The organism is Massilia eburnea (assembly GCF_050709955.1).
GTDB classification, from domain to species: domain Bacteria; phylum Pseudomonadota; class Gammaproteobacteria; order Burkholderiales; family Burkholderiaceae_D; genus Rugamonas; species Rugamonas eburnea_A.
Genome location: NZ_JBNZFX010000001.1, coordinates 165,311 through 222,981 on the forward strand (window position 1 = coordinate 165,311; position 57,671 = coordinate 222,981).

The following is a 57,671-nucleotide window of genomic DNA, read 5'->3' on the forward strand; positions in this document are numbered from 1 at the left end:
GCCCAGGCGGAAGCCCTTTGCAATGGAGCTATAGATGGTGTGCTCGGGCGAGGCCTCCCAGGTCACCGCATACTTCGGCGTGAACGCGTGCGATGACAGGCTGGTGCTGCTGTTGTTGCCCGCGCCCGCCAGGTAGTTGCTGTTGCGCTGGGCCAGGGTGGACTTCGCCGTCAGGTAGCGCGCGCCGACGGTGGCGTGCAGCGTCGGCGAAAAGTAGTAATTCACTTCGCCAAAGATCGAGCTTTGCTTTTCGCGGTAATGGAACTCGCCGGCGAAGGAATTGTCATTCGGGAAGGCACCTGGATAAGCGTCCGGCAACAGCTCGGGATCGTCGATGGAGAAGCCGAACTTCTCGAACGTCGCCGCCACGCCATGGATAGGATCGTTCTCGTTCAGGTTGGTGTGCTGGTTCGAAAAGTAGAAGCCGCCCAGCCAGGTCCACGGCGAGCGCGCGGCATCGTAGGGTTTGGAGGCGAGGCGGAACTCCTGCGAGATCTGGCGCACTGCGTTGTTCAGGTAGACCGTGGACGGCAGGCCGGCAATGGCTTCGATCAGTTCCGGCGGTGCCTTGCCGCCATCGTCGGTCGAGGTCAGGAAGGTGGAAAGGGAATAGCTGTTATAGGCCGAACCGTTTTGCTGGCGGTCGAACTTGCGCTGGAAGTAGCTGGTGCTGGAGGTCAGGTCGGCGCCGCCCAGGTCCCAGTTGACAGCCAGGTTTGGCGTCAGCAGCTTGTCGATGGATGGCTCGCGCACCTGTTTCTGCGCCTGGTAAGGCGGGCGGTCCAGGTTGAAGGCGGCGATATCCTTGGCGTCCACGCGCTGGTAGTAGATGGATGGCGTAATGGTCAGGTCGCGCGTTGGCGCCCATTTCAGCGCGACCCGCAGTTCCTGGTCGTTGATCTTGTTGATGTCGCTGGCCAGCACATTGCCGTCGCCATCGACCTGGTTGATGAAGCCGCCGGAGCGCTGGGCTTGGACGCCGATGCGCAGTGCCAGTTCGTTGGCCACCAGCGGGAAGTTGCCGACCACATTGGTGGAGTAGCCCGGGCTGCCGCCTTTGGTAGAGGAGGCTTCGGCGTAGGCGCTGACTTCGCGCTCTTTCAGGTCGGGCTCGTTCGGCACGAATTTGATGGTGCCGCCCATCGAGCTGGCGCCATACAGCGTGGCTTGTGGGCCGCGCAGTACTTCCACCCGGTCGATATCGAAGAACTTCGGCTCCACCGTGCCCATGGTGTACAGGTTGCCCACCGTGAGCGAAACGTCGCCGAGGTAGATGCCAACGGTCGCCTGGCCGGCTGCGGAACTGATGCCGCGAATCTCGATATTGGAGGTGCCCGGCCCGGCGCCGCCATTGCCGGTGGCGGCGGTGAAGGAAATATTCGGCACGGCCCGCGTCAGGTCGGTGAAATCGTCCACCTGCTGCGACAGCAGGGAGGCGCCGCTGATGGCGGAAATACTCATCGCTACCTTGTTCGGATCTTCCTTGCGCTTTTGCGCGGTGACAGTGACAACTTCGATCTTGTCGCTATCCGCCAAGGCCTGGACCGAAATAGCCGCCAGGGAGCAAGCGAGGACCGTCCGACGAATTTTCATGCCTTTTTTCCTATGAATGAGCCAAAGTTATTAAAATAGCAGGAATTTGCTGCCTTGCAGCAGTGAACAGCCGATCAACAGCCGTTTCTAATTGTAAATTGCTGACCCTAGGGTTATTAGTGTTGTAAAATTGGCCTCTTTAGCTGTGCCATTTGTGCCGCTACGGGGCTGCAAGCAGAGAGAACCGTTTCTGAATTACAATGTGGCCTCAAGAACAAAGAGCGACATCCGTGTCAAATTTAGTCGAAATCCGTGACTTACACTTCAGCTATGGGAAAAGGGCAATCCTGTCCGGTCTCCATATGGACTTTCCTCGAGGGAAGGTCGTAGCTGTCATGGGTGGTTCCGGCAGCGGCAAAACCACCGTCCTGCGCCTGGTCGGCGGCCAGATCCGCCCTCAAAAAGGCACCATCAGCGTGGAGGGCCAGGTCGTTCACCAGTTGAAGACCAAGGAACTCTATGTGCTGCGCCGCAAAATGGGCATGCTGTTCCAGCATGGCGCGCTGTTCACCGACCTGACCGTATACGAGAACGTGGCCTTCCCGCTGCGCGAACATACCGACCTGCCGGAAGAACTAATCCGCGACCTGGTGCTGATGAAGCTGCACTCGGTGGGCTTGCGTAACGCTGCCAAGCTGAAGCCGGGCGAAATTTCCGGCGGCATGGCGCGCCGTGTGGCCCTGGCCCGCTCGATCGCGCTGGACCCGCAACTGATCATGTATGACGAGCCGTTCGCCGGCCTCGACCCGATATCGATGGGCGTGACTGCCAACCTGATCCGCAATCTGAACGATGCGCTCGGTTCGACCACGATCCTGGTGTCGCATGACGTGAAAGAGTCGTTCATGATTGCCGACTATGTGTATTTCCTGTCGCAGGGCAAGATCGTTGCCCACGGCACACCGGCTGACATGATGGTTTCGACTGATCCTTACGTGAAGCAATTCGTGCACGCGGAAGCGGATGGCCCGGTGCCATTCCACTATCCGGGCAAATCGCTGGCCGAAGACCTGGGCCTGGGAGTCCGCAAATGATGCGCCGTTTCCTGCTGAGCGTGGGTGGTGGTGCGCGCGACTATGTGGAAAGCATCGGTCTTTCCGCGCGTACTTTCTTTACCATGCTGGGGCTGTCGCCCGGCCTGCTGCGCCGTCCGCGCCTGCTGGTCGAGCAGCTGCATGTCATCGGTAATTACTCGATGCTCATCATTATCCTGTCCGGCCTGTTCGTCGGCATGGTGCTGGGCCTGCAGGGTTATTACACGCTGAATAAATACGGTGCGTCAGAGTCGCTAGGCTTGCTGGTAGCCTTGGGACTGACCCGCGAACTGGGCCCGGTGATCACCGCGCTGCTGTTTGCCGGCCGCGCCGGTACTTCGCTGACCGCGGAGATCGGCCTGATGAAGGCGGGTGAACAACTGTCCGCCATGGAAATGATGGCCGTGAATCCGATCCAGCGCGTGCTGGCTCCGCGTTTCTGGGCGGGCGTGATTTCGGTGCCGCTGCTGACCGGTATGTTCAGCGCGGTCGGTATCCTCGGTGGCTACCTGATCGGTGTTGGGCTGATCGGTGTCGACGAAGGCGCGTTCTGGTCGCAGATGCAGGGCGGCGTGGACGTGTGGAAAGACGTATTCAACGGATTCGTGAAAAGTGTGGTGTTCGGCGTAGCCATCACTTATATCGCGCTGTACCAAGGCTATGAAGCTCAGCCTACCCCGGAAGACGTTTCCGGTGCGACGACGCGCACGGTGGTCATCTCCTCCCTGATGATCTGGTGGCTCGACTTCATGCTGACGGCGCTGATGTTTAGTAAATAATAAAAGTAGCTTTCTGGTGTCAGGTGCTGACACGCGCAGCGTGTTGGCCCCTGATACCGGCAAATTAAGGATTTGATATGCAACGTAAATCTCTCGACGTTTGGGTTGGCCTGTTCATCGTTATGGGCGCTGCTGCGCTCATGTTCCTGGCCCTGAAGGCCGGCAACCTCGGCTCCATGACCATGGGCAATACCTACCAGGTGACCGCTCGCTTCGACAATATCGGTTCGCTGCGCCCACAGGCTGCCGTCAAGGCATCCGGCGTGGTGGTGGGCCGCGTTGCCTCGGTCGGCTTTGACGACAAGGTGTACAAAGCCGTGGTGACGCTGGACATGGAAGAAGGCTTCAAATTCCCTAAGGACAGCTCGGCCAAGATCCTGACCGCAGGCCTGCTGGGCGAGCAATACATTGGTATCGAAGCCGGTGGCGATGAAAAGAACCTGGTCGCAGGCGACCGTATTGCTCGTACCCAGTCCGCAACCGTGCTGGAAGACTTGATCAACCAGTTCATCTATAGCAAGGCAGCCGAAGGAAAGGACTCCCAATGAGCAAATTCCGTACCCTTGCCCTGAGCCTGGCGGTCGTCGGCACCCTGAGCGGCTGCGCCGGTCCGAACCCGCGCGATCCATATGAAGGCTATAACCGCGCCGTCTTCAACTTTAACGACAAGCTGGACGAGTACGCGCTGAAGCCGACCGCCACTGTCTACAAGAACGTCACCCCGGGCTTCTTCCAGACCGGCGTCAGCAATTTCTTCGGCAACCTGGCCGACGTCTGGACCGCCGCCAATAACCTGCTGCAAGGCAAGGTCGGTGACGGCATGTCGGACTTGATGCGAGTGGCGATGAATTCGACCTTCGGCCTGCTGGGCGTGCTCGATATTGCATCCGAAGCAGGATTGCAAAAACATAAAGAAGATTTCGGCCAGACCCTCGGTTCCTGGGGCGTACCGTCCGGCCCATACGTGATGCTGCCGCTGCTCGGCCCGTCCACCGTGCGCGATACCGTCGCCCTGCCGGCGGATATCTCTGCCGACCCATGGCAATACAAAGATCCTGTCAACGTGCGCAACATCGGCACCGTTACCCGTGTGGTGGATCAGCGTGCAGCTTTGCTGGACGCTTCCACGCTGCTTGAAGATGCCGCCCTCGACCGTTACGAATTCATCCGTGACGGTTGGATGCAGCGCCGTAACAGCCAGGTCTACGATGGCGAAGACGGTCCAAAGGACAAGCAGAAGCAGCCTGAAGTGGAGGACGAGGCCCCAAAGCAGCCTCAGGCTATAATGCCGGAACCGGCTGAAACCAAACCCAGCCTGTGATCCGGAACACAACCCTACATAGGTAAAGAACAATGAAATTGATCAAACAACTGATCGCGGTCGCAACGGTAGCTTTCGCCACCAGCGCATTTGCCGCTACTGCTCCAGCCAATGAAGCGCCGGACGTGCTGGTCAAGCGCATCAGCTCCGAAGTGCTGGAAACCGCCAAGTCCGACAAAGAGATCCAGGCTGGCAACCAGAAAAAAGTCATGGACCTGGTGGAAACCAAGATCCTGCCTTACGTCGACTTCCAGCGCATGACTTCCCTGGCGGCTGGCCGCTACTGGCGCGAAGCGACCCCGGAACAGCAAAAGCAACTGGCTGCTGAATTCCGCACCCTGCTGATCTTCACCTACTCGGGCGCCCTGTCCCAGGTGAAAGACCAGACCGTCGATTTCAAGCCTATGCGTTCGTCCCCAGGCGATACCGAAGTGGAAGTGCGTTCCCAGGTAAACCAGCAGCGCGGCGAGCCGATCCAGCTGAACTACCGCGTCGCCAAGACCGATGCCGGCTGGAAGATCTATGACATCAACGTGCTCGGCGCCTGGCTGGTGGAAGCCTACAAAGGCACCTTCGCTTCGGAAATCTCGAAAGGCGGCATCGACGGCCTGATCAAGACCCTGTCCGAAAAGAACAAGAAGCTGGCTTCCAAGCCATTGAAGACTGCAGGTAAATAAATAATGCCTGATACCACTGTTTCCAACCAGCTTGCGCTGAAGTCGCTGACCGTGGCCAACGCCACGGAGGCGCTGGCCCACGGCCTGGCTGCGCTGCGCGCCGGCCAGACCGTGTTCGACCTGGGCCAGGTGGAAGCCGTGGACTCCGCTGCCGTGTCAGTCATGCTGGCATGGCAGCGCGCTGCCGCTCAAAACGGCATCAAGCTGGAACTGCGCAACCTGCCAGGACAGCTTCAGAGCTTGACCAAGCTCTACGGCGTGTGCACGCTCGTGTCGCCCGCCGATCTGCATCATCATTGACCCCCGCCTCCCCCATTGATTAGCGGTATCAGGCCCCAACAGGCTACGCCTGCCAACACCTGACACCCTGATCAAGCTGTAGTTTCAACCGGTTCGGCGAGCCCGAACCAAATTTCCAATATAATTGACCGTCTACCGCGCTTGCTGAGCGCGCGTCTTTGCAACGGTCATCGTTGTCCCAGTTATCTATACAAGTAAGCATGACAGCAATCGAAATCAGCAACGTCCAGAAGCGCTACAAGACGCTGCAGGCGCTTGGCGGCGTGTCACTGAAAATCGAAGAGGGCGAGTTCTTTGGCCTGCTTGGGCCGAACGGCGCGGGCAAGACCACCCTGATCTCGATCATCGCCGGCTTGATCCGCGCCGATGCCGGCGCTGTGAAGATCCACGGCCACGATGTGGTGACGGACTTCCGCGCGGCGCGGCGCAAACTGGGCGTGGTGCCGCAGGAACTGGTGTTCGATCCTTTCTTCACCGTGCGCGAAACGCTGCGCCTGCAGTCGGGCTACTTCGGCCTGGGCAACAACGACAAGTGGATCGACGAGGTGATGGAGGAGCTGGGCCTGGCCAACAAGGCCGACACCAATATGCGTGCCCTGTCCGGCGGCATGAAGCGCCGCGTGCTGGTGGCGCAGGCGCTGGTACACAAGCCGCCCGTCATCGTGCTGGACGAGCCGACCGCCGGCGTCGACGTGGAGCTGCGCCAGACGCTGTGGAAGTTCATTTCGCGCCTGAACCGCGAAGGCCACACCATCGTACTGACCACGCACTACCTGGAAGAGGCGCAAGCCATGTGCAAGCGCGTCGCCATGCTCAAACTGGGCAAGGTGGTGGCGCTGGATACCATGTCGCAGCTGATCCGCCGCATCTCCGGCTCGCAGCTGGTGCTGCACCTGCCGCACAATTCGCTGCCGGAAGAGTTGCAGCCGCTGCTGAACCATCCACCGGAAGACAACAAGTACAGCCTGCGCATCAATGATTACGCGGAAGTGGAAGGCATCCTCGCGCGCCTGCGCCAGGGCGGCATCAGCATCGACGAGATGCAGCTGCAGCAGGCCGACCTTGAAGACATCTTCCTGCAAATCATGGACGAGAACATCGTATGATCACCACCGGCTTCCGCACCCTGGTCTACAAAGAGACGCTGCGCTTCTACAAGGTCGCCACGCAGACGATTGCCGCGCCGATCCTGACCGCCATGCTGTACCTGCTGATCTTCGGGCATGTGCTGTCGGGCCGCGTCGAGGTGTATCCGGGCGTGACCTACACCGCCTTCCTGATCCCGGGCCTGGTGATGATGAGCGTGTTGCAGAATTCCTTTGCCAACTCCTCATCCTCGCTGATCCAGTCCAAGATCACCGGCAACCTGGTGTTCGTGCTGCTGACGCCTTTGTCGCACTGGGAGATCTTCTCCGCCTACGTGCTGGCTTCGATGGTGCGCGGCATCACCGTCGGCTTCGGCGTGTTCGCAATTACCGCCTGGTTCGCGCACCTGAGCTTCACGGCGCCGCTGTGGATCCTGGTGTTCGCCTTGCTGGGTGCGGCGATCCTCGGCACCATGGGCCTGATCGCCGGCATCTGGGCCGAGAAGTTCGACCAGCTGGCCGCCTTCCAGAATTTCCTGATCGTGCCGCTGACCTTCCTGGCCGGCGTGTTCTATTCGATCCATTCGCTGCCGCCGTTCTGGCTGGCCGTATCGCATGCGAACCCGTTCTTCTACATGATCGACGGCTTCCGCTACGGCTTCTTCGGGCAGTCCGACGTGAACCCATGGATCAGCGTCGCCATTGTTTCCGCCTTCCTGGTGGTGCTGGCGCTGCTCGCCATCAAACTTCTGCGCAGCGGCTATCGCTTGCGCCACTGATTTATTGAGGAATTCAAAGTGACCACAACTCCAGAAGCAATCCACAGCTACATCGCTGCCGGCCTCGAATGCACCCACCTGCAAGTGGAGGGCGACGGCCAGCACTTCCAGGCCGTGATCGTGTCGCCTGCCTTTGCCGGCAAGCGTCCGATCCAGCGCCACCAGCTGGTGTACGCCGCGCTGGGCGACCGTATGCGCGAAGAGATCCATGCACTGTCGATGAAAACCCTGACTCCAGAAGAGTTCCAAGGCTAACAAAGGATTACAAGAATATGGACAAGCTCCTCATCACCGGCGGCAAGCGCCTGGTCGGCGACATCAAGATTTCCGGCGCCAAGAACGCCGCCCTGCCTATCCTGTGCGCAGGCCTGCTGACCGCAGGCGACCTGGAACTGACCAATGTGCCGCTGCTGCACGACGTGGCGACCATGCTCAAGCTCCTGCGCCAGACCGGCCTGTCGGTCCAGCAGGATGGCGAAAAGGTCACGCTGAACGGTTCCAAGATCGACAAGTGCGAAGCGCCGTATGAGCTGGTGAAGACCATGCGCGCATCGATCCTGGTACTGGGCCCGCTGCTGGCGCGCTTCGGCGAAGCCAAGGTGTCGCTGCCGGGCGGCTGCGCCATCGGTTCGCGCCCTGTCGACCAGCACATCAAGGGCCTGCGTGCCATGGGCGCGGAGATCACCATTGACGGCGGCTATATTTACGCCAAGTGCAAGAAGCTGAAGGGCGCCCGTATCGTCACCGACATGATCACCGTGACCGGCACCGAGAACCTGCTGATGGCTGCGACCCTGGCCGAAGGCGAGACCGTCCTGGAAAATGCCGCGCGCGAGCCGGAAGTGACCGACCTGGCCAACCTGCTGGTGGCAATGGGCGCCAGGATCGAAGGCATCGGTACCGACCGCCTGGTGATCCAGGGCGTGCCCGCACTGCACGGCGCCAAGCATGACGTCATCTCCGACCGCATCGAAGCGGTGACCTTCCTGTGCGCAGTGGCAGCCGCCGGCGGCGACATCACCATCCGCAATACCCGCACCGACATCTTCGACGTGGCGCTGGACAAGCTGCGCGAGATGGGCGTGGAGCTGACCGTGGGCGACACCTGGATCCGCGCCAAGATGGACCAGCGCCCGAAGCCGGTGTCCTTCCGCACCACCGAATACCCGGGCTTCCCGACCGATATGCAGGCGCAGTTCATGGCCGTGAACCTGGTCGCCGGCGGCAGCAGCAAGGTGACCGAAACCATTTTCGAGAACCGCTTCATGCACGTGCAGGAAATGAACCGCCTGGGCTCGAAGATCTCGATCGACGGCAACACAGCCTATATCGACGGCGTCGACCAGCTGATCGGCGCGCCTGTGATGGCAACCGACCTGCGCGCCTCGGCTTCGCTGGTGATCGCCGGCCTCGCCGCCAAGGGCGAAACCCTGGTCGACCGCATCTACCACCTGGACCGCGGCTACGACCGCATGGAAGTGAAGCTGTCCGCCGTGGGCGCCAATATCACCCGACTTAAATAACCATGGACCTTATCCTCGCCCTGTCGAAAGGCCGGATCTTCGAAGACACGCTGCCGCTGCTGGAAGCGGCCGGTATCACCGTCACCGAAAATCCGGAAACCTCCCGCAAGCTGATCCTGCCTACTTCGGACCCTGGCATTCGCGTACTGATCGTGCGCGCATCCGACGTGCCGACCTATGTGCAGCATGGCGCGGCGGATTTCGGCGTGGCGGGCAAGGACGTGCTGCTGGAACACGGCGGCGAAGGCCTGTACCAGCCGGTCGACCTGCACATCGCCAAATGCCGCATGTCGGTGGCGACGCGTGCCGGCTTCGATTATGAAACGGCTGTGCGCCAGGGCGCGCGCCTGCGCGTGGCCACCAAGTTCACTTCGATTGCGCGCGAGCACTTTGGCAAGAAGGGCGTGCACGTCGACCTGATCAAGCTGTATGGCTCGATGGAGCTGGCGCCGCTGGTCGGCCTGTCCGATGCGATTGTCGACGTGGTTTCCACCGGCAGCACGCTGCGCGCCAACAACCTGGTGGAAGTGGAAGAGATCATGGAAATCTCGTCGCGCCTGGTGGTGAACCAGGCTGCGCTGAAGATGAAGCGCGCCCGCCTGCAACCGATTATCGAAGCTTTTGAACGCGCCAGCGCTGCCGGTGCCAAATGATGCCCATGATCCGCAAACTCGATTCCACGCAAGACGATTTCCAGGAAACGCTCGACGCGCTGCTGGCCTTTGAAGCAGAAACCGACGACGCGATCGAAAGCGCTGTTGCAAAGATTATCGCCGACGTGCGCGCACGCGGCGACGAAGCCGTGCTGGAATACACCAACCGCTTCGATCGCATGAGCGCCGCCAGCATGGCCGATTTCGACATCGGCCAGCCGGCGCTGGAGGCGGCACTGGCCGCCCTGCCGGCCGCGCAACGCAATGCGCTGCAAACCGCCGCCGACCGCATCCGCGCCTTCCACGAGCGCCAGAAGCAAGAGCTGCAAGGCTTCACCTACACCGAAGCCGACGGCACCATCCTCGGCCAGCGCATTACGCCACTGGACCGCGTTGGCATCTACGTCCCTGGCGGCAAGGCTGCCTACCCTTCGTCGGTGCTGATGAACGCGGTGCCGGCGAAAGTGGCGGGCGTGGAAGAAATCATCATGGTGGTGCCAACCCCGGACGGTGTGAAGAACCAGATGGTGTTGGCCGCCGCCGCGATTGCCGGCGTCACCCGCGTGATCGGCATCGGCGGCGCGCAAGCCGTGGCTGCGCTGGCGCACGGCACCGAAACCATCCAGCCGGTCGACAAGATCGTCGGCCCGGGCAATGCCTACGTGGCAGCGGCCAAGCGCCGCGTGTTCGGCACCGTCGGCATCGACATGATTGCCGGCCCATCCGAGATCCTGGTGATCTGCGACGGCAGCACCGACCCCGACTGGGTGGCGATGGACCTGTTCTCGCAAGCCGAACACGACGAACTGGCGCAAGCCATCCTGCTGTGCCCTGACGCCGGGTACATCGCGAAAGTCGAGGCCAGCATCGCCAGACTGCTGCCAAGCATGCCGCGCAAGGCCGTCATCGAAACCTCGCTGCGCGACCGCGGCGCGCTGGTGAAAGTGCGCGACATGGCAGAAGCCTGCGCCATCGCCAACAGCATCGCCGCCGAACACCTGGAGATCTCGGCCGAGAACCCGCAGCAGTGGGCCGACCAGATCCGCCACGCCGGCGCCATGTTCCTGGGCCGCTTCTCGTCCGAATCGCTGGGCGACTATTGCTGCGGCCCGAACCACGTGCTGCCCACTTCGCGCACCGCGCGCTTCTCGTCGCCGCTGGGTGTGTACGATTTCCAGAAGCGCTCCTCTGTGATCCACGTCAGCGAAGCCGGCGCCCAGACGCTGGGCAAGGTCGCGGCGGAACTGGCTTACGGCGAAGGTCTGCAAGCCCACGCCCGCAGCGCGGAGTTACGCCTGAAATGACCGACTGGAAGAACCAGGTCTACTGTGAGGACGCGATGGCCGGGCTGGCCCGCGTGCCGGATGGTTCGATCGACTTGATCCTGACCGATCCACCCTACAACCTGGGCAAGGATTACGGCAATGCGTCCGACCAGCAGACGATGGAAGACTACCTGGCGTGGACGGAAGCATGGATCGACGCCGCGCTGCCGAAGCTGAAGCCGAACGGCAGCCTGTACATCTTCCTGACCTGGCGCTACTCGCCGGAGATCTTCGTCATGCTGAAAAAGCGCATGACGATGATGAATGAAATTATCTGGGACCGCCGCGTGCCTTCCATGGGCGGCAGTACCCGCAGTTTTTCGTCGGTGCACGACACCATCGGTTTCTTCGTGCGCCGCAAAGACTATTACTTTGACCTCGACGCCGTGCGTATCGCGTACGACGCCGAAACCAAGAAAGCCCGTTCGCGTTCGATTTTCGTCGGCGCGAAATGGCTGGAAGTGGGCTACAACCCCAAGGACCTGTGGAGCGTATCGCGCCTGCACCGGGAACATGCGGAACGGGTCGACCACCCGACGCAAAAGCCGCTGGAAATCATCGAACGCATGGTCAAGGCCAGCTGCCCGCCGGACGGCGTGGTGATGGACTTGTTCATGGGCAGCGGGACCACCGCTGTTGCCGCGCGCCGCTGCGGGCGGGATTTCGTGGGCTTTGAATTGAATCCCGAGTATTGCGACATAGCTCGGAAGCGTCTCGATGCGCTTGCCGAAACCGGTAAACCGTTGTCTGACCCGCAGGGTCAGACACCTCCGCCACGCAGGGGGCGCAGGCCGAAAGCGGCGCCTGTCCCGAACGAGGCATTAGAACAGGAGTAATGCAGATGTCCCTCGACAGCCTTATCGCCAATACGATCCGCCAGGATGTGCGTTCCGACCACATCTACCATGTGCCGGATGCCAGCGGATTTATCAAGCTGGATGCGATGGAGAATCCCTATGTGCTGCCGAGCCACCTGCATCATGACCTGGCCAACCGCATTGCCGGCGTCGCGCTGAACCGCTACCCGGTGGCCAGCTACGAAACCATCAAGCAGCGCATCCGCGCCAAGCTGGGCGTGCCCGCCGGCTACGACGTCATGCTGGGCAACGGCTCGGACGAGCTGATCGCGATCATGGCGCAAGCCTGCGCCTTGCAGCCGGCGGAAGGGCGCCGCGCCGTGATGATGGCGCCGGCGCCATCCTTCGTGATGTTCCAGCGCTCGGCGATGGTGGCCGGCATGGATTTCGCCGGCGTGCCGCTGAAGGCCGACCTGACGCTCGACTTGCCCGCCATGCTGGCGGCGATCGAGCAGCAGCAGCCGGCGCTGGTGTTCCTGGCCTACCCGAACAACCCGACCGGCAACCTGTTCGATGCCGGCGATATCGAGCAAATCATCCAGGCGTTGGGCGACAAGGGCCTGTGCGTGGTCGATGAAGCATATGAACCATTTGCGCAACAAAGCTTCATGGGCCGCCTGCCGGAATTCCCCAACCTGATCGTCATGCGTACACTGTCGAAACTTGGCCTGGCGGGTATCCGCCTCGGCTATATGTCGTGCGCGCCAGCCCTGCTGGAACAATTCGACAAGATCCGCCCACCCTACAACGTCAATGTCCTGACCCAGGCCGCTGCCGAATTCTGCCTCGACCACCTCGAGGTCCTGAATCAGCAAGCCGCCCTGTTGCGCCAACAGCGCAGCGAGCTGTCGGCCGCATTGGCTAACTTGCCGGGTGTCAACGTTTTCCCATCGGCGGCAAACTTTATCCTCATTCGCGTACCCGACTCCGCGCAGGTTCATGCCAAACTGCTCGAGCGCAAGGTATTGATTAAAAATGTGGGTAGAATGCACAATGTACTGGCCAACTGCCTGCGCATCACCGTCAGTACGCCCGAGGAAAACGCAATCATGCTGGACGGCCTGAAAGCCGCCCTGGCGTCCTGAAGCGAAAACCAAGAGCTTTTCATGAACCGCACCGCAGAAATCACTCGCAACACCAGCGAGACCCAGGTCCGTGTCGCCATCAACCTCGATGGCACCGGCGCCCAGAAGCTGAACACGGGCGTGCCTTTCCTCGACCATATGCTGGACCAGATCGCCCGCCATGGGCTGATCGACCTCGATATCGAAGCCACCGGCGACACCCACATCGACAACCACCACACGGTGGAAGACGTCGGCATCACGCTCGGCATGGCGATCGCCAAGGCGATTGGCGACAAGAAGGGCATCCGCCGCTACGGCCACGCCTATGTGCCGCTGGATGAAGCGCTGTCGCGCGTCGTGATCGACTTTTCCGGCCGCCCGGGCATCGAATACCATATCCCATTCACCCGCGCGATGATCGGCGCGTTCGACGTCGACCTGACGCTGGAATTCTTCCGCGGCTTCGTCAACCATGCTGGCGTCACGCTGCACATCGACAACCTGCGCGGCACCAATGCGCACCACCAGTGCGAAACCGTGTTCAAGGCTTTCGGCCGCGCCCTGCGCATGGCCAGCGAACTTGATCCGCGCGCTGCTGGCGCCATCCCGTCCACCAAAGGAAGCCTGTAACGACACTACGGCTGACTGACATGAAAAAAATCGTAGTAGTCGATTACGGCATGGGCAACCTGCGCTCCGTAGCGCAGGCATTGCGCGCAGTCGCGCCCGAAGCCGACGTGATGATTTCCGGCGATCCCGCCGCCATCGATGCCGCCGAGCGCATCGTGCTGCCCGGCCAGGGCGCCATGCGCGACTGCATGGGCAGCCTGCGTGAGTCGGGCGTGCAGGAAGCGTTGATGCGCGCTGCCGCCTCCAAGCCCATGATGGGTGTGTGCGTAGGCGAGCAGATGCTGTTTGACGCCAGCGAAGGAAAACGGCAGCACGCCGGGCCTGGGCCTGTTGCCCGGCAAGGTGGTGCGCTTCCAGCTCGAGGGCCAGCTGCAGGAAGACGGTTCGCGCTTCAAAGTGCCGCAAATGGGCTGGAACCAGGTACGCCAGCGCATGCCGCACGCCATGTGGGACGGCATTCCGGACAATGCCTGGTTCTACTTCGTGCACAGCTACTTCGCGCAGCCGGAGATCGATGCGCAGAACGTCGGCGAGACCGTGTACGGCCAGCCATTCTGCTGCGCTGTCGCCCGCGACAATATTTTTGCCACACAGTTCCACCCTGAAAAGAGTGCCGCCACCGGCCTGCAACTGTACAAAAATTTCATCCACTGGAATCCCTAACCTCAAGAACAACATCATGCTGCTCATTCCTGCTATCGACCTCAAGGATGGTCACTGCGTTCGCCTGAAACAGGGCGATATGGAACTTGCAACCGTCTTTTCCGACGACCCGGGCAAGATGGCGCGCCACTGGCTGGAGCAAGGCGCGCGCCGCCTGCACCTGGTGGACCTGAACGGCGCCTTTGCCGGCAAGCCGAAGAACGAAGGCGCGGTGAAGTCGATCCTCAAAGCCGTGCAAGACTACGCCGAGGAATTCGACTTGCCCGAAATCCCGGTGCAACTGGGCGGCGGTATCCGCGACCTCGACACCATCGAGCGCTATCTGGACGACGGCATCAGCTACATCATCATCGGCACTGCGGCGGTGAAGAGTCCCGGCTTCTTGCAGGATGCCTGCGGCGCCTTCCCGGGCCACATCATCGTCGGCCTGGACGCCAAGGACGGCAAGGTGGCGACCGACGGCTGGAGCAAGCTGTCCGGCCACGAAGTGATCGACCTGGCGCAGAAGTTCGAGGGCTACGGCGTTGAATCGATCATCTACACCGACATCGGCCGCGACGGCATGATGGGCGGCGTGAACATCGAAGCCACCGTGCGCCTGGCGCAAGCGGTGCGCATCCCGGTCATCGCTTCCGGCGGGCTGCACAACCTCAGCGATGTGGAAGCCCTGTGCGCCGTGCAGGAAGAAGGCATCGAAGGCGTGATCTGCGGCCGTTCGATCTATGAAGGCACACTGGACCTGGCGGCGGCCCAGGAACGTGCCGACGAACTTTCAGAGTAGACAATATGCTGGCTAAACGCATCATCCCCTGCCTCGACGTGACCGATGGCCGCGTCGTGAAAGGGGTCAACTTCACCGAGCTGCGCGACGCCGGCGACCCGGTGGAAATCGCCCGCCGCTACGACGAGCAGGGTGCGGACGAACTGACCTTCCTCGACATTACCGCGTCGAGCGATAACCGCGACCTGATCCTGCACATCATCGAAGCGGTGGCATCGCAAGTGTTCATCCCGCTGACCGTGGGCGGCGGCGTGCGCCAGGTGTCCGATGTGCGCCGCCTGCTGAACGCCGGCGCCGACAAGGTCAGCATGAACACCTCCGCCGTGACCAACCCGCAATTGGTATACGAAGCGTCGCAGAAGCACGGCAGCCAGTGTATCGTGGTGGCGATCGACGCCAAGAACGTGGCGCCAGGCAAGTGGGAAGTGTTCACCCACGGCGGCCGCAACGCCACGGGCCTCGATGCGGTCGAATGGGCGTGCAAGATGGCCGAGCTGGGCGCCGGTGAACTGCTGCTGACCAGCATGGACCGCGACGGCACCAAGTCCGGTTTCGACCTCGGCCTGACGCGCGCCGTGAGCGATGCGGTCAGCATCCCGGTGATCGCGTCCGGCGGCGTGGGCGGCCTGCAAGACCTGGCCGACGGCGTCAAGCTGGGCCATGCCGATGCGGTGCTGGCGGCCAGCATCTTCCACTACGGCCAGCACACCGTGCAGGAAGCCAAGCAATTCATGGCGGCGCAGGGGATTCCCATGCGTCTTTCTTAAACTTCGGGGAACACACAATGGCTACCGCAATTGCAGCGAATGTCGCCAAAGCCAAATGGCTGAACAAGGTGAAGTGGGACGAACATGGCCTGGTGCCTGTCATCGCACAGGAAGCCGGCAGCAACGATGTGCTGATGTTCGCGTGGATGAACCGGGATGCGCTCTTCAAAACCGTGGAGCTGGGCGAGGCCGTCTACTGGAGCCGCTCGCGCAAGAAGCTGTGGCACAAGGGCGAAGAGTCCGGCCACGTGCAGAAGGTGCTGGAAATCCGCCTTGATTGCGACGAAGACGTGGTGCTGCTGAAGATCGAGCAGGCAGGCGATATCGCCTGCCATACCGGGCGCCACTCCTGCTTCTTCAACAAGTTCGACAATGGCGACTGGCAGAACACCGAGCCGGTGCTGAAAGACCCGGCCGAGATTTACGCGGAAGAGAAGAAATGAGCAATGTACTGGACCGCGTCGCGGCCACCATCGAATCGCGCAAGGGCGCCGACCCCGCGTCCTCCCTATGTCGCCAAGCTGTTTGCCAAGGGCGACGACGCGATCCTGAAAAAGATCGGCGAGGAAGCCACCGAGACCGTGATGGCGGCGAAAGACGCCCGCGTCAGCGGCGATGCGTCGAAAGTGCTGTACGAATGCGCTGACCTGTGGTTCCATTCGCTGGTGCTGCTGGCGCAATTCGATTTGTCGCCGCAGCAGGTACTTGATGAGCTGGCACGCCGCGAAGGCTTGTCCGGCCTGGAAGAAAAAGCATCGCGTAAGGAATAATTGTGGAAAATTGCCTGTTCTGCAAGATTGCAGCTAAACAGATTCCGTCGGCAGTGGTGCATGAAGACGATGACTTGATGGTGTTTAAGGACATCCACCCGGCCGCGCCGGTACACTTGCTGATCATCCCGAAACTGCACCTGTCGACCTTGTCCGACTGCAAGCCGGAGCACACGGCCCTGTTGGGCAAGATGCTGGCGCTGGTGCCGCAACTGGCTGAGCAGCATGAGATTGCCGTTGCCTACGAGGCGGATGGCACGCCGACCCGCGGCTACAAGACCCTGATCAACAGCGGTCCGGATGGCGGCCAGGAGGTGTACCACCTGCATATGCACCTGTACGGCGGCCCGCGCCCATGGCGCGGCATGCGGACTTGAAATTGTGACAAGCACATGACAGCTGCGCTTCGCGTATACTGTCCCAACGAATGATTTTTTTAGGGGTTTTGTAATGGGTTCTATGAGCATTTGGCATTGGCTGATCGTGCTGGTCGTCGTCATGCTGGTATTCGGCACCAAGAAACTGGGCAATATCGGCTCCGACCTGGGCAAGGCCGTCAAGGGCTTCAAGGATGGCGTCAAGGGTTCGGACGAGGAAGAGAAGCCGGCGCAGCCAGCTCCTCCGCCAGCCCAGGTGACCGACAAGGGCACCATTGAAGTCGAAGCCAAGGAAAAGACCAAGCAGTAATCAGCAATGATCGACCTCGGTCTTACCAAAATCGCCGTCATCGGGGTAGTGGCCCTGGTCGTCATCGGTCCTGAGAAGCTGCCAAAAGTGGCACGCATGGCCGGGACGCTGTACGGTCGCGCCCAGCGCTACCTGAACGACGTCAAATCCGAAGTCTCGCGCGAGATGGAACTGGACGAGCTGAAGAACCTGCGCAAGCAGGCCGAAGAAGCCGCCAGCACCTTCAAGGACGAGATGGAAAATTCCATCGGCAAGGATATGGCTGAAGTGGAGGCGGCGCTGCGCGACCAGCCTGCGTCCACGCCGGCACTGGACCTGTACACCCCGACCAGCGAAGACATGGCCCGCAAGGCCAAGGATTTCCGTCGCAAGCGCGTGGTGCGCAGTTCGGCCGTGCCGCTGTGGTACAAGCAGCAGGCCGGCGTCCGCACCCACGTCATCTCCGGCGCGGCGCGCATGAAGCTCCACCGCCCCGGCAGCCGCAAAAACGCATCGTTTTTCTAAATGAGTCAACAAGAACCCGTCGAAGAGACCTTCATCAGCCATTTGGTTGAGCTGCGCGATCGCCTGGTCAAGGCCAGCATCGGCATCGCGGTGGTGACGGCGCTGCTCGGTTTCGGCATCGGCCCTTCCAGGATCTATGACCTGATCGCAGCGCCGATGATCGCCGCCATGCCGGTTGGCTCGAAGATGATCGCCACCAGCGTCATCTCGCCCTTCCTGGTGCCGATGAAGGTGACGCTGCTGTTCGGCTTCATCCTGTCGCTGCCGTGGGTGCTGTACCAGATGTGGGCCTTCGTGGCGCCTGGCTTGTACCAGCATGAAAAGCGCCTGGTGGCGCCGCTGGTGATCGCTTCCTCGTCGCTGTTCATGGCGGGCGTGGCGTTCTGCTATTTCCTGGTGTTCGGCAAGGTATTCGCCTTCATCAACCAGGTGTCGCCGGCTTCGATTGCGGTGATGCCGGATATCGAGAACTACCTCGACTTCGTGATGTCGATGTGCCTGGCCTTCGGCTGCGCGTTCGAAGTGCCGGTGGTGGTGGTGGTGCTGGTGCGCATGGGCCTGGTATCTGTGGCCAAGCTGAGGGAGTGGCGCGGCTATGTGATCGTGGGCGCCTTCGTGATCGCCGCCATTGTGACCCCGCCCGATGTCGTCAGCCAGTTCTCGCTGGCTATCCCGATGTGGCTGCTGTTTGAGATCGGCGTGATCCTGTCGCCGATGTTCGTCAAGGCCACCACGGCGCCCGAAGAAAAAGCGGATTAAAGGAACAGCTTGGTCATGGTGATGGCTTGCATCACCGTCAGGATGCCGAGCCAGATATAGATGGGCCGAAGCTTTGCGCTGAGCCGCTCGTCAAACAGCCGGATCATCTTTGCCTCATGCTCCGCAAACATCGCATGCAGTTCAGCACGATGGATGGCCAAGTCGGAGTCATTTGCCACGGGTTGGCTCAGCGCGAGCCTTAGCGCGTCAGCGTGCGCATCAGCTTGCTGGCGCGGTATTCCTGCATCAAGCAGCGTTTTGACGTATTGAGCCGTATCAAACTGAATTGGCATGGTCATGGCCACTCCCTTCTTCAGGGTAGCAGAAGCGCCCCGCAGCGTGCGCGGGGCATGGGAGCAGCCTAAGCCGATTACTGCATCAGCTCTTTGATCACGCGCACAGGTGCGCTGCCGTAGCTCAGGAAGTCTTCGTGGAATTCCTTGAGCGAGAACTTGCTGCCCAGCGCGGCGCGGCGCTGTTCGCGCAGTTCCATGATTTCAGAGTAGCCGGAGAAGTAGCTGGTGAGCTGGACCGAGGTGAGCTGCGCACGGCGCCACTTCTCTTTCGCTTCGGCGGCGGTCTGGAACGCCTGGCGCGTCAGCAGGTCGATCGCTTCCGGCTCCGTCATGCCCTGCACGTGCACGCTGTAGTCGAGGATGGTGTTGGTCACGCTGCGCAGGTTCCATTTCGAGTACATCAGCCACATTTCAGGATCGTTGTTGCCGTAGCCTGATTCGAGCATCATGCGCTCGCTGTACACCGCCCAGCCCTCCACCATGGCGCCGTTGCCGAAAATCGACTTCACGATCGACGGCGACTTGTTGGCGTACACCAGCTGCGCATAGTGGCCGGGGATCGCTTCGTGCATGTTCAGGATCTGCAGGATCCAGTGGTTGTACTCGCGCAGGGTGGATTCGGCCTGCTCCGGCGCGGCGTCGTCCAGCGGCGTCACGTTGTAGTAGGTGCGGTCCTGCGGACGGTACGGGCCCGGAGCCTCGATGCTGGCACCGGCCACGCCGCGCTGGTAGGCAGGCGTCTCACGCACCACCAGCGGCTTGTTCGGATCGAGCGTCAGCAGGTCGTTCTTCACTACCCAATCCTGCAGCACGGGGATCTGGCGGCGGATCTCAGCGAAAAATTCCTCGCGCGGCACATGGTTGGACGACAGCTTGTCGATCATCATGCCGATCTTGGCGAAGCGGTCGGACGGCTTGGCTTTATCGGCCAGGTACTTCGGCCACAAGTCGTCCGAGATGCGGTCCATGTTCGACAGCAGCTGCTCGCGGGTCGCCAGCGCCTTCTGGTAAGTCTGTTCGGCATTGCTGCCGGACTGGATGTCGTAGCCGAACTTCGCTTCGTACATTTCCTTCCCGATGCGGAAAGAGCGCGCGCCGCTGACGGCCAGCGACTTGTCCAGTTCAGCGAGCCAGGCGGCATAAGCCTCCACGGCCAGTTTTGCTGCTGCAATGCGCTGCGTGTACAGGTTCTTTTCATTGGCGTTCAGGATCGAATCCTGCGCCTGCTTGTCCAGGTCGGACAATACTGCGAGCACGCCCGGCGCCTGGTCGATGGCCAGCTTCACGTGCTCGCGGGTCGGGTTCTTGATGTTGTCGCGCGCGGCGTCGTAATACGCCGGCACGCTGCCGATGCGGCGCAGCAGGGTGCGCAAACGCTGCGGCCTGGCCGCGTATTCGGTGTTCAGCACGAAATCGATCGGGCCGGCGATGTTGTAGATGGCCGGGTTCCATTCCCACTCGCGGAAGGTCGTCAGGTACCAGCGGTCCGAATTCAGCTTGTTCTGCAGCAGGCCAAGGTCGCTGCGCTGTTTCGGCGAAAGCTGCCTGGCGTCGATCTTGCCGAATTTTTCCAGCCATTCATTGATGAAGGCAAGCTGCTGGTCGCGGTTAGCCTGGTCGGGAACGCTCAGTTGGGCGGCAGTGTCGTACTTGCCGACCGAGATGGCGGTCTCCGGATCGACGCGCCACAGCGCGCCGAGGAACTGGTTGGCCTGGCTGTCGAAAGCCTTGTCCTGGCGGCGTTCGGCCGGCAGCGGCTTGCTGGCGACCGCCGGTTTGGCCTTGTCCGCCCTGGATTTGCTGGCGTTCTTGCCGCCGGACTTGCCGCCCTTGGTGGATTTGGACGACGACTTGCTGGTTTTGCTTTTGCTGCTGGACTTCTTGCTGACGGCAGTCTTGGCCGGCGCATTGGATTTCTTGCTCTTCGTCGCGGCGTCGACCGGCGACAGGGCCAGGCTCAACATCATCGCGGCGAGGGCGATTTTGGTCTTCATCATATTTCAACCTCTTGCTAGTGCAGCGTGGGAGAGTATCACAAGCCGAGTGCCTGCCGCGCCCGGACCGGGTCAAGACCCTTGGCTTGCGCAGCCGCTTCGGGCGGCAGCCATTGTGGAAAAGGGACTTCCTGGTTGACGTGCTTGCCCGATGCGGTGTGCACCTGCCGCACCCGCGCCAGCGCGCCGGCCGGCAGTTCGCTCGCCAAGGCTGCCACGGCGGGCCACAGGCGGCGATGGACCAGCGTCAGTTTTCCCGCCAGCAGGCGGCAGACCAGGATGTCGTCGTGTTCCTGCACTTCGCCCAGCACTGCGAAAATGCGCGTGCCTTCAGGGTGGCCCCACCAGCTGCCCTTGATCGGGGCGCCGATGATGGCCTCCGTCAGCGTCGGGACTTTGCCGCGCGCCGATGCCAGCACGACCCCGTGCTGTTCGACAAAGGCCAGTGCTTGTTGCGCGTTCATTCGGCCGCCTGCTTCAATGTGCGCAGCAGCAGCGGCTTGAGACAGTTGCGTTGTGCTTCATCCTTGCTTTCGCTGATGTTGATGTATAGCGGCTGCAGGAAGCCTTTCAGGTTGTGCTTGCGGGCCAGTGCCGCTTGTTGCGTTCCGGCGGGCGCTGTGGTTGCAGACAGGCGGGCAAACCAGTCGTCCCAATCGCTGCACGCCAGCGTTTTGGCGCGCGACAGGTAAAAGATGGGCGCCATCAGGCGTTCGCCTTCGCCATACAGGTAGAACTGCTCGCCAGGCGGCGCAACCTGGCTGGCAATGGCGGCCAGCATTTGCTCGTGCTCGGCGCGGCCGAGAGCCGGATTCAGCGAGAGCTGCAGCATGATGTCGGCGGCGTGCGCCACGCCGTGACGCCAGCCCTGCTTCTCGTCGAAGCCGCGGTAGTCGCTGACAGCGCGCAGGTAATCCGTCGCGGTGCCGACCAGCTGCGAGCGCTGTTCGGTGGAGAGGTAAGGCTTGACGCGGTCCACTCGCGCTACGTCTGCCAGCACCAGTGCGGCAAAGGGACGCGCGAAGCCTAGCGGGTCGGGCGCCCGAAGCTGCGCAGTCAGGCGGCTGCGCAGCTCCTGCAGCGTGGCGGCATCCAGCTGGCCTGCACGCATCCAGGCTTGCAGGCCTTCGAAGGCCAGTTCGTCGCGTTCGACAGGATTGGGCGATGACAGGCAGGACAGCGCCTGCAGTGCCAACACCTGGCGGCCGGCGCTGTCGTCGCCCTGCCATTTCGCAGCTTTGGCTGCACGCAGCTCGGCAGCGGGGCAGGCCACGCCGGCCAGGCAGGTGGTCGCCAGCGCCGCGGCAGTCGCTGCGCGGACGGCAAATGATGTCAGTTGCATAGCGTCTCCTATCAGAAGCGGCGCAAGCCTTCGTTCAGCATCACCAGCATGTCTTCGGCAGTCATGCGCGCGGCGGTATCACTGCCATCGAGCAGGCTGTCGGCCAGTTCGCGCTTATGGCCATGCAGCTCGACGATCCCTTCCTCGATGGTATTGCGCGCCACCAGGCGGTAGATGGTGACCGGCCGCTGTTGCCCCATGCGGTGGGCGCGGTCGGAGGCCTGGTCTTCCACGGCGGGGTTCCACCAGGGGTCCATATGGATTACGTAGTCCGCTGCGGTCAGGTTGATACCGACGCCGCCGGCTTTAAGGCTGATCAGGAACACGTCGCCCTCGCCGGCCTGGAAAGCGTCCACCGACTGCTTGCGCGCGGCCATCGGCGTGCTGCCATCGAGGTATTGATACTGGATGCCATTGCGATCCAGGTGGGCACGGATCAAGGACAGGTGATCGACGAACTGGCTGAAAACCAGCACCTTGTGGCGATTCTCCAGCAAGCCCTCAAGCAGCTGCGCGAAAGCCGCCAGCTTGCTCGACTCCAGCCGCAGCGTAGGCGCAACCAGGTTCGGATTGCAGCAGGCGCGGCGCAGCTTCATGATCTCCGCCAGGATCTGCATCGACTTCCGGTCCGCCGGACCCTCGATGGAAGCCAGGTTTTCCAGCGCTTCGCGGCGCAGCGATTCGTACAGTGCGGTTTCTTCCGGCGACAGGTCGACTTCCAGCACGATCTCGGTGCGCGCCGGGAGTTCGGTCAGCACTTGCGCCTTGGTCCGGCGCAGGATGAATGGCCCGATCAGGCGGCGCAGCCGATTGCGCGCGCCGACTTCCGCACGGTGGTCCTGCTGGCGCTCGATCGGACCGGCAAAGCGCAGGTTGAACTGCTCGTGGCTGCCCAGCAGGCCGGGATTGATGAAGCGAAACAGGTTCCACAGCTCGCCCAGGTGGTTTTCCAGCGGCGTGCCGGTCGCGATCATCTTGAAGTCGCCCTTCAGCGCCATGACGGCCTGCGAGCGCTTGGTCGCTGCATTCTTGATGTTCTGCGCTTCGTCCAGCACGATGGTGTGCCACTTCGGCTTGGTGAAGCGCTCGGATTCCAGTTGCAGCAGGCCGTAGCTGGTGATCACCAGGTCGAACGGGCCGGCATTGCCGACGATCTCGTCGCGGTCGCCGGTGGCATACATCTTCACATTCAGCGTCGGCGCAAAGCGCGCCGCCTCGCTGGCCCAGTTCAGGCAGACCGACGTCGGGGCTACCACCAGGGTCGGACCTTGCGGTGCGCGCAGCAGGACCAGGGCCAGGGCCTGCAGGGTTTTGCCCAGGCCCATGTCGTCGGCCAGGCAGGCTCCCACGCCCCAATGCGCGAGACGGGCCAGCCATTCGAAGCCGGCCAGCTGGTAGTCGCGCAACTCGGCCTGCAGGGTGCTTGGCAGCTGTGGCGTGTAGCTGGCGCTGGCTGCGATGCGCTGCAGGTGCTCGCGCCACATGGCGTCCGCCTCCACCATGCCCACGTCGTTGGCCAGTTCTTCCAGCACGAAGGCCGCCAGGCGGTGTACCTTCATGCCGGCGTCGTCGTCTTCGCCGTAGCTGGCCAGTTCGGACAGGCGCCGGTGCAGCTCCTCCGACAACGCGAGGAATTCCTTGTCGCCCAGCGCGATGAAGCGGCTCTTGCTGGCTCGGATCATGTCCAGCAGCGAGCGCAGGTCCAGCACGCGGTCTTCGTCGACCACCAATTGGCCGCTGGCGGCGAACCAGTCCTTCTTGCTCTTGATGTTCAGGCGTAGCTGCTTGCTGTGTACCTGTTTGGTGAGACGGAAGGTCTCACCCTCCGGCCACGCCAGCACCACTTTGTCGGCGCCCTGCTCCTGCAGCTCGGCCAGCAACTGCAGGCAAAGCGCGGGCTCGCCCAGCAGCCATTCGCCGTGCTCCTCGGTGGCCTGTTGCAGCACTTCGCACTTAAGCACCAGCTGGCGCTGCGCATCGCGCTCGCCGGCCAGGCTGCGGCGCGCCTGCACCGAGCGGCCGTTGACGTCTGCAATGACGTTCTCGGCGCCGGCGCCTGGCGCGTAATAAGGCCCCGCATCGCGCAGTGGACGTACCTGGATCTGCATCTTCAGGCCTTGCTGGTAAGGCAGCAGGTGGATGTGCAGGCGCGGGTCGGCATCGCACTGCTCGGTGTTGGCCGCGCCGCCGCCGATATCGGACTGCACCGTTACCATCGACGACACGGTGCCAATCGCTTTCAGCACCTGGTCCTTTGCATGCTCCGGCACCGTCAGCCCATCGCCGACGATGGCTGCGATGCGGCGATGTTCGTCCTGCACGCTGACCACGCGCAGGCGGTTCGGCGCTTCGCGCACCACGATCAGATTGGCGTTCAGGTTGTCGATGGCGGGATGCAGTGCAAGGTGCAACTGGCCTTGGTGTGTGCGGATCAGCAGTTCAGGCGCGCCTGCCAGCAGTTCGACGCGGGTATCCGGTGCATCCGTCCAGAACACCAGTGGGTGGCCGACCAGGGCCAGTACCGCCTGTTCAATGTCGATGTCGTAGCGCAGGCCGGAAGAATAGGCCTGGCGCGACGGCATGATGGCGCTGGCGACGCGCATGTCCTGCGGCGTCAGGAACTCCATCTGCGCCGCATCGTCGCGCAGGCGCTTGAGCGCTACCGGGCGTGCCTTGCCCCAGGCGCCGCGCGTATCGCGCTTCTGTTCACGCGGTTCTATTTCCGCAATGCCCTGCCGTTCGCCGTAGCTGATCGCCCAGACCAGGCGCATTTCGCCGCCGGTCTCGGCGCCGCCCTGCTGCAGGTTGATCAGGGCGGCCAACTGGCGCTGCCACGCTTCCTGCCGCTCGAACCAGATGGCCATGTCGCCAAAGCCAAGCCGCTCGCGCAAGGCCGCCGCGCGCCTCGCTGCCGCCTCGTCGCCAAGATGACCCAGCAAGCTTTCCGCACCGGCTGCCAGCAGCATGAAGCCCGCTGCGTCGGCTGCCTGCGCCAGATCCTGCAGTTCTGCGCGGCGCTGCTTCAATTGCGGCAACGCGAGCCAGTAATACAGCATGCATTGGAACATTTGCGCCTGCAGTGGCGTCTCCCAGGCGCGCTGGATCACCAGGTCGGCCTGCATGGTGCCGGCGCGGATCTGGCGCAGCATGCTCAGTTGCTGGTAGACCGCGCTGTCGGCATTGTGCTGGGCATGCACCGCTACATCGAGGTAGCTCTCTGCCGATTTCAGGTGCTTGGCATCGCCGCTGCGCAGCAACGCCACGATGTACAGGTGGCCGGCGATGCCCTGGAACAGGTGCTTGCGCTTGCCGGACTCGCGGCGGATCGATTTCAGTGCAGCTTCAAAGCCACTGATCGCAGCTGCCACGTCGCCGCGCAGCAGCAGCACCGCGCTGGAAAAGCATTGCACCAGAGCGCCCTCCATGCCTTCCAGGTAACGCGTGGCGTCGGCCAGCCTGCCGCACAGGATGGCATGTTCCGCCATCGCCAGCCGCAATGCGGGGCTGACCTGCTGTTCGGCAGCCTGGCGGCGCTGCACATGGCGCTCCGCATAACCGCGCACCAGCGGTGCCAGTCCGGGCTCGCGCTGGGTGTGCTGGACCAGCAGCATCAGCACATCGTCCTGCAGGGATGGATGCACCAGGAGCAGCATGCCCGCTTCGAAGGGGCGCGTGAAGATGTCGACAATCGGGTGCAGTTGCGCCGCCTCGTAGCACACCATGCATGCGGCCAGCAGCGGCATGACGTCCTGCGGTGGGCGGCCGCGCAGCATGGCCATGCGCAGGCGCGCCACGCCGTGGCGGTAGCTGCGCGGCTCGTAGGCGCCGTTCCAGTTCTGGCGCATCGGGTTGAGCGACTCGTAGGCCTTGCAGATATCGTCCAGCAGGTGGGCGCCGATGACGGAGCGAATGGCGGGCCAGCGCAGGCGGGCGTTGCAGACATAGCCACGGCCCATCACGGCGGTAGTGAAGGCCAGGCGTTCCAGCTTGAGCAGCGGGTCGTCCAGCGTCAGCGTATTGAAAGGCTGCTCGTTTGCATCGCGGATGCCGGCAGCGACAATGTGATCGAGGATGGCGGTGCGGCCGACCGGGTCGCCCACCAGCGCCAGCAACGCCAGGATGGCCTTTTCAGGCTGTTCGAGGGCCTCGAATTCCGCCAGCAGGGTGTCGCTCATCCGCGCAAGCCAAACATGCGTTGGTAAAAGTCCAGCTCCGCCTGCAGCGTGCGCACGATGCTGTCGGCCTTGCGGAAGCCGTGGCCTTCGCCTTCCAGTTCAACATACGTTACCGGGATGCCGCGCTTGCGCAGTGCATTCACCATGGCCTCGGACTGCTGCGGCGGCACCACCTTGTCGTCCAGGCCCTGGAAGAAAATCATCGGGCGCGACAGGCGATCGGTATGGTTGATCGGGGAGCGCTCGGCATACACGGTCTCGGCCTGCGCCTTGGGAGCGATCAGGTATTCGTTGTAATGCGATTCGAATTTGTGCGAATCGTCGTCCAGCCCCTTCAGGTCGGATACGCCGTAATAGCTGGCGCCCAGCTTGAATACATCGTGGAAGGTCAGTGCGCACAGCGTCGTCAGTCCGCCAGCGCTGCTGCCGCGGATGATCAGGCGTTCACCGTCCGCCAGGCCTTGCGCAAGCAGGTGGCGCGCGCCGGCGATGCAGTCTTCAACGTCGACGATGCCCCATTGGCCCTTCAGCGCATCGCGGAAGGCGCGGCCGAAGCCGGTGCTGCCGCCATAGTTCACGTCCAGCACGCCGAAACCACGGCTGGTCCAGAACTGGGTTTTCAGGTTAAGGGTGCTGGCCGCCATCCCGGTCGGGCCGCCGTGACTGATCACGATCACCGGCGGTTTTTCGCCTTCCGGTGCGCGCACGTCCTGGTTGGCGGGTGGATAGAAGAAGGCATACGCCGTGCGGCCGTTAGCGCTTGGGTAGCTGATGCTTTCCGGGACGGACAGGTAGCCTGGCGCCGGCAATGCAGCGATTGAGCGCTCAAGTACTTCGCGCTGGCCGGTCGCCAGGTCGATGCTGGCGATCTCGGTCGCGATGGCCGGGCTGCCTGCCAGCACCACTACATAGCCGGCGCCCACGCGCAGTTCGCGGAATTCCTGGTATGGCGTGGCGATCGGCTCCAGAACGGTGCTGCCGGGCCGCAGGCGTGCCAGCTTGCTGACGCCTTGTTCAATATAGCTGCATACGATCGCGCCGCCTGCCTCGAAGCCGTAGAGCGAATTGCCGAAGGTCCAGTGCGGGGTTGCAAATTCCGCCGCCATCGGGCACAGGGCCTCGACCGCGCTGGCCATGCCGCCCGCAGCTTCGCGCAGGCAGTACAGGTTCCACCAGCCGCTGCGGTCTGAAACGAAGTGCAAGCTGCCCGCAGGCGACCATTCGGGCTGACAGACCGATTCCTGCGGCCCCCCGGCCACGCGCGAAGGCGTGCCGAGCCGGCCATCGGCCTCCACATCGGCTAGCCACAGCTCGCTGCCTTGCCATGGCATGCGTGGGTGGTCCCACGACAGCCAGGCCAGGCGGCGCCCATCCGGCGATAGCCGTGGCGAAGAATAAAAGTCATTTCCCATCACGAGCACGCGCTCGCCGCCATCGAAGCCCACCGCGCAAATCGTATTCACCGGCTGCGCATGCGAGCCCTCTTCATCCGGGTGCTGCTCCCGTACCGCAATCAGCCGCGCATGGGTGCGGTCAAAGACGAAATCGGCGAAGCGCTGGCGGCCCGGCGAGCTGAATGCCTGCGCTGCGCCGTCCGGCGCCAGGCGGTACAGGCGGTTGTCTGCATGATGCGAGAACACCACCACGCCGCCGGCAACGGCATAGGCGCCGCCGCCATATTCATGGACGCGACTGCGGACGTTGAAGGGCATCGGCGTCACTTCGGCGGCGGCGGCAGGCCCGGGCCGGCGCATCAGGGTGGTTCGACCCGCTTCGGCCGAGCGTCCGGCCAGCCAGTAGATGTCCGCCCCGTCCAGCACGACCGAAGACAGCGGCGTTGCGCCCGCAGCAACCATCTCGGCGCTGATCGGTGATGGCCAGGCGCCAAAAGGCGCGATGGAGGTGGATGTCATGGGCACTCCGAAACGCGTAAAAACAGGGCAGGGATGCGATAATAACGCCTTTCTACCTGCTTTAGATTGTCTTTCATGCCACAATTTGCCCCGCTGAAGAACGACACCTTCCTGCGTGCGCTGCTGCGCCAGCCGACCGAATACACCCCGGTGTGGCTGATGCGCCAGGCAGGACGCTACCTGCCTGAATACCGCGCTACGCGCCAGAAGGCGGGCTCCTTCATGGGCCTGGCGACTAATCCGGACCTGGCAACCGAAGTGACCCTGCAGCCGATCGACCGTTATGACCTGGATGCGGCGATCCTGTTCTCCGACATCCTGACGGTGCCGGACGCGATGGGCCTGGGCCTGTACTTCGTGGAAGGCGAAGGCCCGAAATTCGAGCGGCCGCTGAAGACCGAGGAAGACGTCAAGGCACTGCAGCTGCCGCCGGCAGGTTCGCTGGACTATGTCTTCAATGCGGTGACCCAGATCCGTACCGAGCTCAATGGCCGCGTGCCGCTGATCGGCTTCTCCGGCAGCCCGTGGACGCTGGCCTGCTATATGGTGGAAGGCCAGGGCTCGCGCGAATTCCACACCATCAAGAAGATGATGTACGCGCGCCCGGACCTGATGCACCACATCCTGGACATCAACGCCCGCGCGGTCGCCGAATACCTGAACGCCCAGATCGACGCCGGCGCGCAAGCCGTGATGATCTTCGACTCCTGGGGCGGCGCGCTGGCCGACGGCGCCTACCAGCAGTTCTCCCTGCAATACATGCAGCAGGTCGTAAGCCTGCTGAAGCGTGAAAAAGACGGCGTGAAGATCCCGGCCATCGTGTTCACCAAAGGCGGCGGCCACTGGGCCGAGGAAATCGCCGCGATCGGCGCCGACGCCATGGGCCTGGACTGGACCGCCAACATCGGCAAGATCCGCGAACTGGTAGGCCACAAAATGGCCCTGCAGGGCAATATCGACCCGGCCATCCTGTTTGCCAACCCGCAGCAGATCTCCGCCGAAGTACGCCGTGTGCTCGATTGCTACGGTCCGCACAATACCGGCCACGTATTCAACCTGGGCCACGGTATTTCCCAGTTCACCCCGCCGGAATCGGTGACGGTGCTGGTGGATACCGTCCACAGCCACAGCCGCAAGTTGCGCGGCGGCTGACCACGGCAATCCCGGCTCAAAGGGCGCTGCGGCGCCCTTTTTTATTTCGTGCAGGGACGACTTATGCACAAAATTTTTTACTGCGGAAATAACAGGCAGTTGCGAATGCTTCCCTCTCAGGGTATTTTCAAGTATCTGATTTTAAAGGGTTTATTTTTTAATACTTTGGTCAATGTTTTGGGTTTTGTAAACCTTATCCCAAGGTGAAAGCAAGCTTGTGGGATCATTCTCCACAAAGTTATCCACAAAAACTGTGGAAAAAAGTCAAAAGTACTTTGTAAACCGGGACTTAGTAGGAATCTGTAGGAATTGTCTTAGTGTTATGTTGCATCGCATGATATTTCGCTAAGACTTTCAGGGGCGAAAACGCTTGCGGAAAGACAAACCTTGCCGCGCATGCCTGTGTACAATGCTTGGCTTGATGTTGTGGCGCACCAGGCACGTTTTCCCTAAAAAAAGCGATAAAAACTGCTTGATTTCGAGGAAAAACTGCTCCTTAAATGGTGCACTTATACACAGAGCGCGGAAAATTATGCGTTTTCTGGCTCTCCTAGGATGGCTCCTGTAAGTAGTTGAATTTAAAGGGGGAAAATCAAGGCATTTTGCCTGTTTCCCCCGGATTGCAAGCTGGAGGTTAGTGCTTGCTCAGGATTCCAGCCCCTTTGTTCACAAAGTTATCCCCAGATTCTGTGGATAGTTGAAAAACCTTCAATCGATAGCCCTGGATGGCGCACTGCATTCTCCGAATTGCCTTGGACACGCCGCTGAACGCGGTCTTTGACTACCGCTGGGATTGCGAAACATCAAGCCGGCCGCGTGTAGGACAATTGGCAATGGTGCCGTTTGGTCCACGCGAAGTAGTCGGGCTGATTGTGGATATCCTTGAAGAAACGGATGTCCCCGAGGAAAAGCTGAAAGCCGCGCTGGCCGTGCGCAGCCAGTTGGCGCCGCTGTCGCCGCAATGGCTGGCGCTGGCCGGCTTCGCCGCCGAGTACTACCAGCGTCCGCTGGGCGAAGTGGCCTTGCCCGGCTTGCCCAAGAACCTGCGTGTGGCCAGCACTGTTGCGCTGGAGCGCGCCATCAAGAAGCTGGCCAAGCTGGAACAGCCGCACGACCCGGCGCCTGCCAATGTGCCGGCCCTGAATGCGGACCAGCAGGTGGCGGCCGCTGCGATCGCCGGCGCGCAGGGCTTCGCCCCTTTCCTGCTGTATGGCGTGACGGGCAGTGGCAAGACCGAGGTCTACCTGCAAGCCTGTGCGCAAGTGCTGGCGCGCGAGCCGCAGGGCCAGGTGCTGGTGCTGGTGCCCGAGATCAACCTGACGCCGCAGCTGGAAACCAATATCCGCAACCGCTTCCCGGGCGTAATGCTGTCCACCCTGCACAGCCGCCTGTCGGAAGGCGAGCGCATGTTGCATTGGCTGGCAGCGCACGAAGGCAAGGCGCGCATCGTGCTTGGTACGCGCCTGTCCATCCTGGCCTCGATGCCGGACCTGAAGATGATCGTGATCGACGAAGAACACGATCCTTCGTATAAGCAGCAGGAAGGCCTGCGCTACTCCGCACGCGACCTTGCCGTGTGGCGCGCCCACCAGCTCCAGATTCCCGTGGTGCTGGGTTCCGCCACGCCGTCGCTGGAAAGCTGGCACCACGCGCTGAAAGGGCGCTACCGCAAGCTGGAATTGCGCGAACGCGCGGTGCAGCAGGCGGTGCTGCCTGCCGTGAAGCTGATCGACACTTCGCGCCGGCGCGGGCAGGAAGGCCTGGCCGAGCAGCTTGTGGAGGCGATCAGGCTGCGCATGGAGCGCGGCGAACAATCCTTGCTGTTCCTGAACCGGCGCGGCTATTCGCCGGTGATTACCTGCGAATCGTGCGGCTGGGTCAGTGAATGCAAGCGCTGCACGGCCTTGATGGTGCTGCACAAGACGGATTACCGCCTGCGTTGCCATCACTGCAGCCTGGAGATGCGCATCCCGCGCCATTGCCCGACTTGCGGCAATATCGACCTGCAGCCGCTGGGGCGCGGCACGCAGCGCATCGAAGAAAGCCTGCAGCAGCTGTTCCCGCAAGCGCGGGTGCTGCGGATTGATGCCGACAGCACGCGCCGCAAAGGCAGTGCACAGGAGGCCTTCGACAGCGTGCACCGGCAGGAGGTGGATATCCTGGTGGGCACGCAGATGGTCGCCAAGGGACACGACTTCAAGAACCTGACCCTGGTGGGCATCATGAATCCCGACAGCTCGCTGTTCTCGCAGGACTATCGCGCCAGCGAACGCCTGTTCGCGCAGTTGATGCAGGTGGCGGGGCGCGCCGGGCGCCAGGGTGGCAGCGAGAGTGAGGTGCTGGTGCAGACCAGCTATCCGGAACATCCGCTGTTCTCGGCGCTGGTGGCGCATGATTACGATTACTTCGCCAACTCGCTGCTTGGGGAGCGCGAAGTGGCGGGCCTGCCGCCCTACCTGTACCAGGCCATTTTGCGGGCCGAGGCGCGCGAGTTGGAGCTGGCGCTGGAATTCCTGCGCGGTGCGCGCGACCTGGTGCAGCATGGCGGCATTACGATCAACGACCCGATCCCGATGAGCATGGCGCGCGTGCACAATATGGAGCGCGCGCAGTTGCTGGTGGAGTCGCCGTCACGGCCGGCGCTGCAGGCGTTCCTGAAGGAGTGGATGCAGGCGCTGCGCGAGCAGAAGACCCGCATCAAGTGGTCGCTTGAGGTTGATCCAGTTGATATTTAAACCGGTAAACCAGGGTCTTGAAGCGGCGGGTGAGCAGACTGGGTCAGGCACTTGTGCCTGACCCAGGTTTACCGGTTTTCAAGGCTGCACAAGATAACGCCGCGCGGTGCTGACAATCTGCTCATTGAGCGCATGCGTGAACGGCGTATCCAGCTCCCACGCATGCCAGTCCAGCTCCACGTCGATATAGTGCCCCGGCAGCAGATCCACCAGCGCGCCCTGCGACAAGCCATGCGCCGCCTGCAAGTAAGGCAGCAAGCCATACGCCAGTCCGCCGAACACGGTATCGTTCAAGGCGGTCGACAGCGGCAGCGTGTGATGGGGGAAGGGCCGCACATAGCCCGCCTCGCGCGCCAGGAAGCGTGCCATCAGGTCGCGGTCGTGCACCGCGGCCGGCGCCAGCGCCAAAGCCTCGGTACTGAAGCCATCGCCGAACCAATGCCCCGCAAAGGATGGCGCAGCCACGCAGACAAACCTGATGGCGCCGAGCGGAGTGGCGGAGGAACCGGCAGCCGCGGGCGCCGGCACCTCGGCGCGCGCCGCGACGCAGCCGAATACGGCCCCTTCCCGCATCAGGTGCAGTGCTACCTCGCGCTCGGCGCATTCCACGTCGAGCTGGCAGCGCGGCGGCGACAGCAGGGGACGCAGCGCCAGGGGCAGCCAGGTCGCCAGGCTGGCCGCATCGACGGCCATCGCGATTTCAGGCATGCTGGTCTCGTGGCCCAGGTCGATGTCGAGCGCTGCCTCCATCAGTTTGACGTTGCGGTAATGCGAGATGAGGCGCTGGCCCAGGCCAGTGGCTTCGGCGGGGGAACCGCGCACGATCAGCAGCCTGCCGACCGCGTCCTCGAGCGTTTTGATACGCTGGGATACGGCCGGCTGGCTGATGCCGAGCGCATTGGCCGCCTTTTCGAAGCTGCCCTGGCTGGCAACGGCATCCAGCACCGCCAGCGCGCGGTAGTCCAGATTTTCCATAAGTTATGCTTAATAAAAGCGCGAAAAGATAAGTCATACTAATGCATTACCAATGATGGAGGCAAGATGGAAACCATCCAGTGCGATGTGGCGGTGATTGGGGCCGGTACGGCTGGACTAAGCGCCTACCGGGCGGCGCGCAACGCCGGCAAGCATGCGGTGCTGATCGAAGACGGCCCGCACGGCACCACCTGCGCGCGCGTCGGCTGCATGCCGAGCAAGCTGCTGATTGCCGCAGCCGAGGCAGCGCATGCGGTGCGCGAGGCGCCGGGTTTCGGCATCCAGCCGGGCGCACTGAAGATCGACGGCAAGGCTGTGATGCAGCGCGTGCGCAGTGAGCGCGACCGCTTTGTCGGCTTCGTGCTGGAGAATGTGGCCGCCATGCCGGCCGAGGACAAGCTGCATGGGCGCGCGCGATTCACTGCGCCCAACCGATTGCAGATCGGCACCAACCTGGAAGTCGCTGCCAACGCAGTCGTCATCGCCACCGGTTCGCGCCCGGACATTCCTTCCGAGTGGGCGGCAGCCGGCCCGCGCGTCATCAACAGCGACGCGGTATTCGAATGGACCGATTTGCCACGCTCCGTGGCCGTGATCGGAGCCGGCGTGATCGGCCTTGAACTGGGCCAGGCGCTGCATCGCCTCGGTGTGCGCGTGGCGATCATCGCGCGCGGCAACAGCGTGGCGCAATTGAAAGACCCGCACGTGCTGGCAGCCGCATCGCAAGCGCTGGGCGAAGAACTGGACCTTCGCTTCCGCACCGAAGTGGCTGGCATCGTGCGCGCCGGCGACGGGCTCGAACTGCGCACGCGCGATACCGTGGGCGAAGAACGGGTCGAGCATTTCGATTACGTGCTGGTTACCACTGGCCGCACACCGAACGTGTCCGGCCTGGGCCTCGATCATACCGGGCTGGGGCTGGACCGGAACGGCGTGCCCCAATTCGACCGCCACACCATGCAGTGCGGCGCCAGCAGCATCTTCATCGCCGGCGATGCCAGCGCCGAAATTCCCTTGCTGCCGGAGGCGGCGGACCAGGGCAAGATAGCCGGCGCCAACGCAGCCAGCTATCCCGAGGTGAAGCCGGGCCTGCGCCGCACGCCGCTCGCCATCACCTTCAGCGAACCGCAGATCGCCACCGTTGGCCGGGGTTACAAGGAACTATCGAACGGCCGCGAGCACTTCGCGATCGGCGCAGTCAGTTTTGAAGACCAGGGACGCAGCCGTGTCATGCGCCAGAACAAGGGCATGCTGCGGGTGTATGCGGAGTATGGCAGCGGACGCTTCCTCGGCGCAGAGATGGTGGGCCCGCGCGCGGAGCACATCGGCCACCTGCTGGCCTGGGCGCACCAGGCCACGCTGACGGTATCGCAGATGCTGGAGATGCCCTTTTACCACCCGGTAGTGGAAGAAGGCTTGCGCACCGCCTTGCGCGACCTGGCGCTGGAGCTGCAGAAACCGCCGCCCCCGCCCAAGCCGATGCCGAACGATTGCACGCCCGGCTGCTAGATCAGTTCAGGCTCGAGTCCAGGCGGCCCTGGCTAGCCAGTTCGCGCAGCACGCGAATGGTATCGAGGTCCGACTCCTGGTATGCGGAGCGGCGGAAATCGTCGTACATGGCGTTGGCGGCATCGGTCGCCGCGTCGTGGCCGTCGTCGTACTGGAAGCGCACGTACAGGCGCTCCGGTTGCGGCATCTCAATGGTCATCGTCAGGCTCGAGGCGCTGATGTCCTTTTGCGCCGGCACGTCATAGCGCACCACATACGGCTCGTGCAGCACCACGTTGTCCTCGATGACCACATCGCCATAGCGCAGGCGGCGCCTGAAACCGGCCTCGGTGCGGGCCGAGATTTCCGCCTCGTCCAGGTGCGGCACGAACAGCTTGGGCGACTCCGCGCGCAGCAACAGGCCGCGCCATAATTGCTGGTGCGTGATGGTGTCCATCAGCGGGTTGAGGATGTCGTTCACTTCTATCAAATGTTCAAATTTCATAACACGTTAGCCTGCTTTTTTGGGAGGTTTGATACCACTATATTCTGTACAATGCCGGGATGTCCAATGCACCCCAGTTCGGCCTGAACGGCCCGCAGAGCGAAGCCGTGCTCTATCTCGACGGCCCTGCCCTAGTACTGGCGGGGGCCGGCTCGGGCAAGACGCGCGTCATTACGCAAAAAATCACGCATATGATCGAGGATCGCGGCTATGACCCGCGCACGATCGCCGCGCTCACCTTTACCAACAAGGCCGCGTTGGAAATGCAGGAACGCGTCGGCAAAATGCTCAAGCAGCCGCGCCAGGCCAAGCAGCTGACCGTCTGTACTTTCCACTCCCTTGGCGTGCGCATCCTGCGCCAGGAATGTAACCATCTGGGGCTGAAAGACCGTTTTTCAATCATGGACAGCGACGATTGTTATTCGCTGGTCCAGGACCTGGCCATCACCACCGACAAGCACCTGATCCGCCGCATCCAGAACGATATCTCGCTGTGGAAGAACGGCCTGGTGACGCCGGAAGAAGCGTTGAAACAGGCCCAGACCGAGGATGAAGCGCAATCGGCGCGCATCTACGGCAGCTACATCGCCACGCTGGCCGCCTACCAGGCGGTGGATTTCGACGACCTGATCCGCCTGCCGGTGGAGCTGTTCCGCAATCACGACACGGTGCGCGACAAATGGCAGCGCCGCCTGCGCTACCTGATGATCGACGAATACCAGGACACCAATACCTGCCAATACGAGCTGGTGAAACTGCTGGTGACGGGCCTGGGCAAGAAGCCGATGTTCACCGCCGTGGGCGACGACGACCAGGCGATCTACGGCTGGCGCGGCGCCACCATGGAAAACCTGGCGCTGCTGCAGGTGGACTTCCCCGACCTGCGCCTGATCAAGCTGGAACAGAACTACCGCTCCACCACCCGTATCCTGCAGGCGGCCAATGCGGTGATCCAGAACAATCCGAAACTGTTCGAAAAGTCGCTGTGGTCCGAGCTGGGCATCGGTGAGCCGATCAAGGTGCATTCGATGCCGAACGAGGAGCAGGAAGCGGAGCAGGTGGCGATCATGATTTCGGCCGACCACTTCGAGCGCAAGAACAAGTGGGCGGACTACGCGATCCTGTATCGCGGCAACCACCAGGCACGCGTGATCGAGCAAGCGTTGCGCACGCAGCGCATCCCGTACACGATTTCCGGCGGCCAGAGTTTCTTCGACAAGGCGGAAATCAAGGACATCATGGCCTATCTGCGCCTGATGGCGAACCCGGACGACGACCCCGCATTCATCCGCGCGGCGACCACGCCGCGCCGCGGCATCGGCCAATCGACGCTGGAAGCGCTGGGTTCCTTTTCGGGCAAGTGGCAATGCTCGCTGTTCGAAGCCGTATTCAAGGGCGGCATCGAAGCGGTGCTGAACGACCGCCAACTGAAGCCGCTGCAGGACTTCTGCAACTTCATCCTCGAACTGGAATCGCGTGCCACCCGCCCTGGCCCATCGGGCAGCGGCGACAACGCAGCACAGGTGCTGGACGACCTGATGGAAGGCATGCACTACGAGCACTACCTGTACGACGCCTTCGAAGAACGTGCGGCGCAGGGCAAGTGGGACAACGTGACGGACTTCGTCAACTGGCTGAAGGATCGCGGCCGCGGTGGCAAGGACCGTGATGGCGATGAGAAGAACGTGCTGGAGCTGACCCAGATGGTGGCGCTGATGTCCATGCTGGACGGCAAGGACGAAGAGCCGGATGCGATCCGCATGTCGACGCTGCATGCGTCGAAGGGCTTGGAGTATCCGCACGTTTTCCTGGTCGGCGTGGAAGAAGGCATCCTGCCGCATAAGGGCGATCCGGATGCGCCGGTGGAGCTGTTGGCCCAGCGCATCGAAGAAGAACGGCGCTTGATGTATGTAGGGATTACGCGTGCCCAGCGCACCTTGCAGCTAACCTGGTGCAAGAAGCGCAAGCGAGGGGGCGAACATATGCAGTGCGATATATCGCGCTTCATCGCCGAAATGGCGCTGGACGTGGGTACCGCGCCGCCGACTGAATCGGAAGTGCTGTCGCCGCGCGAGCGCCTGGCGCGCATGAAGGAATTGTTGTCGGCTCCGCGCGACATTAATCCGGCGTAATTGGTGCTAGCATGGGTGCTCTTCCTTCAAACAAGAGGCTCCCATGTTCGTACGCATTTGCCTGCTCGCCGCCCTGGCGGGCGCAGCTTCCTTTGCATCGGCTGCCGATGTGGTGACCAAGCCTGAAGCCGAGGCGATGGTGAAGAAAGCCATGGGTTACCTGAAGTCCAATGGCCGCGAAAAGACCTTCGCCGAGATCGACAAGAAAGACGGACAGTTCGTCGACCGCGATCTGTACCTGGTGGTCTACGGGACCGACGGCGTAGTGCGCGCCCACGGCGCCAACGCCAAGATGATCGGTAAGAACCTGATGGAACTGAAAGACGTCGATGGCAAGCCTTTCGTGAAAGAGCGCGTCGAAATGGCGAAGAAAAAAGTCCCGTTCTGGCAGGACTACAAATTCAACAATCCCGTGACCGGAAAAATCGAGCCGAAAACCATGTACTGCGTGCCGGAAGACGACATGATTCTCTGCGGCGGCGTCTACCTGAAATAGTAAAATGCCTGCTTTTCCATTGGTGGGAGCAGGCCGTGAGCAGCGAAGATCGTTTTGTCAACATTGAACTCAAACTGGTTCACCAGGAAGACCTGGTGGAATCGCTGAACCAGCGCGTCTACGAGCAGCAAAAGCAGATCGATATGCTGGAAGACCTGGTGCGCGCGCTCGCCGAGCGCGTGCGCACGTCCGCGCTGGGCAACCAGGCCCCGCTCAACGAGCGGCCGCCGCACTACTGATTCCCTGACACTTTACGATACGCAGTGCAGCATGACTTTGCACTGCAGGGTTGCTATTATCGTGCGCCTCGAAACATTACAAACAGGAGAGAGAATGTTCCGTCCGAAATTGCTGGTGATCGCTGCCAGCCTGGCAGTCGCTGGTTTCGCCAATGCCGCCCTGCCGGCGTCCAATCCCTTCGCAGCCGAATCCAGGCTGCCGCTGAACTACCCTGCATTCGACAAGATCAAGAACGAAGACTACGGTCCTGCCTATGAAGAAGGCATGAAGCAGCAGGCGGCGGAGATCGCCAAAATCGCCAACAACAAGGCCGCACCGACATTCGACAACACCATCGTGGCGATGGAACGTTCCGGCCGCTTGCTGGACCGCGTGAGCTCCGTGTTCGGCAACCTGTCTGGCGCCAACACCAATGACGCCTTCGAAGCGCTGAACCGCGAACTGGCACCCAAGCTGTCCGCGCACAGCGACGCGATCCGCCTGAACGAAAAATTGTACGCCCGCGTCAAGGCCTTGTACGACAAGCGCGACAAGCTGAAGCTGGATGCTGAATCCAAGCGCCTGCTAGAGCGCTACCACACCGACTTCGTACGCGCCGGCGCCAAGCTGTCCGCGGCCGACAAGGAAAAACTGAAGGCCTACAACTCGCAACTGGCAGCCCTGTCCACTACCTTCAGCCAGAACGTACTGAAGGAGGCCAACGCTTCCGCACTGGTGGTCGACACCCGCGAAGAACTGGCCGGCATGTCCGACAAGGCCATCGACGCCGCTGCGGCAGCCGCCAAGGCCAAAGGCATGGACGGCAAATTCCTGATCGCCATCGCCAACACCACCGGCCAGGCGCCGCTGGAAGTGCTGACCAACCGTACTACCCGCGACCGCCTGCTGGCCACCTCGCTGGCACGCGGCAGCCATGGCGGCGATTTCGACAACCGCGAAGTGGTGCTGAAGATCGCCAGGCTGCGCGCCGAGCGCGCTTCGCTGCTGGGCTACTCCTCACATGCTGCCTACCAGCTGGAAGACCAGACCGCGCACGACACCGACGCCGTGAACAAGCTGCTGGGCGAACTGTCCAAGCCAGCGGTGAACAATGCGCGCAAGGAAGCGGCCGACATCCAGGCCGTGATCGACGCGGAAAAGGGCGGCTTTGCCAACGCGGCGCAGGACTGGGCCTTCTACACCGACAAAGTGCGCCAGGCGCGCTATGCCTTCGACCAGAACCAGCTCAAGCCGTATTTCGAACTGGACAACGTGCTGCAGAACGGCGTGTTCTACGCGGCGACCAAGGTGTACGGCATCACCTTCAAGGAGCGCAAGGACCTGCCGGTGTACCAGCAGGACGTGCGCGTGTTCGACGTGTTCGACGCCGACGGCAAGCAACTGGCGATCTTCTTGGGCGACTTCTACGCGCGCAGCAACAAGCGTGGCGGCGCATGGATGAATGCCTACGTGTCCCAGTCGAAGCTGATGGGCACCAAGCCGGTGGTGGCCAACCACCTGAACATTCCCAAGCCAGCGGCCGGCGAACCGACCTTGCTGACCTACGACGAAGCGCGCACCCTGTTCCACGAATTCGGCCACGCCCTGCACGGCATGTTCTCCGACGTGAAATACCCGCGCTTTGCCGGCACCCGCGTGCCGCGCGACTTCGTGGAGTTCCCGTCGCAGGTCAACGAGATGTGGATGACCTGGCCGGAAATCCTGAACAACTACGCCAAGCATTACCAGACCGGCGCGCCGATGCCGAAGGAGTTGCTGGACAAGGTGCAGGCTTCCGCCAAGTTCAATGAAGGCTTCCGCACCACCGAGTACCTGGCCGCGTCGATCCTGGACCAGCGCTGGCACCAATTGCCGGCCGATAAGATCCCGACCGACGTGCTGGGCTTCGAGTCGTCGGTGCTGAAGGATGCCGGCGTTGATTTCGCACCGGTGCCACCGCGTTACCGCACCACCTACTTCTCGCACGTGTTCGCGGGCGGATATTCGGCGGGCTACTATGGCTACCTGTGGTCGGAGAAGCTGGACGCCGACACCGTCGAATGGTTCACCGAGAATGGCGGCCTGCAGCGCAAGAACGGCGAACATTTCCGCAAGGCGCTGCTGTCCAAGGGCGGCACCATGGACGCGATGCAGATGTACCGCGAGTTCCGCGGCCGCGATGCAAAGATCGACCCGTTGCTGGAACGCCGCGGTTTGAAGTAAGCCGCACGGCGGCCGCTTGACCTGTCCATGGTCAAGCGGCCGCGGCCTGGAATTGAGCGCATCCGTAGCTGGTCCCTGCGGATGGGTGTATAAAGAGGGATCGCCACTTCAACGGGGAAAGGGATCATGGACACCAAGCTGAAGGAGACTCTGCGCCAATTGCACGCCACGCTGGCCCATCATGGCGCGGTCGACGAGGAATTACAAAGCCTGTTGCGCCAGCTCGATGGCGACATCAAGCTGATTCTCGACCAGCCGGCGCAGCCCGAAGGCGGCACCTCCACCTACGGCCTGGCCGAACGCACGCAGGAAATCACCGCCAAATTTGCCGCTAAACACCCGGCATTGGAGCCTACTTTACGCGAACTCACGCGCATCCTCGGCAATATGGGAATATAAACGCATGGGGTCAGGTCCGGCGCCATTGACTAAATAAAGAAAGGCGGGCCGTAGCCCGCCTTCGGTGTAGAACCCGGGGTTTTACCGGCTGTCCGGCCGGCCCCCGGGAGGCTAGCCTTATGGGAAGGCCAGCATGGGCGGTTCTTCACCGCCAAAGTTGAAGTCAGGATGACGTTTGGCGATCATTTCCTCGATCTCTTTCATGCGCCGCACCGGCACGTCGACCATCATCAAAACCTGACCTTGTTCAATACGGTCCGAGTACTGCTCCAGCTTCTTGTTGGGGACGGCCGCCGCATTCATGCCGCTGGCCCAGCCGCCGAACAGCGCACCGCCCAGCATGACCAGCAAAATGGTCAAGGCGCGCAATGTCAGCCCTTCGGGTGGGAAAACGACCAGGAAGATGCCGGCGCACAGCCCCACCACCCCGCCAATGGCGATCCCCAGCTTGGCGCCGTGGATCAGGTCCGTTCGCAGCAGGAAATTGCAATCTGGCATGTCTTCGGGCAGTGTGCCCTCTTTTGCCATGAAGTGGATGTGCCGTTCTTCGATGCGTGCCAGCAGCAGTTCGTCCAGTTCTGCGCGGGCGGCTTTTACATTGGGAAGCATGTAGTACAGTCTGCGTCGCATGATTACACTCCATGGAAGACGTTGTATACCCGTTATAGCAAAAAAGGCACGATGTTCAATGTGTATTTGCCGGAAACGCCTTGCTGGAACGTCACAAGTTACTGAAATTTAAAGGTTTTTTGTGCTCGACGATGGGCGGAAGCCGGTGATTTCCGGTACAATGCCGGGATGAATTCCCCAGCCAATCTTTTCGCGACCGTCGCCAAGCGGTCTGCGCGTGCTTCTGCTGCGCCTTTCCTTCCCATGTCCCGCGCCGAAATGGACGCCCTGGGCTGGGACCAGTGCGACGTCATTTTGGTGACCGGCGATGCCTATATCGACCACCCAAGCTTTGGCATGGCGCTGGTCGGCCGCCTGCTCGAAGCGCAAGGCTACCGCGTGGGCATCATCGCCCAGCCTGACTGGCACAACGTGGAATCGTTCCGTGCGCTGGGCAAGCCGCGCCTGTATTACGGCATCACCGCCGGCAATATGGACTCGATGGTCAACCGCTACACGGCCGACCGCAAGATCCGTTCCGACGATGCCTACACCCCGAACGCCGAGCCGAACAAGCGCCCCGACCGCGCCGTGACCGTGTACGCCCAAAAGGCCCGCGAAGCCTTCCCGGGCACGCCGGTCATCATCGGCTCGATCGAAGCCTCGCTGCGCCGCATCGCCCACTACGACTACTGGTCGGACAAGGTGCGCAAGTCGGTGCTGACCGAGTCCAAGGCCGACCTGCTGATCTTCGGTAACGCCGAACGTGCGCTGGTCGACCTGACCCGCCGCCTGGAGATGGGCGAAAAGATCAAGGAAATCAAGGACCTGCGCGGCACCGCCTTCCTGGTGCCGCACGGCTGGCTGCCGTCCGGCGAATGGGCGGTGCACAACTCGAACCGTGTCGACGTGCCGGGCCGCGTCGATCCGCATCCCGATCCTTACGCCATGGCGAAGGAAGACAAGAAGGAATGCGCCACCGAGAACGCCGCGCCCGAACCAGTGGTCAAGCCGGTCATCATCATGAGCCGCGAAGAGCGCCTGGCCGCGGCCAAGGAAAAGCACAACAAGACCGTGGTGCGCCTGCCATCCTACGAGGTGGTGAAGGAAGACCCGGTAATGTACGCCCACGCCTCGCGCGTGTTCCACCTTGAATCCAACCCCGGCAATGCGCGCGCGCTGGTGCAGCAGCATGGCGACCGCGATGTGTGGATGAACCCTCCGCCGCTGCCGCTGGCCATGGACGAAATGGACGGCGTGTACGACATGGAGTACTCGCGCGCCCCGCACCCAAGCTATGGCAATGCCAATATCCCGGCCTGGGAAATGATCCGCTTCTCGGTCAACATCATGCGCGGCTGCTTCGGCGGCTGCACCTTCTGCTCGATCACCGAGCACGAAGGCCGCATCATCCAGAGCCGCTCCGAGCCGTCCATCCTGCGCGAGATCGAGCATATCCGCGACAAGACCAAGGGCTTCACCGGCATCATCTCCGACCTTGGCGGCCCGACCGCCAATATGTATCGCCTGTCGTGCAAGGAAAAAGAGATCGAGGAAACCTGCCGCCGCCTGTCCTGCGTCTACCCTTCGATTTGCGTCAACCTGGGCACCGACCACAGCAAGTTGATCCAGCTGTACCGCAAGGCGCGCGAGATCAAGGGCGTCAAGAAGATCCTGATCCAGTCCGGCCTGCGCTACGACCTGGCCGTGCGTTCGCCGGAATACGTGAAAGAACTGGTGACCCACCACGTGGGCGGCCTGCTGAAGATCGCGCCGGAGCACACCGAATCCAATGTGCTGAGCAAGATGATGAAGCCGGGCATCGGCGCCTACGACGAATTCAAGGCGATGTTCGAGAAGTTCTCGCTGGAAGCGGGCAAGAAGCAATACCTGATCCCTTACTTCATCGCCGCCCACCCGGGCACGAGCGACGAAGACATGCTGAACCTGGCCCTGTGGCTGAAGAAAAACAACTTCCGCCTGGACCAGGTGCAGACCTTCATGCCGACCCCGATGGCCATGGCCAGCGCCATGTACCACTCGCGCAAGAATCCGCTGCACAAGGTCACCGACACTTCGGAAACCGTGGAAACCCCGCGCACGCTCAAGCAGCGCCAGGCGCACAAGGCCTTCCTGCGCTACTACGATCCGAAGAACTGGCCGATCCTGCGCGAGACCCTGCGCCGCATGGGCCGTGGCGATTTGATCGGCGATGGCGAACGCCACCTGATCCCGCCATATCGCGTTGGCGAAGAGAATTTCAAGCCATCGCAAGGCAAGCGCGCCATGCCAACCCTGGCGCCGGGCCAGCAGAAGCGCGGCGCCGGCCTGCCACCGCCGGCCCACATCTCGCGCGGCGGCAAGCCGAACGCCTTGACCGGTTCGATGACGGCGCGCGCCACGGTGGAAACCAAGGCTCGTCCCTCCATCCTCGACACTATCAAAGTCAAACCAAAGGCCGCTCCGGCCAAGACCGGCAGCCGCCCAGGCCGTAAGTAAGGCGCTAACGTGCTATCACCTGCTGCAATTCCATAGGGTTTTGCAGCAGGAATGCCACACTTTGGCGCGCTGCTAGCGGCGAAGCGGATACAATCGGCTTGTAGACTCTGCCAACTTTGTATCCGGAAGATAACGTGCCCCAATTCCTGGCTGGCCTGTTCATATTTCTGCTGCTGTCGACATCTGCGCCCTGCGTGCAGGCGCAGGAACGCGTCACGCTGCAACTGAAGCACAGCCACCAGTTCCAGTTCGCCGGCTATTACGCCGCACTGGAAAAAGGGTATTACCGCGATGCCGGCCTCGATGTGCAACTGCTGGAGGGCAGCGACGGCAATGAACCGGAACGGGCGGTGCTCGATGGCCGCGCCCAATACGGGGTTGCCAGCAGCAGCTTGCTGCTGGCGCGCTTGTCCGGCAAACCGTTGGTGGTGCTGGCGGTAGTCTTCCAGCATTCCCCTTATGCACTGGCGATGCGCCAGACCGGCCCGGCGCCGGATATCCGCAGCATTGCGGGCAAGCGCGTGATGATCGGTTCCCTGACCGACGAACTGACCCAGGCCGATGAAGTCATGGCCTACCTGCGCAAGGAAGGCATTACCAACAACCAGCTGGTGCGCGTGGAGCACAGTTTCAATCCGGACGACCTGGTGAAGGGCAAGGTCGACGCCATGTCGATCTATGTGACCAATGAGCCGGACTACCTGGATCGCCTCGGTTTCCCGTACGACATCTACAGCCCGCGTGCGGCCGGCATCGACTTCTACGGCGACAACCTGTTCACCAGCGAAGCCGAAATCAAGAACCATCCGGACCGCGTGCGCGCTTTCCGCGCCGCCAGCATGCGCGGCTGGCAGTACGCCATGAGCCACCAGGAAGAAATCGTCGACCTGATCCTCAACAAGTACTCGCGCCAGCACGATCGCATGCACCTTCTGTACGAGGCGCGCCAGATGGTGCCCTTGGTGCAGCCGGTGCTGGTGGAAATCGGCTACATGAACCCGGACCGTTGGCAGCACATCGCGGACATCTATACGGACTTGGGCATGCTGCCAAAAGGTGTCACCTGGGCCGGTTTCCTGTACAACGCCGATCCCGGTTCCGACCTCACCTGGCTGTACCGCGTGCTGGGCGTGGCAGCGGGCTTGCTGGTGCTGGGCGCCGTGATCCACTTCTCGCTGCTGACGCGCGAGCGCACGCGCGCCGAAGAAACCATCCGCAAGGGCGAGCAGCGTTTCCGCACCATGTTCGAAGCGGCCCCGATGGGCATTGCCCTGATCGATTCAAGTGGCGGCCAGTTCCGCGACGTCAACCCGCGCTTTGCTGAAATTGCCGGCCGCTCGGCGCAAGAGATGCGCCACAGCCGCTGGCTGGAAATCTGCCATCCGGATGACGTGGCGCCGGAACAGGAAAAAATGGCGCAGCTGGCAGCGCAGCAGATTGCCGGCTTCAAGATGGAGACGCGCCTGATGCGTCCGGATGGCCGCATCGTATGGGTGGAAGCTTCGATCAACGCGGTAGGCACGGAGATCCAGCCATACCACTTGTGCATGATCGAAGACATCACGGACAAGAAGGAAACCGAGGCCCTGATCTGGCAGCAGGCCAATTTCGACACGCTGACACAGTTGCCGAACCGGCGCATGTTCCTCGATCGCCTGCAGCACGATATCCTCAAATCGCGCCGCGACGGCACCCGCATCGCCATCCTGTTCATCGACCTGGACCACTTCAAGGAAGTGAACGACACGCTGGGCCACCACCAGGGCGACGTGCTGCTGGTGGAAGCGGCGCGCCGCATCGGCGCCTGCGTGCGCCAGTCGGACACGGTCTCACGCCTGGGCGGCGACGAGTTCACCGTGATCCTGCCTGAGCTGTCGGAAGTGGACCGTGTGGAAGACATCGCCCAGCACATCATCGACAGCCTGCGCATGCCGTTCCAGCTGGGGCAGGAACAAGCTTTCGTCTCAGCTTCGATCGGCATCACCGTCTACCCGGACGATGCCGGCAACATGGAAGATTTGCTGAAGCATGCCGACCAGGCCATGTACGCAGCCAAGGGTGCCGGCCGCAACCGCTTCAGCTACTTCACGCCGGCCCTGCAGGTGGCTGCGCTGAACCGCATGCGCCTGACCAACGACTTGCGCGGTGCGTTGAAAGGCAACCAGCTCAAGCTGTACTTCCAGCCTATCGTGCACCTGCCGACCGGCAAGATCCACAAGGCCGAAGCGCTGATCCGCTGGGAGCATCCACAGCGCGGCATGGTCAGCCCGATGGAGTTCATCCCGCTGGCCGAATCGAGCGGCCTGATTGTCGATATCGGCGAATGGGTGTTCCGCGAATCCGCGCAATGGGTCAAGCGCTGGCGCGCGAACGTGAACCCGGGCTTCCAGGTCAGCCTGAACCAGTCGCCGATGGAATTCCAGCGCGAACGTGGCAGCTATGCAGACTGGCTGGCCTACCTGCAGCAGCTCGGCGTGCCGGGCGAAAGCATCGTGGTGGAGATCACGGAAGGCTTGCTGCTCGACGCAAACACCAGCGTCACCGACAAGCTGCTGCAACTGCGCGACGCCGGCATCCAGGTGGCACTGGACGATTTCGGCACCGGCTACTCCTCGCTGTCCTACCTGAAAAAGTTCGACATCGACTACCTCAAGATCGACCGCAGCTTCACCCGCAACCTGGCGCCCGATTCGAGCGATATGGCCTTGTCCGACGCGATCATCGTGATGGCCCACAAGCTCGGCCTGAACGTGATCGCGGAAGGCGTGGAAACCACCGAACAGCGCGACCTGCTGGCCGGCGCCGGCTGCGACTACGGCCAGGGCTACCTGTTCGCACGTCCTCTCCCAGCCGCCGACTTCGACGCCATGCTGCACCAGCAAACCATCCCCGCCGCCGCCGCCCCGCAAGCCACTGCCGCATAAAACCGTGCTAGACTAGCGCCGTTTTTCCTTCCTTGAATGCGCTGCTGCAAGAGAGGACGTCTACCGCGATCACCGCGGGTTCTCTTTACGTCCGTAGCAGCCATGAACAATTACACTCGACTTCAACGGGCCTTTGCCCGTTCCGGCATCATCGTCAACTACCGCGATGGTGTCTACCAGATCCATAACGAAAACGCGCAGGCGCAGATCCTTCTGCCGGCCAGCCTTCCTTTGGAGGAAAAGGCCGTGCGCCAGTTGCTTGAATTCGCCTCTGTGCGAAGCCATGACAATGAACGCGGTGCCTGCAAGGCTTGCGCCACGCCTGATTTTCATCCCGGTTCGATCGCACCGGTGGGAAGCATCGTCGCGACCGACAGCGACTTTGTCATACCGGCCGCAATCGGCACCGACATCAACTGCGGCATGCGGCTGCTCAGCACGGGGCATACGCTGCAGCAGCTCGAACCGCACAAGGATCGCCTGGTGCAGCGGCTGACGCGCAGCCTGCTCGATAACGGCCGCGATGTACCTGCCAGTACGGCAGCCTTCCGCGCCCTGTTCGACCTTGGCCCCGAGGCCTTCCTGCACGAGATTCCACGCCAGGGATTGTGGGGTGAGATGGACCACGCCCGCCTGCAGGATGAACTGGCGCGCTGTGTCGGGCTGCAAAGCTTTGGCGGCTCCGCAAGGCATGCACCGGAAGCGTTCACCGGGCGGCGCCATGCGGTATTCCGCGATCCCAATCTTGGAACTCCCGGCGGCGGTAATCACTTCGTCGAACTGCAGGTCGTGGAAGAAGTGCTGGACCGCCACGCCGCCTATCGCGCTGGACTCAAGGCCGGCGACGTGGTTGTAATGATCCACAGCGGCTCGCGTGATCTCGGCTTTTTCGTCGGCCAGGCCTGGATGGACCGTGCGCGGGCCGAGTGGCCAGCCGGCGTGCGCCATCCTGAAAGCGGCTTGTATGGCCTCAGCGGGCCGCTGGCGTCGGAATACCTCGAAGCGATGGGGGTGGCTGCCCGCTATGCCTGGGCCAACCGCCTGGTGCTGGCGGAGCTGGTCCGCAAGGACCTGGAGGCAACCATTGGCGCGTCCGCATCGCGGCTGGTTGTCGATGTGCCGCACAACGTCGTCCTGGCCGAGCAAGGCATGAACATCCACCGCAAAGGTGCTACGCCGGCGCACGCTGGCCAGCTTGCGCTGATTCCCGGCTCAATGGGCGATAGCTCCTTCCTCGCTACCGGCTTGGGCCATGCAGACTGGCTATGGTCGTGCAGCCACGGCGCAGGGCGGCGTATGCGCAGGCAGGAAACGCGTGCCCTTCGTCCTGCTGGCCCGGTAGGCGAGCAAACCTGGCAATGCGTAACGCTGCGCGAAGAAAGGCGTATTGAAGAGGCACCGGGCGCGTACAAGCCAATCGGTCCGGTGATCACGGCGCAGCAGGAAGCCGGCTTGATCCAGGCGGTGGCCCGATTCCGGCCCTGGATCACGTTCAAAGCATGACGATTGGGGCGTTCTTGACCCAGGTCAAAGTCAAGCGGCATCGTGAAAACCTATAGTTACTCCCGAGCTAACCAAGGAGTAAAGAAATGGCAAAAGAAAAACAGGTGTATATGGTCGGCGCCGGCATTGGCAACCTGGCGGCAGCGGCTTTCATGATCCGCGATGGGAAAATGCGCGGCGACCAGATTTATATTTACGATTCGCTGGGTGTCGCGGGCGGCAGCCTGGATGGCGCGGGCAATGCAAAAGATGGGTACCGCCTGCGCGGCGGCCGCATGCTGACCACCGATAACTACGAATGTACCTGGGACCTGTTCGCATCGATTCCGTCGCTGGTCCATCCAGGCCAGACGGTGCTGGATGAAACGCTGGCATTCAACGAACTGCATAAGTCGCACTCGCAGGCCCGCCTGGTCGACCGCAATCGCCACAAGGTGGACGTGACCTCGATGGGCTTCAGCCTGCGCGACCGAATGGAGCTGCTCAAGCTGCACGAAGCGGATGAAGCCGCACTGGGCAATAGCCCGATCACCGACCACCTGTCGCCGGAATTCTTTGAAACGCCGTTCTGGTACATGTGGGCGACCACCTTCGCCTTCCAGCCTTGGCATAGCGCAGTGGAATTCAAGCGCTACCTGCATCGCTTCATGAAGGAGTTTTCGCGCATCGAAACACTGGCGGGCGTCAAGCGCACCGTGTACAACCAGTACGACTCGCTTGTCCGTCCATTGCAGGCATGGCTGGCGCAGCAGGGCGTGCGTATCGAGACCGGTTGCACTGTGACCGACATCAAGCTGGCCGATTCGAATGACGAGCTGCTGGTGCACGCAATCGAGCTTGAGCGCGATGGCCAGCGCGAACTTCTGCCGATTGCACCTGACGACCTGGTGTTCTTCCAGAATGGTTCGATGACCGATGCTTCAAGCTTCGGCAGCATGGACGCGGCGCCAGCGCGGCTCGACCGCCACCAGAGCGGTGGATGGAAATTGTGGGAGCGTCTGGCGCAAGGCCGTCCAGAGCTTGGCAATCCGGCCGCGTTTAACCGCAACATCCAGCAATCATGGTGGGAATCGTTCACCGTAACGCTGCACGACACGGCATTCTTCGACCAGATGGAAGCATTCAGCGGCAACGTCGCGGGTACCGGAGGACTGGTAACCTTCAAGGATTCCAACTGGCTGATGTCCGCCGTGCTGGCACACCAGCCGCACTTTGCAGGACAGCCGGCCAACGTCAAGGTGTTCTGGGGTTATGCCCTGCACCCGGACCGCGTCGGCAATTTCGTCGCCAAACCGATGGCCGAATGCACCGGTGCAGAAATCCTGCGCGAATTGGCTGGCCACCTGAACTTTGAACCGGACGTTTTCGCCCAGGCCAACTGCATTCCGTGCCGCATGCCTTACATCACCAGCATGTTCATGCCGCGCCAGTACAGCGACCGTCCGTTGCCTGTGCCGTCCGGCTCGCGCAACCTCGCCCTGGTAAGCCAGTTCGTTGAAGTGCCGGATGATGTGGTGTTCACGGTCGAATACTCGATACGCGCGGCGCAGATGGCCGTGTACCAGCTGCTCGGCATCGAGCGCGAAATCCCGCCAATCAAGCGCCATGACAAGACGCTGGAAGTGATGCTGGCGGCGGTAGTCAAGGCGGCCTGACAAAAGGACGCGGGCAGCCGATTGGGGAATCCTTGACCTGGCTCAAGGATTTTTCAAGCGCGCCCGCGCAAGATGCCGGCTATGAATCTCGCAAACTCACTCTTGCACGCGCTGGCTGATCACGGCGCGCGTGAAGTCTTTGGTATCCCCGGAGACTTCGTCCTTGCCTTTTTCGAACAAATTGAGAAATCTGGCGTTCTGCCCCTCTACACGCTGAGCCACGAGCCGGGTGTAGGTTTTGCAGCCGATGGGGCGGCACGCTATCACGGGCGCATAAGCGTGGCGGCGGTGACCTATGGTGCGGGGGCACTCAATATGGTCAACGCCGTCGCGGGCGCTTACGCGGAAAAAGTACCGATGGTGGTGATCTCCGGCGCGCCGGGCTCCAATGAACGCCGCAACGGCTTCCTGCTGCACCACCAGGTCAAGCACCTGGACTCGCAAATGGCGATCTTCCGCGAGATCACCTGCGACCAGTGCGTGCTGGACGACCCGCAACGTGCGCCGGAAGACATTGCGCGCGTGCTGCGCAGTGCGATCGCGCATTCGCGCCCGGTCTACATCGAGCTGCCGCGCGACATGGTGCACGCGCCTTGCGCGCGGGTGCACGCCATGCCGGCGCCGGTTCATGATGCTGATGCCCTGGCTGCCTGCGTGGAGGAGGTGCTGGCCCGCCTCGAACGCGCCGCACGTCCGGTGCTGATGGTCGATATCGAAATCCGCCGTTTCGGCCTGGAGAGCAAGGTGGCGCAGCTGGCCACCAAGCTGCAGGTACCGGTGGTGACCTGTTTCATGGGCCGCGGCCTGCTGGCGAGCGAGCCGGAAGCACCGCTGCTCGGCACCTACCTCGGCGTCGCCGGTGCGCCGGAGGTGACCGAAGCCGTGGAAGGTTCCGACGCCCTGCTGATGCTGGGCGTGATCCTGTCCGACACCAACTTCGGCGTGCAGCGCGAACGCATCGACCTGCGCAAATGCATGCTGGCGCTGGATGGCGACGTTACCCTCGGCTACCACACCTATCACGATATCCCGCTGGAGGCGCTGGTGGACGGCTTGCTGGCCCGCGCCCAGCCGCTGCGTGCCGATGCTGCCCTGCACGGCGAGCGCACCGCCTATCCATGCGACCTGCCTGCGGACGACAGCCCGCTGGTGCCGCGCGATGTGGCCAGCGCGATCAACGACATGATGCGCAAGCACGGCCGCATGACCATCGCCTCCGACATTGGCGATTGCCTGTTCACCGCGCTGGATATCGAAAATACCGACCTGCTCGCGCCGGGCTACTACGCCACCATGGGTTACGGCGTGCCTGCCGCCTTCGGCCTGCAAGCGGCCGGCGGCGAGCGCCCGCTGGTGCTGGTCGGCGACGGCGCCTTCCAGATGACCGGCTGGGAGCTGGGCAACTGCCAGCGCTACGGCCTGGACCCGATCGTGGTCATCTTCAACAACTGCAGCTGGGAGATGCTGCGCGCGTTCCAGCCGCAATCCGGCTTTTGCGACTTGAGCGACTGGCGCTTTGCCGACATGGCGCCAGCGTTGGGCGGCGCGGGCTATCGCGTCAGCACGCGCGCCGAACTGGCGGCTGCACTGGAAAGCGCCGTGCAGCAGCGCGGCCGCTTCCAACTGGTGGAAGTCATGCTGCCGCGTGGCGGCCAGTCCGACACCCTGGCCCGCTTCGTCAACGGCGTACGCCGCCTGCAGGGAACCAAAGCATGATCGAACTCGTTTGTCCCGCCGGCAGCCTGCCGGCATTGAAAGCAGCTGTCGACAATGGCGCCGACACCGTCTACCTCGGCTTCCGCGACGCTACCAATGCACGCAACTTCGCCGGCCTGAATTTCGATGAAGCCGCGATTGCGGAAGGCATCCGCTATGCCCATCAGCGCGGCCGCAAAGTCCTGCTGGCGCTGAACACCTATCCGCAGGCGGGCAACTGGCAGCTCTGGCGCGAAGCAGTTGACCGCGCCGTCGGCGCCGGTATCGACGCCATCATCCTGGCCGATCCCGGCCTGATGGAATACGCCCGCAACAAGCACCCCGGCTTGCGCCTGCACCTGTCGGTGCAAGGCTCGGCCACCAACTACGAAGCGATCAACTTCTACCATGAGCAGTTCGGCATTTCCCGTGCGGTGCTGCCGCGCGTGCTGTCGATGCAGCAGGTCGAGCACCTGATGCGCCACGTGAAGACCGAGATCGAAGTATTCGGCTTCGGCAGCCTGTGCGTGATGGTGGAAGGCCGCTGTGCGCTGTCGTCTTACGCCACCGGCGAATCGCCCAATACAGCCGGCGTTTGCTCGCCCGCCAAGGCGGTGCGCTGGCAGCAGACACCAAAAGGCCTGGAATCGCGCCTGAATGGCGTGCTGATCGACCGCTACCAGCCGGACGAAAACGCCAGCTATCCCACGCTGTGCAAGGGCCGCTTCGAAGTGGAAGGCGAAACCTATTACGCCATCGAGGAGCCGGCCAGCCTGAACACCATGGAACTGCTGCCGCAACTGGTGCAGATGGGCGTCAAGGCGATCAAGATCGAAGGCCGCCAGCGCAGTCCCGCGTATGTGGCGCAGGTGACGCAGGCCTGGCGCTCCGCGATTGATGCCTGCGGTGACGGCAAGCGCCGCTTCGCCATTCATCCGAGCTGGAGCGCCGCGCTGGACCGCGTGGCGGAAGGCCAGCAGCACACCTTGGGCGCCTATCACCGCAAATGGAAATGAGTATGTTGAAACTAGCCCTCGGCCCGGTGCTGTATTACTGGCCGCGCCTGACCATGTTCGAGTTCTACCAGCAAGTAGCGGAGAGCCCGGTCGATATCGTCTACCTCGGCGAAGTCGTATGCTCGCGCCGCCACGAATTGCGCCTGCCGGATTGGCTCGATATCGCGGCCCTGCTGCGCGATGCGGGCAAGGAAGTGGTGCTGTCCACGCAAGCCCTGATCGAATCGGGCGCCGAACTGGGCACCATGCGCAAGCTGTGCGAACACCGCGACTTCCTGGTGGAAGCCAATGATTTCGGCGCCGTGCGCAACCTGGAAGGCGCCGGCTTTATCGCCGGCCCGCACCTGAACATCTACAGCGAGCCGACGCTGGCGGTGCTGGCCCGCCAGGGTGCACGCCGCTGGGTGGCGCCGCTGGAAATGGATCGCACGGCTATCGGCACGCTGCTCAAGACCCAGCCAGCCGGCATGGAAAGCGAAGTCTTTGCCTGGGGCCGCATGCCGCTGGCTTTTTCCGCCCGCTGCATGACCGCGCGCAATCGCAACCTGCCCAAGGACGATTGCCAGTTCAGCTGCATCGATTATCCCGATGGATTGATCATGGATACCCGCGAGCAGAAAGCTTTCCTGGTGCTGAACGGCATCCAGACCCAATCGGCCCTGTGCTGCAACCTGGTGCGCGCGATGCCGGAGATGGCCGACATGGGCATCGACGTGCTGCGCATTTCGCCGCAGTCGCGCGATACGCTGGAAGTCGTGGCGGCCTTCGACAAAGTGCGCCGCGGCGAGTGGCAGGCGCCACATGCCGCCGTGATGCTGGAGCCGCTGGCTCCCGGCGGAAGCTGCGACGGCTTCTGGTACGGGCAACCCGGCATGGAGCGCGTAGCATGAATACTGCGATGAGTACCACCCCCATTCCGCATCCCGCCCGCCATTGGCCGCCTGCTGGGCCGCTTGCCGCCGCAGCCGCCCGCCTGGCTGTTCGTGCAGGGCCTGAACCGAATCCTGGCGCCGCAATTGCCTGAAGACGTGCGCCAGGCCCTATTTGCCCGTCGTCTGCGCCTGCGGGTGGAAGACGCCGGGCTGGCGATTGATTTCAGCTGGCAGGGCAAAGGTTTTGAAATGGTCCGCCACGGCGAGGAGCCCGACCTGACCATCGGCGCCTGCGCGCATGACCTGGTGCTGATGGCGCGCCGGCAGGAAGACCCGGACACCCTGTTCTTCTGCCGCCGCCTGATTTTGGAAGGCGACACGGAACTTGGCCTGCTGTTCAAGAACACGCTGGACGGCCTGGATGCCAGCGCTTTCGACTGGCGCAAGCTGCTGCCGAAGATCCCGATCCCGCCCGGCGCCCGCCATGGCTGACAAGACGCTGCCGCTGGTGTACTCGTGCTCCGGCTGCAGCAGCGCGGCGCAACTGGCCAACGCCGTCGCGCTCAGGCTTGACCGGGACGGCACCGCAGAAATGTCCTGTATCGCCGGGGTCGGCGGCGGCGTCGCCCCGCTGGTCAAACTGGCCCAGTCCGGCCGCACCATCATCGCCATCGACGGCTGCCCGCTCGCCTGCGCCCGCGAATGCCTTGTCAAACAAGGCGTCTCCCCTGATCACCATCTCCTCCTCAACGAACTCGGCGTGCGCAAGAAAATGCACGCCGACTTCGATCCCGCCGCTGTCGAGCACTTGGCAAGGCATGCAGCCGGCTTGCTGTCGAAACCACAACCCTGACCGGCCGACAACCGTTTCGACGCCAAAAGGCGATAATAGCAATCGCGCTAAGCGGTTTCAATAGGCAAAGACTATTGAGTCTATTTGAACAATCAAATTTCCAAATCTCCGGGAAGGCCTTAAACTGGCGTCTCATTGATTCACAAACCCACGAGGAAACCACAATGTCCCTGATTAACACCCAAGTAAAACCATTCAAGGCCACCGCATACCACAACGGCAAATTCGTTGACCTGAGCGAAGAATCCCTGAAAGGCAAGTGGTCCGTATTCGTGTTCTACCCAGCCGACTTCACCTTCGTGTGCCCAACCGAGCTGGAAGACCTGGCAGACCACCACGCAGAATTCGCCAAGCTGGGCGTGGACGTGTACGGCATCTCGACCGACACCCACTTCGCTCACAAGGCATGGCACGACACCTCCGACGCGATCAAGAAAGTGCAATACGCCCTGATCGGCGACCCAACCGGCACCCTGTCGCGTAACTTCGAAGTGATGATCGAAGAAGAAGGCCTGGCACTGGCGCGGCACCTTCGTGATCAATCCGGAAGGCTTCATCAAAGTGCTGGAAGTGCACGACAACGGTATCGGCCGCGACGCTGCTGAACTGCTGCGTAAAGTGAAGGCAGCCCAGTACGTTGCTTCCCACCCAGGCGAAGTTTGCCCAGCCAAGTGGACCGAAGGCGCAGCAACCCTGAAGCCATCGCTGGACCTGGTCGGCAAGATCTAAGCATTCAGCACTGCTGAAGGCAACCGGCGGCCCTACGGGGCCGCCTTGAGGCGTTGAAGCGGTACCTACCGCAAGCGACTAATCAGAAAGGAATCGCCATGCTGGACGCAGACCTGAAAGCCCAACTCTCCTCCTACCTGGAGCGCGTTGTACACCCGATCGAGATCGTGGCGCACACCGACGCCTCCGCCAAAGCGCAGGAAATGTCGGCCCTGCTGCAAGACATCGTATCGGCCGGCCACGGCAAGATCACCGTAGTGGCAGGCAGCGACGACAAGGCCCGCAAGCCTTCCTTCGACATTACCCGCAAAGGCAGCGATATCGGCGTGAGCTTCGCCGGCATCCCGATGGGCCACGAATTCACCTCCCTGGTGCTGGCACTGCTGCAAGTCGGCGGCCACCCGATCAAGCTGGATGAAAAAGTCATCGAGCAGATCCGCAACCTGGACGGCGAATACGTCTTCGAGACCTTCATTTCCCTGAGCTGCCACAACTGCCCGGAAGTGGTGCAGGCGCTCAACGCCATGTCCGTGATCAACCCGCGCATCAAAGTGGTGGCGGTGGACGGCGGCGTGTTCCCGAAAGAAGTCGAGGAACGCCAGGTGATGGCCGTGCCGATGATGTACCTGAATGGCCAGCATTTCGGCCAGGGCCGCACCAACGTCGAGGAAATCCTCGCCAAGCTCGATACCGGCGCCTCGGCCCGTGCTGCGGCTGAATTGAGCAAGAAAGACGTGTTCGACGTGCTGATCGTCGGCGGCGGCCCTGCAGGCGCTGCTGCGGCCATCTACACCGCGCGCAAAGGCATCCGCACCGGCGTGATCGCCGACCGCTTCGGCGGCCAGGTGCTGGATACCCTGTCGATCGAGAACTTCGTCTCGGTGAAGGAAACCGACGGCCAGAAATTCGCGGTCTCACTGGAGCAGCACGTCAAGGAATACGACGTCGACATCATGAACACCCAGCGCGCTTCGAAGATCGTGCCGGGCAAGATCAAGGAAGTCCACACTGAAAGCGGCGCGGTGCTGAAAGCCAGGTCCGTGATCATTTCGACCGGCGCCCGCTGGCGCGAAATCAATGTGCCGGGCGAGAAGGAATACCGTAACCACGGCGTTGCCTACTGCCCGCATTGCGATGGCCCGCTGTTCAAGGGCAAGCGCGTGGCGGTGGTCGGCGGCGGCAACTCCGGTGTGGAAGCGGCGATCGACCTGGCCGGCATTGTTGAACATGTGACCCTGATCGAATTCGGCGCCGAACTGCGTGCGGATGCGGTGCTGCAGCGCAAGCTGGCCACCCTGCGCAATGTGAAGGTGATCAAGTCGGCGCAGACCAATGAGATCCATGGCGACGGCAAGAAGGTCAATGGCTTGAGCTACACCGACACGTGAATCAGGCCAGTCGCACCGCGTGGACCTGGAAGGTGTGTTTGTGCAGATCGGCCTGGTGCCGAATACCGAGTGGCTGAAGGGCACTATCGAGCTGTCCAAGCATGGCGAGATCGAGGTGGATGCCAAGGGCCAGACTTCGGAGACCGGCGTGTTTGCGGCGGGTGACGTGACCACCGTGCCGTACAAGCAGATCGTGATTGCGGTGGGTTGAAGGTGCGAAGGCGGCGCTGGGGTCCTTCGATTACCTGATCCGCTCTTCGGCGGATGATGAGCCGGCGGCGATTGCGGCCTGAAACCGGTAAGGCGGGGTCTGACCCAAGGGTCAGACCCCGGGTGTGCGAAGGTCTCGGGGTTGGTTCTGGGTCTTTGACTTTCATCGAAGATCAACAGCGCACAACCGAAACCTCCAGCCGCCGAGCAGACTGGGTCTGACCCTTGGGTCAGACCCAGGTTTACCGGTTTTCAACGACGAAAATGAAAAAAGCCCCGAATTTCTTCGGGGCCTTTCTCTGAATATTGGCGGAGCGGACGGGGCTCGAACCCGCGACCCCCGGCGTGACAGGCCGGTATTCTAACCAACTGAACTACCGCTCCAATTCTTCCGCAGTGAGTGGTGGGCGCTGAGAGGCTCGAACTCCCGACCTAATCCTTGTAAGGGATCCGCTCTACCAACTGAGCTAAGCGCCCCTGCCTTCACTGTCGAACGTTTGTCACAACGTTCAGAAGAGGCCGAATTATAGGATGGATATTGAAACCCGCGCAAGGGTTTTTCCAAAAAACCTCAAAATTATTTGGAAACCCCGATTTGCGACAGCAGCCAGGCCATCTCGAAAGCCTTCTCTCCCAGCGCGTTATAGCGCCCGGACGAGCCGCCATGCCCCGCCCCCATGTTCACCTTCAGCAGCAGCGGATTGCGATCGGTCTTATTGCGGCGCAGCTTGGCCACATACTTGGCCGGTTCCCAGTACATCACCTGGCTGTCATTCAGGCCGGTGGTGACCAGCATGGCCGGATAATCTTTCAACAAGATGTTGTCATACGGGGAATAGCTGCGCATGTAGTCGTAAGCCGGTTTTTGGCTCGGGTCGCCCCACTCCAGGTATTCGCCGGTGGTCAGAGGCAGGCTGGCATCCATCATGGTGTTCATCACGTCCACGAACGGCACGGCCGCGTGCACCGCCTTGAACAGGTCGGGACGCATGTTCACCACAGCCCCCATCAGCAGGCCGCCGGCGCTGCCGCCCTGGATCGCCAGGCGATCGCGCGAAGTCCATTTCTCCTTGACCAGGTATTCGGCGCTGTCGATGAAGTCGTTGAAGGTGTTCATCTT

50 protein-coding genes, 2 tRNA genes and 4 pseudogenes (2 of these 56 running past the window's edge) are annotated in these 57,671 nt (G+C 62.2%); 43 read left to right on the top strand and 13 right to left on the bottom strand.

What is annotated here, in order from left to right; all coding sequences use genetic code 11:
• Positions 1–1,593, bottom strand: the 5' portion of a protein-coding gene (locus tag ACQ4MM_RS00825) for a TonB-dependent receptor (protein ID WP_431475575.1). Its footprint begins 723 nt before the window's first position; 1,593 of the gene's 2,316 nt are visible here — the first part of the coding sequence; it begins with the start codon at positions 1,591–1,593; its stop codon lies off the left edge, out of view.
• A 230-nt stretch (positions 1,594–1,823) separates the two neighbouring features.
• On the opposite strand from ACQ4MM_RS00825, the gene ACQ4MM_RS00830 reads away from it, so the two are divergent.
• The 24 genes and pseudogenes from ACQ4MM_RS00830 to tatC all read left to right on the top strand — a co-directional run bounded on the left by ACQ4MM_RS00830 (position 1,824) and on the right by tatC (position 18,554).
• The gene (locus ACQ4MM_RS00830) at positions 1,824–2,627 is read left to right on the top strand and encodes an ABC transporter ATP-binding protein (protein WP_431475576.1); all 804 of its coding nucleotides are present in this window, start codon (positions 1,824–1,826) and stop codon (positions 2,625–2,627) included.
• Positions 2,624–3,406 carry a lipid asymmetry maintenance ABC transporter permease subunit MlaE gene (gene mlaE / locus ACQ4MM_RS00835; RefSeq protein WP_431475577.1) on the top strand — a complete coding sequence of 261 codons (783 nt, stop codon included), beginning with the start codon at positions 2,624–2,626 and terminating at the stop codon, positions 3,404–3,406. The genes ACQ4MM_RS00830 and mlaE overlap by 4 nt, the downstream gene beginning before the upstream one ends.
• A gap of 77 nt (positions 3,407–3,483) precedes the next feature.
• Entirely contained in the window at positions 3,484–3,954 is a 471-nt protein-coding gene (gene mlaD, locus ACQ4MM_RS00840; protein ID WP_431475578.1) for an outer membrane lipid asymmetry maintenance protein MlaD, read from the top strand.
• Positions 3,951–4,727, top strand: coding sequence for an MlaA family lipoprotein (locus ACQ4MM_RS00845; protein WP_431475579.1), 777 nt, complete (start codon positions 3,951–3,953; stop codon positions 4,725–4,727). The genes mlaD and ACQ4MM_RS00845 overlap by 4 nt, the downstream gene beginning before the upstream one ends.
• A 32-nt stretch (positions 4,728–4,759) precedes the next feature.
• On the top strand, positions 4,760–5,404 hold the full coding sequence (locus tag ACQ4MM_RS00850; RefSeq protein WP_431475580.1) for an MlaC/ttg2D family ABC transporter substrate-binding protein: 645 nt from the start codon (positions 4,760–4,762) through the stop codon (positions 5,402–5,404).
• Between the two features lie 3 nt (positions 5,405–5,407).
• Positions 5,408–5,704, top strand: a complete 297-nt coding sequence (locus ACQ4MM_RS00855; protein WP_431475581.1) for an STAS domain-containing protein — start codon at positions 5,408–5,410, stop codon at positions 5,702–5,704.
• 200 nt (positions 5,705–5,904) lie between these two features.
• Positions 5,905–6,810, top strand: a complete 906-nt coding sequence (locus ACQ4MM_RS00860; protein ID WP_431475582.1) for an ABC transporter ATP-binding protein — start codon at positions 5,905–5,907, stop codon at positions 6,808–6,810.
• A complete protein-coding gene (locus tag ACQ4MM_RS00865) occupies positions 6,807–7,568 on the top strand; it encodes an ABC transporter permease (protein WP_155455822.1) in 762 nt (253 codons plus the stop codon). Before ACQ4MM_RS00860 ends, ACQ4MM_RS00865 begins: the two co-directional genes overlap by 4 nt.
• An 18-nt stretch (positions 7,569–7,586) precedes the next feature.
• Positions 7,587–7,823, top strand: coding sequence for a BolA family protein (locus tag ACQ4MM_RS00870; RefSeq protein ID WP_028103535.1), 237 nt, complete (start codon positions 7,587–7,589; stop codon positions 7,821–7,823).
• A 17-nt stretch (positions 7,824–7,840) separates the two neighbouring features.
• Entirely contained in the window at positions 7,841–9,091 is a 1,251-nt protein-coding gene (murA, locus tag ACQ4MM_RS00875) for a UDP-N-acetylglucosamine 1-carboxyvinyltransferase (protein WP_431475583.1), read from the top strand.
• Between the two features lie 2 nt (positions 9,092–9,093).
• Entirely contained in the window at positions 9,094–9,744 is a 651-nt protein-coding gene (gene hisG / locus ACQ4MM_RS00880; RefSeq protein ID WP_431475584.1) for an ATP phosphoribosyltransferase, read from the top strand.
• On the top strand, positions 9,741–11,048 hold the full coding sequence (hisD, locus tag ACQ4MM_RS00885; RefSeq protein ID WP_431475585.1) for a histidinol dehydrogenase: 1,308 nt from the start codon (positions 9,741–9,743) through the stop codon (positions 11,046–11,048). Before hisG ends, hisD begins: the two co-directional genes overlap by 4 nt.
• Complete coding sequence (locus ACQ4MM_RS00890; protein WP_431475586.1) at positions 11,045–11,905, top strand: DNA-methyltransferase; 861 nt, start codon at positions 11,045–11,047, stop codon at positions 11,903–11,905. The genes hisD and ACQ4MM_RS00890 overlap by 4 nt, the downstream gene beginning before the upstream one ends.
• Positions 11,905–13,011, top strand: a complete 1,107-nt coding sequence (gene hisC / locus ACQ4MM_RS00895) for a histidinol-phosphate transaminase (protein WP_431475587.1) — start codon at positions 11,905–11,907, stop codon at positions 13,009–13,011. The genes ACQ4MM_RS00890 and hisC overlap by 1 nt, the downstream gene beginning before the upstream one ends.
• A gap of 21 nt (positions 13,012–13,032) precedes the next feature.
• The gene (gene hisB / locus ACQ4MM_RS00900) at positions 13,033–13,623 is read left to right on the top strand and encodes an imidazoleglycerol-phosphate dehydratase HisB (RefSeq protein ID WP_057265675.1); all 591 of its coding nucleotides are present in this window, start codon (positions 13,033–13,035) and stop codon (positions 13,621–13,623) included.
• A 20-nt stretch (positions 13,624–13,643) separates the two neighbouring features.
• Positions 13,644–14,286, top strand: a pseudogene (gene hisH, locus ACQ4MM_RS00905) (imidazole glycerol phosphate synthase subunit HisH).
• Positions 14,287–14,302: 16 nt separating this feature from the next.
• Positions 14,303–15,067, top strand: coding sequence for a 1-(5-phosphoribosyl)-5-[(5-phosphoribosylamino)methylideneamino]imidazole-4-carboxamide isomerase (hisA, locus tag ACQ4MM_RS00910; protein WP_431475588.1), 765 nt, complete (start codon positions 14,303–14,305; stop codon positions 15,065–15,067).
• A 5-nt stretch (positions 15,068–15,072) separates the two neighbouring features.
• Positions 15,073–15,834 (top strand): imidazole glycerol phosphate synthase subunit HisF, encoded by a 762-nt coding sequence (gene hisF, locus ACQ4MM_RS00915; protein ID WP_431475589.1) that lies wholly within the window; start codon positions 15,073–15,075, stop codon positions 15,832–15,834.
• 17 nt (positions 15,835–15,851) lie between these two features.
• On the top strand, positions 15,852–16,277 hold the full coding sequence (hisI, locus tag ACQ4MM_RS00920; protein ID WP_431475590.1) for a phosphoribosyl-AMP cyclohydrolase: 426 nt from the start codon (positions 15,852–15,854) through the stop codon (positions 16,275–16,277).
• Positions 16,274–16,604, top strand: a pseudogene (locus ACQ4MM_RS00925) (phosphoribosyl-ATP diphosphatase). Before hisI ends, ACQ4MM_RS00925 begins: the two are co-directional and overlap by 4 nt.
• Before the next feature lie 2 nt (positions 16,605–16,606).
• Positions 16,607–16,981, top strand: coding sequence for a histidine triad nucleotide-binding protein (locus ACQ4MM_RS00930; RefSeq protein WP_431475591.1), 375 nt, complete (start codon positions 16,607–16,609; stop codon positions 16,979–16,981).
• Between the two features lie 73 nt (positions 16,982–17,054).
• Positions 17,055–17,291 carry a Sec-independent protein translocase subunit TatA gene (gene tatA, locus ACQ4MM_RS00935; RefSeq protein ID WP_055938955.1) on the top strand — a complete coding sequence of 79 codons (237 nt, stop codon included), beginning with the start codon at positions 17,055–17,057 and terminating at the stop codon, positions 17,289–17,291.
• A 6-nt stretch (positions 17,292–17,297) separates the two neighbouring features.
• Complete coding sequence (gene tatB, locus ACQ4MM_RS00940; protein ID WP_431475592.1) at positions 17,298–17,795, top strand: Sec-independent protein translocase protein TatB; 498 nt, start codon at positions 17,298–17,300, stop codon at positions 17,793–17,795.
• Complete coding sequence (gene tatC, locus ACQ4MM_RS00945; RefSeq protein WP_431475593.1) at positions 17,796–18,554, top strand: twin-arginine translocase subunit TatC; 759 nt, start codon at positions 17,796–17,798, stop codon at positions 18,552–18,554.
• Here the strand turns inward: tatC and ACQ4MM_RS00950 are convergent.
• The 6 genes from ACQ4MM_RS00950 to ACQ4MM_RS00975 form a co-directional block, all read right to left on the bottom strand.
• Entirely contained in the window at positions 18,551–18,853 is a 303-nt protein-coding gene (locus ACQ4MM_RS00950) for a hypothetical protein (protein ID WP_431475594.1), read from the bottom strand. The genes tatC and ACQ4MM_RS00950 overlap by 4 nt on opposite strands.
• A 71-nt stretch (positions 18,854–18,924) precedes the next feature.
• Positions 18,925–20,847, bottom strand: a complete 1,923-nt coding sequence (locus ACQ4MM_RS00955) for a DUF885 domain-containing protein (RefSeq protein ID WP_431475595.1) — start codon at positions 20,845–20,847, stop codon at positions 18,925–18,927.
• A 35-nt stretch (positions 20,848–20,882) separates the two neighbouring features.
• A complete protein-coding gene (locus ACQ4MM_RS00960; protein WP_431475596.1) occupies positions 20,883–21,308 on the bottom strand; it encodes a hypothetical protein in 426 nt (141 codons plus the stop codon).
• Positions 21,305–22,186, bottom strand: a complete 882-nt coding sequence (locus ACQ4MM_RS00965) for a DUF2785 domain-containing protein (protein WP_431475597.1) — start codon at positions 22,184–22,186, stop codon at positions 21,305–21,307. The genes ACQ4MM_RS00960 and ACQ4MM_RS00965 overlap by 4 nt, the downstream gene beginning before the upstream one ends.
• Positions 22,187–22,197: 11 nt before the next feature.
• Positions 22,198–26,361 (bottom strand): DEAD/DEAH box helicase, encoded by a 4,164-nt coding sequence (locus tag ACQ4MM_RS00970; RefSeq protein ID WP_431475598.1) that lies wholly within the window; start codon positions 26,359–26,361, stop codon positions 22,198–22,200.
• Positions 26,358–28,274, bottom strand: coding sequence for a prolyl oligopeptidase family serine peptidase (locus tag ACQ4MM_RS00975; RefSeq protein WP_431475599.1), 1,917 nt, complete (start codon positions 28,272–28,274; stop codon positions 26,358–26,360). The genes ACQ4MM_RS00970 and ACQ4MM_RS00975 overlap by 4 nt, the downstream gene beginning before the upstream one ends.
• Before the next feature lie 75 nt (positions 28,275–28,349).
• Here ACQ4MM_RS00975 and hemE point away from each other — a divergent pair, with 75 nt between their 5' ends.
• Positions 28,350–29,426: a uroporphyrinogen decarboxylase gene (gene hemE / locus ACQ4MM_RS00980; protein ID WP_431475600.1), complete on the top strand. Its 1,077-nt coding sequence runs from the start codon at positions 28,350–28,352 to the stop codon at positions 29,424–29,426.
• Positions 29,427–30,151: 725 nt separating this feature from the next.
• Positions 30,152–32,161 carry a primosomal protein N' gene (locus tag ACQ4MM_RS00985; RefSeq protein WP_431475601.1) on the top strand — a complete coding sequence of 670 codons (2,010 nt, stop codon included), beginning with the start codon at positions 30,152–30,154 and terminating at the stop codon, positions 32,159–32,161.
• 78 nt (positions 32,162–32,239) lie between these two features.
• On the opposite strand, the gene ACQ4MM_RS00990 is transcribed toward ACQ4MM_RS00985, so the two are convergent.
• Positions 32,240–33,136, bottom strand: coding sequence for an ArgP/LysG family DNA-binding transcriptional regulator (locus tag ACQ4MM_RS00990; RefSeq protein WP_431475602.1), 897 nt, complete (start codon positions 33,134–33,136; stop codon positions 32,240–32,242).
• A 66-nt stretch (positions 33,137–33,202) separates the two neighbouring features.
• On the opposite strand from ACQ4MM_RS00990, the gene ACQ4MM_RS00995 reads away from it, so the two are divergent.
• Positions 33,203–34,645 carry a dihydrolipoyl dehydrogenase gene (locus ACQ4MM_RS00995; RefSeq protein WP_431475603.1) on the top strand — a complete coding sequence of 481 codons (1,443 nt, stop codon included), beginning with the start codon at positions 33,203–33,205 and terminating at the stop codon, positions 34,643–34,645.
• Between the two features lies 1 nt (position 34,646).
• Here ACQ4MM_RS00995 and ACQ4MM_RS01000 read toward each other — a convergent pair whose 3' ends face one another.
• Positions 34,647–35,129, bottom strand: coding sequence for an SRPBCC family protein (locus ACQ4MM_RS01000; RefSeq protein WP_431475604.1), 483 nt, complete (start codon positions 35,127–35,129; stop codon positions 34,647–34,649).
• A 59-nt stretch (positions 35,130–35,188) separates the two neighbouring features.
• On the opposite strand from ACQ4MM_RS01000, the gene ACQ4MM_RS01005 reads away from it, so the two are divergent.
• The 5 genes from ACQ4MM_RS01005 (at position 35,189) to ACQ4MM_RS01025 (ending at position 40,598) form a co-directional block, all read left to right on the top strand.
• A complete protein-coding gene (locus tag ACQ4MM_RS01005; RefSeq protein ID WP_431475605.1) occupies positions 35,189–37,261 on the top strand; it encodes a UvrD-helicase domain-containing protein in 2,073 nt (690 codons plus the stop codon).
• Positions 37,262–37,304: 43 nt separating this feature from the next.
• Positions 37,305–37,757 (top strand): cache domain-containing protein, encoded by a 453-nt coding sequence (locus tag ACQ4MM_RS01010; RefSeq protein WP_431475606.1) that lies wholly within the window; start codon positions 37,305–37,307, stop codon positions 37,755–37,757.
• Positions 37,758–37,792: 35 nt separating this feature from the next.
• On the top strand, positions 37,793–37,996 hold the full coding sequence (locus tag ACQ4MM_RS01015) for a SlyX family protein (protein ID WP_431475607.1): 204 nt from the start codon (positions 37,793–37,795) through the stop codon (positions 37,994–37,996).
• Between the two features lie 94 nt (positions 37,997–38,090).
• The gene (locus ACQ4MM_RS01020; protein ID WP_431475608.1) at positions 38,091–40,199 is read left to right on the top strand and encodes a M3 family metallopeptidase; all 2,109 of its coding nucleotides are present in this window, start codon (positions 38,091–38,093) and stop codon (positions 40,197–40,199) included.
• Positions 40,200–40,325: 126 nt separating this feature from the next.
• On the top strand, positions 40,326–40,598 hold the full coding sequence (locus tag ACQ4MM_RS01025) for a DUF4404 family protein (protein ID WP_431475609.1): 273 nt from the start codon (positions 40,326–40,328) through the stop codon (positions 40,596–40,598).
• A gap of 117 nt (positions 40,599–40,715) precedes the next feature.
• Here ACQ4MM_RS01025 and ACQ4MM_RS01030 read toward each other — a convergent pair whose 3' ends face one another.
• Entirely contained in the window at positions 40,716–41,228 is a 513-nt protein-coding gene (locus ACQ4MM_RS01030) for a DUF1269 domain-containing protein (RefSeq protein ID WP_431475610.1), read from the bottom strand.
• A gap of 243 nt (positions 41,229–41,471) precedes the next feature.
• Between ACQ4MM_RS01030 and ACQ4MM_RS01035 the strand changes: the two genes are divergently transcribed.
• The 11 genes and pseudogenes from ACQ4MM_RS01035 (at position 41,472) to ahpF (ending at position 56,634) form a co-directional block, all read left to right on the top strand.
• Positions 41,472–43,706: a YgiQ family radical SAM protein gene (locus ACQ4MM_RS01035; protein WP_431475611.1), complete on the top strand. Its 2,235-nt coding sequence runs from the start codon at positions 41,472–41,474 to the stop codon at positions 43,704–43,706.
• A gap of 134 nt (positions 43,707–43,840) precedes the next feature.
• Positions 43,841–46,630: an EAL domain-containing protein gene (locus ACQ4MM_RS01040; RefSeq protein WP_431475612.1), complete on the top strand. Its 2,790-nt coding sequence runs from the start codon at positions 43,841–43,843 to the stop codon at positions 46,628–46,630.
• A gap of 102 nt (positions 46,631–46,732) precedes the next feature.
• Positions 46,733–48,133, top strand: a complete 1,401-nt coding sequence (locus ACQ4MM_RS01045; protein WP_431475613.1) for an RtcB family protein — start codon at positions 46,733–46,735, stop codon at positions 48,131–48,133.
• 86 nt (positions 48,134–48,219) lie between these two features.
• Positions 48,220–49,788 carry an oleate hydratase gene (locus ACQ4MM_RS01050; protein ID WP_431475614.1) on the top strand — a complete coding sequence of 523 codons (1,569 nt, stop codon included), beginning with the start codon at positions 48,220–48,222 and terminating at the stop codon, positions 49,786–49,788.
• 81 nt (positions 49,789–49,869) lie between these two features.
• The gene (gene ipdC / locus ACQ4MM_RS01055) at positions 49,870–51,504 is read left to right on the top strand and encodes an indolepyruvate/phenylpyruvate decarboxylase (RefSeq protein WP_431475615.1); all 1,635 of its coding nucleotides are present in this window, start codon (positions 49,870–49,872) and stop codon (positions 51,502–51,504) included.
• Positions 51,501–52,499 (top strand): ubiquinone anaerobic biosynthesis protein UbiU, encoded by a 999-nt coding sequence (gene ubiU, locus ACQ4MM_RS01060; protein WP_431475616.1) that lies wholly within the window; start codon positions 51,501–51,503, stop codon positions 52,497–52,499. Before ipdC ends, ubiU begins: the two co-directional genes overlap by 4 nt.
• 2 nt (positions 52,500–52,501) lie before the next feature.
• The gene (locus tag ACQ4MM_RS01065) at positions 52,502–53,389 is read left to right on the top strand and encodes a U32 family peptidase (RefSeq protein ID WP_431475617.1); all 888 of its coding nucleotides are present in this window, start codon (positions 52,502–52,504) and stop codon (positions 53,387–53,389) included.
• Positions 53,390–53,452: 63 nt separating this feature from the next.
• Positions 53,453–53,863, top strand: coding sequence for a ubiquinone anaerobic biosynthesis accessory factor UbiT (ubiT, locus tag ACQ4MM_RS01070; protein WP_431475618.1), 411 nt, complete (start codon positions 53,453–53,455; stop codon positions 53,861–53,863).
• Complete coding sequence (locus ACQ4MM_RS01075; protein WP_431475619.1) at positions 53,856–54,224, top strand: putative zinc-binding protein; 369 nt, start codon at positions 53,856–53,858, stop codon at positions 54,222–54,224. Before ubiT ends, ACQ4MM_RS01075 begins: the two co-directional genes overlap by 8 nt.
• 164 nt (positions 54,225–54,388) lie before the next feature.
• Positions 54,389–54,953, top strand: a pseudogene (gene ahpC, locus ACQ4MM_RS01080) (alkyl hydroperoxide reductase subunit C).
• A gap of 98 nt (positions 54,954–55,051) precedes the next feature.
• A pseudogene (gene ahpF, locus ACQ4MM_RS01085) lies at positions 55,052–56,634 on the top strand (alkyl hydroperoxide reductase subunit F).
• 224 nt (positions 56,635–56,858) lie between these two features.
• On the opposite strand, the gene ACQ4MM_RS01090 reads toward ahpF, so the two are convergent.
• From ACQ4MM_RS01090 to ACQ4MM_RS01100, 3 genes are all read right to left on the bottom strand, one after another.
• Positions 56,859–56,935 (bottom strand) — tRNA-Asp (locus ACQ4MM_RS01090).
• A 17-nt stretch (positions 56,936–56,952) separates the two neighbouring features.
• Positions 56,953–57,028, bottom strand: a tRNA-Val gene (locus ACQ4MM_RS01095).
• 100 nt (positions 57,029–57,128) lie between these two features.
• Positions 57,129–57,671, bottom strand: partial view of a S9 family peptidase gene (locus tag ACQ4MM_RS01100; protein ID WP_431475620.1) — the 3' end only. 1,569 nt of this gene lie beyond the right edge of the window; the window shows 543 of its 2,112 coding nt (coding positions 1,570–2,112); the start codon falls outside the window, past its right edge — the gene reads right to left on this strand; its stop codon occupies positions 57,129–57,131.

Coding starts and splice junctions, on each gene's coding strand:
- mlaE (WP_431475577.1), top strand. CDS start 2,624: ATGATGCGCCGTTTCCTGCTGAGCGTGGGTGGTGGTGCGCGCGACTAT.
- mlaD (WP_431475578.1), top strand. CDS start 3,484: ATGCAACGTAAATCTCTCGACGTTTGGGTTGGCCTGTTCATCGTTATG.
- ACQ4MM_RS00845 (WP_431475579.1), top strand. CDS start 3,951: ATGAGCAAATTCCGTACCCTTGCCCTGAGCCTGGCGGTCGTCGGCACC.
- ACQ4MM_RS00850 (WP_431475580.1), top strand. CDS start 4,760: ATGAAATTGATCAAACAACTGATCGCGGTCGCAACGGTAGCTTTCGCC.
- ACQ4MM_RS00855 (WP_431475581.1), top strand. CDS start 5,408: ATGCCTGATACCACTGTTTCCAACCAGCTTGCGCTGAAGTCGCTGACC.
- ACQ4MM_RS00860 (WP_431475582.1), top strand. CDS start 5,905: ATGACAGCAATCGAAATCAGCAACGTCCAGAAGCGCTACAAGACGCTG.
- ACQ4MM_RS00865 (WP_155455822.1), top strand. CDS start 6,807: ATGATCACCACCGGCTTCCGCACCCTGGTCTACAAAGAGACGCTGCGC.
- murA (WP_431475583.1), top strand. CDS start 7,841: ATGGACAAGCTCCTCATCACCGGCGGCAAGCGCCTGGTCGGCGACATC.
- hisG (WP_431475584.1), top strand. CDS start 9,094: ATGGACCTTATCCTCGCCCTGTCGAAAGGCCGGATCTTCGAAGACACG.
- hisD (WP_431475585.1), top strand. CDS start 9,741: ATGATGCCCATGATCCGCAAACTCGATTCCACGCAAGACGATTTCCAG.
- ACQ4MM_RS00890 (WP_431475586.1), top strand. CDS start 11,045: ATGACCGACTGGAAGAACCAGGTCTACTGTGAGGACGCGATGGCCGGG.
- hisC (WP_431475587.1), top strand. CDS start 11,905: ATGCAGATGTCCCTCGACAGCCTTATCGCCAATACGATCCGCCAGGAT.
- hisB (WP_057265675.1), top strand. CDS start 13,033: ATGAACCGCACCGCAGAAATCACTCGCAACACCAGCGAGACCCAGGTC.
- hisA (WP_431475588.1), top strand. CDS start 14,303: ATGCTGCTCATTCCTGCTATCGACCTCAAGGATGGTCACTGCGTTCGC.
- hisF (WP_431475589.1), top strand. CDS start 15,073: ATGCTGGCTAAACGCATCATCCCCTGCCTCGACGTGACCGATGGCCGC.
- hisI (WP_431475590.1), top strand. CDS start 15,852: ATGGCTACCGCAATTGCAGCGAATGTCGCCAAAGCCAAATGGCTGAAC.
- tatA (WP_055938955.1), top strand. CDS start 17,055: ATGGGTTCTATGAGCATTTGGCATTGGCTGATCGTGCTGGTCGTCGTC.
- tatB (WP_431475592.1), top strand. CDS start 17,298: ATGATCGACCTCGGTCTTACCAAAATCGCCGTCATCGGGGTAGTGGCC.
- tatC (WP_431475593.1), top strand. CDS start 17,796: ATGAGTCAACAAGAACCCGTCGAAGAGACCTTCATCAGCCATTTGGTT.
- ACQ4MM_RS00950 (WP_431475594.1), bottom strand. CDS start 18,853: ATGACCATGCCAATTCAGTTTGATACGGCTCAATACGTCAAAACGCTG.
- ACQ4MM_RS00955 (WP_431475595.1), bottom strand. CDS start 20,847: ATGATGAAGACCAAAATCGCCCTCGCCGCGATGATGTTGAGCCTGGCC.
- ACQ4MM_RS00960 (WP_431475596.1), bottom strand. CDS start 21,308: ATGAACGCGCAACAAGCACTGGCCTTTGTCGAACAGCACGGGGTCGTG.
- ACQ4MM_RS00965 (WP_431475597.1), bottom strand. CDS start 22,186: ATGCAACTGACATCATTTGCCGTCCGCGCAGCGACTGCCGCGGCGCTG.
- ACQ4MM_RS00970 (WP_431475598.1), bottom strand. CDS start 26,361: ATGAGCGACACCCTGCTGGCGGAATTCGAGGCCCTCGAACAGCCTGAA.
- ACQ4MM_RS00975 (WP_431475599.1), bottom strand. CDS start 28,274: ATGACATCCACCTCCATCGCGCCTTTTGGCGCCTGGCCATCACCGATC.
- hemE (WP_431475600.1), top strand. CDS start 28,350: ATGCCACAATTTGCCCCGCTGAAGAACGACACCTTCCTGCGTGCGCTG.
- ACQ4MM_RS00985 (WP_431475601.1), top strand. CDS start 30,152: ATGGCGCACTGCATTCTCCGAATTGCCTTGGACACGCCGCTGAACGCG.
- ACQ4MM_RS00990 (WP_431475602.1), bottom strand. CDS start 33,136: ATGGAAAATCTGGACTACCGCGCGCTGGCGGTGCTGGATGCCGTTGCC.
- ACQ4MM_RS00995 (WP_431475603.1), top strand. CDS start 33,203: ATGGAAACCATCCAGTGCGATGTGGCGGTGATTGGGGCCGGTACGGCT.
- ACQ4MM_RS01000 (WP_431475604.1), bottom strand. CDS start 35,129: ATGAAATTTGAACATTTGATAGAAGTGAACGACATCCTCAACCCGCTG.
- ACQ4MM_RS01005 (WP_431475605.1), top strand. CDS start 35,189: ATGTCCAATGCACCCCAGTTCGGCCTGAACGGCCCGCAGAGCGAAGCC.
- ACQ4MM_RS01010 (WP_431475606.1), top strand. CDS start 37,305: ATGTTCGTACGCATTTGCCTGCTCGCCGCCCTGGCGGGCGCAGCTTCC.
- ACQ4MM_RS01020 (WP_431475608.1), top strand. CDS start 38,091: ATGTTCCGTCCGAAATTGCTGGTGATCGCTGCCAGCCTGGCAGTCGCT.
- ACQ4MM_RS01025 (WP_431475609.1), top strand. CDS start 40,326: ATGGACACCAAGCTGAAGGAGACTCTGCGCCAATTGCACGCCACGCTG.
- ACQ4MM_RS01030 (WP_431475610.1), bottom strand. CDS start 41,228: ATGCGACGCAGACTGTACTACATGCTTCCCAATGTAAAAGCCGCCCGC.
- ACQ4MM_RS01035 (WP_431475611.1), top strand. CDS start 41,472: ATGTCCCGCGCCGAAATGGACGCCCTGGGCTGGGACCAGTGCGACGTC.
- ACQ4MM_RS01045 (WP_431475613.1), top strand. CDS start 46,733: ATGAACAATTACACTCGACTTCAACGGGCCTTTGCCCGTTCCGGCATC.
- ACQ4MM_RS01050 (WP_431475614.1), top strand. CDS start 48,220: ATGGCAAAAGAAAAACAGGTGTATATGGTCGGCGCCGGCATTGGCAAC.
- ipdC (WP_431475615.1), top strand. CDS start 49,870: ATGAATCTCGCAAACTCACTCTTGCACGCGCTGGCTGATCACGGCGCG.
- ubiU (WP_431475616.1), top strand. CDS start 51,501: ATGATCGAACTCGTTTGTCCCGCCGGCAGCCTGCCGGCATTGAAAGCA.
- ACQ4MM_RS01065 (WP_431475617.1), top strand. CDS start 52,502: ATGTTGAAACTAGCCCTCGGCCCGGTGCTGTATTACTGGCCGCGCCTG.
- ACQ4MM_RS01075 (WP_431475619.1), top strand. CDS start 53,856: ATGGCTGACAAGACGCTGCCGCTGGTGTACTCGTGCTCCGGCTGCAGC.